Annotated in this window: 57 protein-coding genes and 1 tRNA gene (1 of these 58 running past the window's edge); 12 read left to right on the top strand and 46 right to left on the bottom strand. The window is 54.2% G+C overall.

Annotated features, from left to right (window positions below; all coding sequences use genetic code 11):
* The 7 genes from VNL73_01070 to rfaE1 all read right to left on the bottom strand — a co-directional run.
* Positions 1-1,471, bottom strand: the 5' portion of a protein-coding gene (locus VNL73_01070) for a LysM peptidoglycan-binding domain-containing protein (GenBank protein ID HXF48001.1). 416 nt of this gene lie to the left of the window's left edge; 1,471 of the gene's 1,887 nt are visible here — the first part of the coding sequence; the start codon lies at positions 1,469-1,471; the stop codon falls past the left edge of the window.
* A 105-nt stretch (positions 1,472-1,576) separates the two neighbouring features.
* Entirely contained in the window at positions 1,577-2,491 is a 915-nt protein-coding gene (gene miaA / locus VNL73_01065) for a tRNA (adenosine(37)-N6)-dimethylallyltransferase MiaA (protein HXF48000.1), read from the bottom strand.
* A gap of 221 nt (positions 2,492-2,712) precedes the next feature.
* Complete coding sequence (gene accB / locus VNL73_01060; protein ID HXF47999.1) at positions 2,713-3,177, bottom strand: acetyl-CoA carboxylase biotin carboxyl carrier protein; 465 nt, start codon at positions 3,175-3,177, stop codon at positions 2,713-2,715.
* A 27-nt stretch (positions 3,178-3,204) separates the two neighbouring features.
* Positions 3,205-4,293 (bottom strand): aminopeptidase P family protein, encoded by a 1,089-nt coding sequence (locus VNL73_01055; GenBank protein HXF47998.1) that lies wholly within the window; start codon positions 4,291-4,293, stop codon positions 3,205-3,207.
* The gene (locus VNL73_01050) at positions 4,293-5,258 is read right to left on the bottom strand and encodes a tetratricopeptide repeat protein (protein ID HXF47997.1); all 966 of its coding nucleotides are present in this window, start codon (positions 5,256-5,258) and stop codon (positions 4,293-4,295) included. Before VNL73_01050 ends, VNL73_01055 begins: the two co-directional genes overlap by 1 nt.
* 118 nt (positions 5,259-5,376) lie before the next feature.
* Positions 5,377-5,844 (bottom strand): D-glycero-beta-D-manno-heptose 1-phosphate adenylyltransferase, encoded by a 468-nt coding sequence (gene rfaE2 / locus VNL73_01045; GenBank protein HXF47996.1) that lies wholly within the window; start codon positions 5,842-5,844, stop codon positions 5,377-5,379.
* Entirely contained in the window at positions 5,845-6,837 is a 993-nt protein-coding gene (rfaE1, locus tag VNL73_01040; protein HXF47995.1) for a D-glycero-beta-D-manno-heptose-7-phosphate kinase, read from the bottom strand.
* Between the two features lie 140 nt (positions 6,838-6,977).
* On the opposite strand from rfaE1, the gene VNL73_01035 reads away from it, so the two are divergent.
* Both VNL73_01035 and VNL73_01030 read left to right on the top strand, forming a co-directional pair.
* A complete protein-coding gene (locus VNL73_01035; GenBank protein HXF47994.1) occupies positions 6,978-7,304 on the top strand; it encodes a DUF3467 domain-containing protein in 327 nt (108 codons plus the stop codon).
* Positions 7,301-9,019 carry a 1,4-alpha-glucan branching protein domain-containing protein gene (locus VNL73_01030; protein HXF47993.1) on the top strand — a complete coding sequence of 573 codons (1,719 nt, stop codon included), beginning with the start codon at positions 7,301-7,303 and terminating at the stop codon, positions 9,017-9,019. Before VNL73_01035 ends, VNL73_01030 begins: the two co-directional genes overlap by 4 nt.
* Before the next feature lie 10 nt (positions 9,020-9,029).
* Here VNL73_01030 and VNL73_01025 read toward each other — a convergent pair whose 3' ends face one another.
* From VNL73_01025 to VNL73_00965, 13 genes are all read right to left on the bottom strand, one after another.
* Positions 9,030-9,407: a hypothetical protein gene (locus VNL73_01025; GenBank protein ID HXF47992.1), complete on the bottom strand. Its 378-nt coding sequence runs from the start codon at positions 9,405-9,407 to the stop codon at positions 9,030-9,032.
* A 159-nt stretch (positions 9,408-9,566) separates the two neighbouring features.
* A complete protein-coding gene (locus VNL73_01020) occupies positions 9,567-9,980 on the bottom strand; it encodes a hypothetical protein (GenBank protein ID HXF47991.1) in 414 nt (137 codons plus the stop codon).
* A 59-nt stretch (positions 9,981-10,039) separates the two neighbouring features.
* Entirely contained in the window at positions 10,040-10,819 is a 780-nt protein-coding gene (locus tag VNL73_01015; GenBank protein HXF47990.1) for an adenylate/guanylate cyclase domain-containing protein, read from the bottom strand.
* Between the two features lie 298 nt (positions 10,820-11,117).
* A complete protein-coding gene (locus VNL73_01010; protein HXF47989.1) occupies positions 11,118-12,908 on the bottom strand; it encodes a hypothetical protein in 1,791 nt (596 codons plus the stop codon).
* A gap of 113 nt (positions 12,909-13,021) precedes the next feature.
* On the bottom strand, positions 13,022-14,374 hold the full coding sequence (locus tag VNL73_01005) for a TldD/PmbA family protein (protein ID HXF47988.1): 1,353 nt from the start codon (positions 14,372-14,374) through the stop codon (positions 13,022-13,024).
* A complete protein-coding gene (locus VNL73_01000; GenBank protein HXF47987.1) occupies positions 14,371-15,813 on the bottom strand; it encodes a TldD/PmbA family protein in 1,443 nt (480 codons plus the stop codon). Before VNL73_01000 ends, VNL73_01005 begins: the two co-directional genes overlap by 4 nt.
* A 69-nt stretch (positions 15,814-15,882) precedes the next feature.
* Positions 15,883-16,806, bottom strand: coding sequence for a carbohydrate kinase family protein (locus VNL73_00995; protein ID HXF47986.1), 924 nt, complete (start codon positions 16,804-16,806; stop codon positions 15,883-15,885).
* Positions 16,793-17,818, bottom strand: a complete 1,026-nt coding sequence (gene waaF, locus VNL73_00990; protein HXF47985.1) for a lipopolysaccharide heptosyltransferase II — start codon at positions 17,816-17,818, stop codon at positions 16,793-16,795. Before waaF ends, VNL73_00995 begins: the two co-directional genes overlap by 14 nt.
* Before the next feature lie 66 nt (positions 17,819-17,884).
* Complete coding sequence (locus VNL73_00985; protein HXF47984.1) at positions 17,885-18,811, bottom strand: lysophospholipid acyltransferase family protein; 927 nt, start codon at positions 18,809-18,811, stop codon at positions 17,885-17,887.
* A 166-nt stretch (positions 18,812-18,977) separates the two neighbouring features.
* Positions 18,978-21,380: an AsmA family protein gene (locus VNL73_00980; protein ID HXF47983.1), complete on the bottom strand. Its 2,403-nt coding sequence runs from the start codon at positions 21,378-21,380 to the stop codon at positions 18,978-18,980.
* Positions 21,380-22,063 (bottom strand): metal-dependent hydrolase, encoded by a 684-nt coding sequence (locus VNL73_00975; protein ID HXF47982.1) that lies wholly within the window; start codon positions 22,061-22,063, stop codon positions 21,380-21,382. The genes VNL73_00980 and VNL73_00975 overlap by 1 nt, the downstream gene beginning before the upstream one ends.
* 19 nt (positions 22,064-22,082) lie before the next feature.
* Positions 22,083-23,174 carry a tRNA 2-thiouridine(34) synthase MnmA gene (gene mnmA / locus VNL73_00970; GenBank protein ID HXF47981.1) on the bottom strand — a complete coding sequence of 364 codons (1,092 nt, stop codon included), beginning with the start codon at positions 23,172-23,174 and terminating at the stop codon, positions 22,083-22,085.
* Complete coding sequence (locus tag VNL73_00965) at positions 23,171-24,337, bottom strand: cysteine desulfurase family protein (protein ID HXF47980.1); 1,167 nt, start codon at positions 24,335-24,337, stop codon at positions 23,171-23,173. The genes mnmA and VNL73_00965 overlap by 4 nt, the downstream gene beginning before the upstream one ends.
* 150 nt (positions 24,338-24,487) lie before the next feature.
* On the opposite strand from VNL73_00965, the gene VNL73_00960 reads away from it, so the two are divergent.
* The 5 genes from VNL73_00960 to VNL73_00940 all read left to right on the top strand — a co-directional run bounded on the left by VNL73_00960 (position 24,488) and on the right by VNL73_00940 (position 28,117).
* Positions 24,488-24,560 (top strand) — tRNA-Glu (locus VNL73_00960).
* 19 nt (positions 24,561-24,579) lie between these two features.
* Complete coding sequence (locus VNL73_00955) at positions 24,580-25,314, top strand: DNA alkylation repair protein (protein ID HXF47979.1); 735 nt, start codon at positions 24,580-24,582, stop codon at positions 25,312-25,314.
* Between the two features lie 172 nt (positions 25,315-25,486).
* The gene (locus VNL73_00950) at positions 25,487-26,074 is read left to right on the top strand and encodes a hypothetical protein (GenBank protein HXF47978.1); all 588 of its coding nucleotides are present in this window, start codon (positions 25,487-25,489) and stop codon (positions 26,072-26,074) included.
* 16 nt (positions 26,075-26,090) lie between these two features.
* Positions 26,091-26,456, top strand: a complete 366-nt coding sequence (locus VNL73_00945) for a transcriptional regulator (protein ID HXF47977.1) — start codon at positions 26,091-26,093, stop codon at positions 26,454-26,456.
* 74 nt (positions 26,457-26,530) lie between these two features.
* Positions 26,531-28,117 (top strand): DUF4173 domain-containing protein, encoded by a 1,587-nt coding sequence (locus VNL73_00940; GenBank protein ID HXF47976.1) that lies wholly within the window; start codon positions 26,531-26,533, stop codon positions 28,115-28,117.
* Between the two features lie 12 nt (positions 28,118-28,129).
* Here the strand turns inward: VNL73_00940 and VNL73_00935 are convergent, their stop codons facing one another.
* From VNL73_00935 to VNL73_00890, 10 genes are all read right to left on the bottom strand, one after another.
* Positions 28,130-28,870, bottom strand: a complete 741-nt coding sequence (locus VNL73_00935) for a tetratricopeptide repeat protein (protein ID HXF47975.1) — start codon at positions 28,868-28,870, stop codon at positions 28,130-28,132.
* Positions 28,867-30,654: a BatD family protein gene (locus tag VNL73_00930; GenBank protein ID HXF47974.1), complete on the bottom strand. Its 1,788-nt coding sequence runs from the start codon at positions 30,652-30,654 to the stop codon at positions 28,867-28,869. The genes VNL73_00935 and VNL73_00930 overlap by 4 nt, the downstream gene beginning before the upstream one ends.
* The gene (locus VNL73_00925; GenBank protein HXF47973.1) at positions 30,651-31,403 is read right to left on the bottom strand and encodes a tetratricopeptide repeat protein; all 753 of its coding nucleotides are present in this window, start codon (positions 31,401-31,403) and stop codon (positions 30,651-30,653) included. The genes VNL73_00930 and VNL73_00925 overlap by 4 nt, the downstream gene beginning before the upstream one ends.
* A 13-nt stretch (positions 31,404-31,416) precedes the next feature.
* Positions 31,417-32,463 carry a VWA domain-containing protein gene (locus tag VNL73_00920; GenBank protein ID HXF47972.1) on the bottom strand — a complete coding sequence of 349 codons (1,047 nt, stop codon included), beginning with the start codon at positions 32,461-32,463 and terminating at the stop codon, positions 31,417-31,419.
* Positions 32,463-33,452 carry a VWA domain-containing protein gene (locus tag VNL73_00915; protein HXF47971.1) on the bottom strand — a complete coding sequence of 330 codons (990 nt, stop codon included), beginning with the start codon at positions 33,450-33,452 and terminating at the stop codon, positions 32,463-32,465. Before VNL73_00915 ends, VNL73_00920 begins: the two co-directional genes overlap by 1 nt.
* Entirely contained in the window at positions 33,452-34,390 is a 939-nt protein-coding gene (locus VNL73_00910; GenBank protein ID HXF47970.1) for a hypothetical protein, read from the bottom strand. The genes VNL73_00915 and VNL73_00910 overlap by 1 nt, the downstream gene beginning before the upstream one ends.
* Before the next feature lie 93 nt (positions 34,391-34,483).
* Positions 34,484-35,362: a DUF58 domain-containing protein gene (locus VNL73_00905; protein HXF47969.1), complete on the bottom strand. Its 879-nt coding sequence runs from the start codon at positions 35,360-35,362 to the stop codon at positions 34,484-34,486.
* Positions 35,359-36,345 carry a MoxR family ATPase gene (locus VNL73_00900; GenBank protein ID HXF47968.1) on the bottom strand — a complete coding sequence of 329 codons (987 nt, stop codon included), beginning with the start codon at positions 36,343-36,345 and terminating at the stop codon, positions 35,359-35,361. The genes VNL73_00905 and VNL73_00900 overlap by 4 nt, the downstream gene beginning before the upstream one ends.
* A gap of 74 nt (positions 36,346-36,419) precedes the next feature.
* Positions 36,420-37,283, bottom strand: a complete 864-nt coding sequence (locus VNL73_00895) for a geranylgeranylglycerol-phosphate geranylgeranyltransferase (GenBank protein HXF47967.1) — start codon at positions 37,281-37,283, stop codon at positions 36,420-36,422.
* Positions 37,280-38,446: a Xaa-Pro peptidase family protein gene (locus VNL73_00890; GenBank protein ID HXF47966.1), complete on the bottom strand. Its 1,167-nt coding sequence runs from the start codon at positions 38,444-38,446 to the stop codon at positions 37,280-37,282. Before VNL73_00890 ends, VNL73_00895 begins: the two co-directional genes overlap by 4 nt.
* Positions 38,447-38,597: 151 nt before the next feature.
* Here VNL73_00890 and VNL73_00885 point away from each other — a divergent pair, with 151 nt between their 5' ends.
* Together VNL73_00885 and VNL73_00880 are read left to right on the top strand one after the other, a co-directional pair.
* Positions 38,598-39,509 (top strand): ATP-binding cassette domain-containing protein, encoded by a 912-nt coding sequence (locus tag VNL73_00885; GenBank protein ID HXF47965.1) that lies wholly within the window; start codon positions 38,598-38,600, stop codon positions 39,507-39,509.
* Positions 39,506-40,768: an ABC transporter permease gene (locus tag VNL73_00880; GenBank protein ID HXF47964.1), complete on the top strand. Its 1,263-nt coding sequence runs from the start codon at positions 39,506-39,508 to the stop codon at positions 40,766-40,768. Before VNL73_00885 ends, VNL73_00880 begins: the two co-directional genes overlap by 4 nt.
* A 64-nt stretch (positions 40,769-40,832) precedes the next feature.
* On the opposite strand, the gene ribA is transcribed toward VNL73_00880, so the two are convergent.
* The 5 genes from ribA to VNL73_00855 form a co-directional block, all read right to left on the bottom strand.
* Entirely contained in the window at positions 40,833-41,561 is a 729-nt protein-coding gene (ribA, locus tag VNL73_00875) for a GTP cyclohydrolase II (GenBank protein ID HXF47963.1), read from the bottom strand.
* Positions 41,561-42,283 (bottom strand): creatininase family protein, encoded by a 723-nt coding sequence (locus VNL73_00870; GenBank protein HXF47962.1) that lies wholly within the window; start codon positions 42,281-42,283, stop codon positions 41,561-41,563. Before VNL73_00870 ends, ribA begins: the two co-directional genes overlap by 1 nt.
* Positions 42,283-43,014, bottom strand: coding sequence for a TIGR04282 family arsenosugar biosynthesis glycosyltransferase (locus VNL73_00865; protein HXF47961.1), 732 nt, complete (start codon positions 43,012-43,014; stop codon positions 42,283-42,285). Before VNL73_00865 ends, VNL73_00870 begins: the two co-directional genes overlap by 1 nt.
* A 95-nt stretch (positions 43,015-43,109) precedes the next feature.
* A complete protein-coding gene (locus tag VNL73_00860; protein ID HXF47960.1) occupies positions 43,110-43,886 on the bottom strand; it encodes a zf-HC2 domain-containing protein in 777 nt (258 codons plus the stop codon).
* On the bottom strand, positions 43,886-44,461 hold the full coding sequence (locus tag VNL73_00855) for a sigma-70 family RNA polymerase sigma factor (GenBank protein HXF47959.1): 576 nt from the start codon (positions 44,459-44,461) through the stop codon (positions 43,886-43,888). The genes VNL73_00860 and VNL73_00855 overlap by 1 nt, the downstream gene beginning before the upstream one ends.
* 202 nt (positions 44,462-44,663) lie before the next feature.
* Between VNL73_00855 and VNL73_00850 the strand changes: the two genes are divergently transcribed.
* Complete coding sequence (locus tag VNL73_00850; protein ID HXF47958.1) at positions 44,664-45,521, top strand: serine hydrolase; 858 nt, start codon at positions 44,664-44,666, stop codon at positions 45,519-45,521.
* A gap of 146 nt (positions 45,522-45,667) precedes the next feature.
* Here VNL73_00850 and VNL73_00845 read toward each other — a convergent pair whose 3' ends face one another.
* The 4 genes from VNL73_00845 to VNL73_00830 all read right to left on the bottom strand — a co-directional run bounded on the left by VNL73_00845 (position 45,668) and on the right by VNL73_00830 (position 49,238).
* Positions 45,668-46,411 (bottom strand): cytochrome c biogenesis protein CcdA, encoded by a 744-nt coding sequence (locus VNL73_00845; protein HXF47957.1) that lies wholly within the window; start codon positions 46,409-46,411, stop codon positions 45,668-45,670.
* A gap of 126 nt (positions 46,412-46,537) precedes the next feature.
* Positions 46,538-47,866: a response regulator gene (locus tag VNL73_00840; GenBank protein HXF47956.1), complete on the bottom strand. Its 1,329-nt coding sequence runs from the start codon at positions 47,864-47,866 to the stop codon at positions 46,538-46,540.
* Between the two features lie 23 nt (positions 47,867-47,889).
* Positions 47,890-48,723: a rhomboid family intramembrane serine protease gene (locus VNL73_00835; GenBank protein HXF47955.1), complete on the bottom strand. Its 834-nt coding sequence runs from the start codon at positions 48,721-48,723 to the stop codon at positions 47,890-47,892.
* Between the two features lie 104 nt (positions 48,724-48,827).
* Positions 48,828-49,238, bottom strand: coding sequence for an OsmC family protein (locus tag VNL73_00830; protein HXF47954.1), 411 nt, complete (start codon positions 49,236-49,238; stop codon positions 48,828-48,830).
* A 173-nt stretch (positions 49,239-49,411) separates the two neighbouring features.
* Between VNL73_00830 and VNL73_00825 the strand changes: the two genes are divergently transcribed.
* Complete coding sequence (locus VNL73_00825; GenBank protein ID HXF47953.1) at positions 49,412-50,749, top strand: MFS transporter; 1,338 nt, start codon at positions 49,412-49,414, stop codon at positions 50,747-50,749.
* 11 nt (positions 50,750-50,760) lie between these two features.
* On the opposite strand, the gene VNL73_00820 is transcribed toward VNL73_00825, so the two are convergent.
* The 7 genes from VNL73_00820 to tsaB form a co-directional block, all read right to left on the bottom strand.
* A complete protein-coding gene (locus VNL73_00820) occupies positions 50,761-51,228 on the bottom strand; it encodes a methylglyoxal synthase (protein ID HXF47952.1) in 468 nt (155 codons plus the stop codon).
* Positions 51,229-51,350: 122 nt separating this feature from the next.
* On the bottom strand, positions 51,351-51,788 hold the full coding sequence (locus tag VNL73_00815) for a CoA-binding protein (protein HXF47951.1): 438 nt from the start codon (positions 51,786-51,788) through the stop codon (positions 51,351-51,353).
* Between the two features lie 78 nt (positions 51,789-51,866).
* Positions 51,867-52,190 (bottom strand): thioredoxin, encoded by a 324-nt coding sequence (trxA, locus tag VNL73_00810; protein HXF47950.1) that lies wholly within the window; start codon positions 52,188-52,190, stop codon positions 51,867-51,869.
* 26 nt (positions 52,191-52,216) lie between these two features.
* Positions 52,217-53,530 (bottom strand): folylpolyglutamate synthase/dihydrofolate synthase family protein, encoded by a 1,314-nt coding sequence (locus VNL73_00805; protein HXF47949.1) that lies wholly within the window; start codon positions 53,528-53,530, stop codon positions 52,217-52,219.
* Positions 53,531-53,566: 36 nt separating this feature from the next.
* Complete coding sequence (gene accD / locus VNL73_00800) at positions 53,567-54,424, bottom strand: acetyl-CoA carboxylase, carboxyltransferase subunit beta (GenBank protein ID HXF47948.1); 858 nt, start codon at positions 54,422-54,424, stop codon at positions 53,567-53,569.
* Positions 54,425-54,426: 2 nt separating this feature from the next.
* Positions 54,427-54,963 carry a ribosomal protein S18-alanine N-acetyltransferase gene (gene rimI / locus VNL73_00795; GenBank protein ID HXF47947.1) on the bottom strand — a complete coding sequence of 179 codons (537 nt, stop codon included), beginning with the start codon at positions 54,961-54,963 and terminating at the stop codon, positions 54,427-54,429.
* 4 nt (positions 54,964-54,967) lie between these two features.
* The gene (gene tsaB, locus VNL73_00790; protein HXF47946.1) at positions 54,968-55,801 is read right to left on the bottom strand and encodes a tRNA (adenosine(37)-N6)-threonylcarbamoyltransferase complex dimerization subunit type 1 TsaB; all 834 of its coding nucleotides are present in this window, start codon (positions 55,799-55,801) and stop codon (positions 54,968-54,970) included.
* 84 nt (positions 55,802-55,885) lie between these two features.
* Between tsaB and VNL73_00785 the strand changes: the two genes are divergently transcribed.
* A partial coding sequence (locus VNL73_00785) for an APC family permease (GenBank protein HXF47945.1) occupies positions 55,886-57,290 on the top strand: 1,405 nt, incomplete at its 3' end.

Genomic DNA, 57,290 nt, shown 5'->3' with positions numbered 1-57,290 from the left:
GGCGGTAGGCCTTGCGCAGCCGGTTGATGCGAATCAAGTCGCCGGCCGTGGTGCCGTAGCGCTGGGCAATCGCGGCGAGCGATTCGCCGCGGCGGATTTTATGACGCACCAAGACCATTTTCCGGGCCTGCGGCATCTGCTCGTAATGCGCCCAGAACACCCCTTCCTTGCCGGAGGGAATCCGCAGGGTGAATTTTCCCGGCGGGGTGACGCCGCGGGCCAGGTGCGGGTTCAGTTCCTTCAGCTCCGCCACGATGCAGTCCACGAAGCGGGCCACCACGGAAAGCTCCAGGGGCTTGCGCACCACCACCGTGTCGAACTCAATGGGGGGTTCATAAATCACGTCGCCGAAACCGTATTTTTTCGGCTCCTTGGCAATCATCACCGCGGCGGCGAAAAGCGGAACATAGTTCTCCGTTTGCTGGCGCAGCTTCATCTCCCAAAAATCCTTGGTGTCCTGGCGCTTCATCGCGCGGGAAATCCGCCCCGGGCCGCCGTTGTAGGCCGCCAAGGCCAACTCCCAGGAATTGTATTGGGCGTATAGGTCGCTCAAAAAATTGGCCGCCGCATAGGTGGACTTGACGAAATCCCGGCGCTCGTCCACGAAATAGTTGATGTCCAAATCGTACAGCCGGCCGGTGGAGGCGATGAACTGCCAGGGGCCGACGGCATGGGCGTAGGAATAGGCGTGGGGGTTGAAACCGGATTCGATAAGCGGCAGATAGACCAAATCCTGCGGCACCCCCTGTTTTTTCAGAATCTGCCGCATCAGCGGGATATAGCGGCTGGAGCGGGAGAGATACTGGGAAAACGGCTTGCGCGCCACGGTCTGCAGATAGGCCAAGGCGTCCGCCACCCGCTCGTTGAACGGAATCTGCACGTCGAACTGGATGGCAGGGTCCGGCCGGGTGAGGGCCTGCGGCAGAAGCTGCCCCTTCAATGCCTCGAAATTTTTCAAATGGCGAAAGCGGTCCAGAAAGGAGGTGATGGAGGCCTCCGTTCCCAGGCTTCCCTGCGACTCGAGGGTGATTTTCAGCTCGTCGGCGATTTCGGAAAGCAGCTTGTTCATCCGGCCGTGCAGTTCCGGGAATTCCTCCTCCTCAATCCCCATTTCGGAAAGCTGCTTCAGGGCGGTTTCGAAATTCTTTTGCGCCAGGTCCCAATTCCCCTGGCGGTTGGCGGTTACCCCTTCGCTTAAAAGGTCTTCAACTTCCAGAAGCTGGGCGGCGTATTCATCCTCGCCGTTTTCGCCGGAGCCGTTGCCGCCTTCGCCATTGGAGGGTTTTTCCTTGCTTTCGTCCGGCGTTTCGACTGCCTGCAGGCCGCCGGAAGAAGTGGTGGTTTGCTCGGTCGAGCTTTGGGGAGCTGTTACAGCCGGTTTTCCCGCCGCCCGCTTGGAAGCGGAACGGCTGCTGCTGCAGCCCCAGAGAGCCACAAATAGGCAGAAAAATATGAACAAAAGTTTAGCCATTCTGCTATCCCTCCTCATAAGCCGTTAGTAATAATGGAATTAGTCATGGCTTGTCAAGTTTTTTTATTAACTTTTTTCGACAACCCTATGAATGGTTTCATCTTACTAATTCAGCTCCCAGAATTTTTCAATTTTCTGCCGGACATTCGGGTCAGCGGCATTGAACCAGTGAACCGGCGCTTGATGCCGGAACCAGGTAAGCTGGCGTTTGGCGTAGTTCTTGGTTTTTTGTTTAATCAGTTGTACCATTTCAGAATACACCAGCTCCCCGGCCAAATGGCGATACACTTCCCGGTAGCCGATGGTTTTATACCCCGGCCATTCCGGGCGGAAGCCGGTTTTTATCAGATTTTTTACTTCATCCACCCAGCCATCCGCCAATTGCTTTTCCACCCGGGCGTCGACTCGGGCGTACAATTCCTTTCGCCCCAAGGTCAAACCGGCCCAGAGGAACTTGAAACCGGAAAGGGGGGTGCGTCTTTTCTCCAGTTCCGACATCGGCCGGCCGTGGGTGTAAAAGACCTCCAAGGCCCGCTCGATTCGCTGGCGGTCGTTTTTGGAGAGGCGGGCCGCCTTGGCCGGGTCGACTTTGGCCAGCGCGGTATAGAGCGCCTCCGTCGATTTTTCGGAAAACCGCTCCCGCAGTTCCCGAACCCTTCCGGTGCCGGCAAAAAGCCCCTCGGTCAGGGCCTTAAGGTACAGCCCGGTGCCGCCGACTATGAACGGCTTTATTTTCTTTGCTTTCAGGTCGTTCAATACCATAAGCGCCTTTTGGCAAAAATCCTGGGCGGAAAAGGGCTCGTCAGGCCGGACGACATCCAAAAGATGGTGCCGTACCCCTCTTTCCGCCGGGGGGAGCTTTGCCGTGCCGATATCCATTCCGGTATAAACCTGCCGGGAATCGGCGCTTAGCACCTCCCCTTTATATTTATCGGCAATTTGGACCGCCAATTGACTCTTTCCCACACCTGTCGGCCCGCAGAGGATGTAAACCGGGAAGGCTTCTTCCAGGCAGCTCAAGGACTTGGCGAATTGGATGGGGCGGCGGACTGGAAAAACCCTTTATGAGGATGGCAAAAAAAGGGGAATCCTTCATGCCGTTGGGGGGATTCCTCCAATAACCGGGGAAGCGTGCCGCCCTTGATTTCTGTGAGAACCTGTTGGAAGGTCATTTTCGGCAATCGGCCAAATAAAACAGGGCGGGCACAAGACCCGCCCCGGCAAATGCGCACATAACAAAACTAAATCGGCTCGATTAAAAACAAGGCCTGGCCGAATTCGACCGGCTTGCCGTTTTCGGCGGGGACTTTGACGATTTTCCCTTTCACTTCCGATTCGATTTCGTTCATCAGCTTCATCGCCTCGATGATGCAGACCACCTGCCCCGGCTCGACGAGGTCCCCCACTTCGACATATGGCTTGGCGTCCGGCGCGGGGGCGCGGTAGAAGGTGCCAACCATGGGGGACTTTATCGGTACCAGCTTGTCATCAGCCGGCGGGGCGGAAACAAAAGGGGAAGGAGCCGCGGCCGGCGCCGGCGACGCGGCGGGATAGACGGTCAAGTTGGACGGGCTTCCCGAGCCGTTGGAACCGTTGGCCAGCTTTTTGGTGATCCGGATGGAGGTCCACCAATTTTTGTATTCCAAGGATTCAATGTTCGATTCTTCTACGATTGCAATCAGCCTGCGGACGGTTTTCTCGCGCATAGCTCCTCCTCTCCCCTCCTCGGGAGATTACAGTTCCAAAAGCTCTTTGGGGGCCTTGTTTAAAACCAAGCCTTTTTTCGGCCCCACGTAAACGTCGTCTTCAATCCGCACCCCGCCCCATCCGGGAAGGTAGATTCCGGGTTCGATGGTCACCACCATTCCCGTTTTCAAGATATCCTCGCTCGTCTGTCCCAAGCCCGGCACGTCGTGCACCAGAAGCCCCAATCCGTGCCCGGTGCCGTGGCCGAAATATTTGCCGAAACCGGCTTTTCGAATCACCGCGCGGGCGGCGGCATCCACATCCTTTCCCCTGCGCCCGGGGCGGACCGCCTCAATCCCTTTTTTCTGCGCCCGCAAAACCACATCATAAACTTTTTTCTGCCGGGAGCTTGCCCTTCCCACCACCACCGTGCGGGTGATATCCGAACAGTAGCCGGAATAAAAGGCGCCGAAGTCCAACGTCACAAACTCCCCCGGGCCAATCTTTTTGTCGCTCGCCCGCCCGTGGGGCATGGCGCTGCGGCGGCCGGAGGCGACGATGGTGCCGAAGGCCGGCTCATCCGCGCCGTTTTTCTTCAGCCGGTACTCGATTTCGGCGGCGATTTCGTTTTCCCGAACCCCGGGGCGGATGGCGGGGAGAATCTCCTCAAAAGTAATATCGGCAATTTCCACGGCCCGTTTTATGCGGGCCAGCTCGTTTGCGTCCTTTACTGCCAGGAGCCCTTCCACAAGATTCTCGGTCTTTTCCCAGAGGGCGGAACGGATGGCCGTATTACACAAATCCAGCATCTTGACAGTCACATTTTTGGCATCCAGGGCGACCCGCTGGCGGGGCTTTCTGAAAAAAGGGACTTCCTTAAGCCCGTTCAAAAGCGGGCCGGAAACGACTTCCGTTTTGACCCCGCGCACCTCTTTTTTTATCTGCTCCGCATAGCGGGAATCGGTGAAAAACCAGCTGCCGTCCCCGTTGGCCACCAAGCCCAGCCCGTTGGAGCCGGAAAAGCCGAACAAATAGCGCAAATGGTGCGGGGCGGTCGCCACGAAGCCGTCCAGATTTTCTTTTTTCAGCCGCTCCGCCAAGCGGTGGCGGCGGGCGGCATACACTTTCGGATTCATCAAGCCCGTTGTTCCTTTATTTTCTGTTCCAGTTCGGCAATTTTACTTTTATACAACGCTTCGTCCGGGTTGGCGTTCAACAATTTTTGATAGACCCGCAAGGCCAGCTCGAAAAGCCCCTGCTTGGCGTAAATTTCGGCGATGGAGGCGGTTTCGAAAAGCGGCTTGGGGGCGGCCGGCGGCGGGGCGGAGGCCGGAGGAGGCTCCGGTTCCGGCGCGGGAGCCGGTTTGGGTTCCAAATCGCGCGGGGAAACGGAAGCCGGGCTGGAGGCGACCGGTTCGGCCGCCTTTTCCGCCAAACTTATATCAACCCCGACCAAAGGAGTGTCCACTCCCACCTCCGTGGCTTTCATAAAATCCCCCGGCTCCTTGCGGGCCGGACGGGCCCGCTCGGCTTTCGGTTTTTCCTTGGGGAATTCCAGTTCCCCTTCCTCCAAATCCGGAACGGCGACGGTCAATTCCACCTTGTCCGCAATTTGCGGGGATCTTTCCACTGCCTGCGCGGGACGGGCGGGCGGGGCAAATTCCCTTGATTCGATTTCGTGCTTGAGCTTTTCCGCCTCCAGCGAAGCTTCTTCGCAGTAGGGATCGGCCTCCAAAAGGCGCTCGTAGTAGGAATAGGCCAGAAGAATTTCGCCGGCCCCCTGGGCCGTTTTCCCCAGCAAATAGAGGGCGCGCAGGTTGTCCGGGTCCTGTTTTAAGGCGGTGTTCAACAGCTCCCTGGCTTTTTCATGGTTCCCCAGCGCCAAATAACTTTCCCCCAGAACCATCAAACCGGAAAGGTAGTTGGGGAAGCGGCTTATGTTTTCACTGCACAGGGCCGCGGCTTCCTCGGCACGCCCCAATTCCAAAAGGCGGGAGGCAATGCGGGCAAAAAACGCCCCGTTCTCCGGCTTTTTGGCTTCTGAGAGGTAATAATCGACTTTGCTGGTTTTCCAGTCCATCCTGAAAAGAGAACTACCCAACGCCTCCTGCGCCTGGTTTGTTCTGCATTGCAAGTTAATAAACCGTATGCCAAATAGGATGTCAAGGGGAAAAGGAAGCTCTTGCCGCACAACTGGTTGCCGGCAGGCAAAGAACAGTTCAAAGCCGCTTTAATTTCCGGTAAATAGCTGATGTGCTTTTGCTTTTAACCAAGGGAATTCGGACGACTTTTCCGCCGTTTGCATTCACCCAGTCGGCGCCGACGATTTGGGAATTTTTGTAATCGGCCCCTTTGACCAACAGATCGGGGGAAAGGGTTTGAATAAGATTAATTGGTGTCGGTTCGGAAAAGAGAACGACGTAGTCCACATCGCGAAGAGCAGAAAGCACCAGCGCCCGGTCTTTTTCCGGGGCGACCGGGCGGCCTTTTCCCTTCAGATTTCGCACCGAACGGTCGGTGTTCAGGCCGACAATTAGAACATCCCCCAAGCTTTTGGCCTTGCGCAAAAGGGTGATGTGGCCGGCATGCAGAAGGTCAAAGCAGCCGTTGGTGAAAACGATTTTTTTCTTTTTTCTTTTAAGACGGGAAACAATTTTTTTTAAAGCGGGAAGCGAAACGAGTCCCAATCAAAGCTCCGTTTTGATTTCGTTCAAGAGCTGTTTTTTGGTGACTTGGGCGGTGCCCAGTTCTTCCACCACCAAACCGGCGGCGCGATTGGAAAGGTAAGCCGCTTCGGGCAAGTTTGCCCCGCCGGAGACGGCGGAAGTGAAAACGGCGGTTACCGTGTCCCCCGCGCCGGTGACGTCGTACACTTTTTTGGCGCGTGCCGGGAAATAACATTCCTTTTTGTCCATAAAAAGGGACATCCCCTTTTCGCCGAGTGTGACGAGCATTGACTCCGCCTCCAGTTTTTTTAGGAGACCGAAGGCGACCTCCTTCAAGGATTGGTGGTCGCGAATTCTTTTTCCAAAGGCGAACCCGGCTTCGTGGTGGTTGGGGGTTATTACCGAGACGCGCCGGTATTCGTGAAAATGGGTCTCCTTGGGATCGACGGCGGTGAAAACCCCCTTCCGGCGGCAGAAATCGAGCAGCTCACGCAAAAGCGACTGGGTGATTACTCCCTTGCCGTAATCGGAGATTATCAAAAATTTGGAGCGGGCAAGTTCGGTTTTCAAGCGAGAAATCATCTTTTCCAGAAGATTGCCATTCAGTTCATCCAGCTTTTCGTAATCCACCCGTACCACCTGCTGGGAGTGGGCGATAATGCGGGTTTTGGTGACGGTGGGGGCGGATTGGGAAGCCAAAACGCCGTCCGAGCCGATTTTCATCCGCCTTAAAAGGCCCAAAAGGGATGCCCCCCGGTCGTCCTTTCCTATCAAACCAAAAAGTGAAACCGGATGGCCGAGGGCGCGCAAATTGGAGGCGACGTTGGCGGCGCCCCCCAGTTTCATCGTCCGGGAGGCAACTTCCACCACCGGCACGGGGGCTTCCGGGGAGATGCGGCTGACGCTGCCCCAGAGATATTCGTCCAGCATCAAATCCCCCAGCACGACGACCGGTTTTTTCCCCATGCGGGAGAGGATTTGTTTCAGACGGGAGATTTTTATGGCGTCGGACATCGATTATTTTCCCAGCCTATCGGAAAACGCCGAATACAGAATCCATTCGGCGCCGCCGAAAAATTTACGTTTTCAACCTTTCTTTGCGCATTCCGAGCTTTTGAATATATTGTTATCTTTAGCGAAAACAAGGAGGACAAATGAGCGACAAACCGCCGCAGCCGGTGCAGCAGCAGATAAATCTGGAGTTTCCGGAAAAGGAGGCCGAGGGGATTTATTCCAATTTCGTTTTAATCACCCATTCCCCCTCGGAGTTCATTCTGGACTTCGCCCGGATTTTGCCGGGGCTGCCGAAATCGAAGGTATATGCCCGGGTGATCATGACCCCCCAGCACGTCAAATCGCTCCAGCAGGCGCTGGAGGACAACATCAAAAAATTCGAGGGGCAGTTCGGGTCCATCAAGGTATTCGGGCAGGACCAGAAAGGGGCGGGGGGGATCGGCTTTCAGAGTTCCGGCAGTAAATGACGGCCGGGTATTTCAATTTAGTTCTGCACACCCATCTCCCCTATGTTTTGGGGCACGGACGCTGGCCGCACGGGACGGACTGGCTCACCGAGGCGGTCTGCGAATGCTATGTGCCGATTCTGCGGGCCATTTCCGAGTTGAAAGCGGAAGGAATTGCCGCACGGGCAACCCTCGGCGTGACTCCCGTTTTATCCGAACAGCTGGCGGACAAACGGCTGGGGGAAGAACTGCATTTTTATCTGAAAGAGAAAAGAGAAGCCGCAAGAGCGGATGTTGAAACGTTTGTACGGGAAGGGCTGGAAAACCGGGCGGAAGTGGCTCGTTTCTGGCTGAAATTTTATGCCGAGACCCAGGAATGGTATTTTGACAAATTCGGCGGCAATCTTATCCCCCATCTGCGCAATCTGCAGAACGACGGGATTATCGAGATTCTGACTTCCGGCGCCACGCACGGCTATTTTCCCCTTTTGGGAACGGATAATTCCATTCAGGCCCAGGTAAAAGAAGCGGTAAAAACCTATCAAAAACACTTTGGGAAAAAACCAAAAGGGATCTGGCTGCCGGAGTGTGCCTATCGTCCCTCCTATCCCTGGGCGCCGCCGGTCGGTGACATCAAGCCTGTTTTGCGCAAAGGGGTTGAGGAATTTTTGCAGGAGAACGGCATCGAGTATTTTTTCATCGACAGCCATCTGCTTAAGGGGGGGAAAGCTTTGGGCACGTACATCGACCGCTTTCCGGCACTCCGATTCTTGAAAGAGCAGGAAGAGAAGGGAACGAAAACAACATCAGAAAGCGAGCGGAGCCCCTACCGGCCGTACTGGGTGGGAGAAGCCAAAGAGAAAAAGCCGGTCGCAATTTTCAGCCGCGACCCGGTGACCACCGTTTTGGTTTGGTCGGGGGAGCACGGGTATCCGGGGGATGGGAATTATCTTGATTTTCACAAGAAACATTATCCCGGGGGGCTTAGGTATTGGAAGGTAACGCGCATCAAGTCGGATTTGGGGGAAAAAGAGGAGTACAATCTTGCAAATGTCGAGAGCCGGCTGGAAGAGAATGCCAACCACATGGTTTCACTGGTCACGCAACAGTTAAAACAGCATTATGAAACGAACAAAACCCCCGGCGTGCTTTCGGCCCTTTACGACACGGAGCTTTTCGGACATTGGTGGTTCGAAGGGCCGCAGTTTCTGAAGAAACTCTGGAAAAAGCTCTCTCAAAACCCGGAGGGCTCCCTTGCCACCGGCAGTCAGGCGCTTGAACTTTCCCCCCCTACCGAAAGGATAAGCATTCCGGAGGGTTCCTGGGGGGAAGGGGGGCATCATTACATCTGGCTGAACAAGGACACGGTTTGGACGTGGGAGAAAATCTATCAAGCTGAAAAAAAGTATCTCGAACTGCTCCAAGCCGCTTCTACGAATGAAAATCTCCAAAGAGTCCTAACCCAGCTGGGGCGGGAGCTTTTGCTTTTGGAGTCCTCTGACTGGCAGTTTTTGATTTCCACTTTTGCCGCGCGGGATTACGCCGAGATGCGCTTTGCCGAGCATTGGGAGAAATTCAACCGGCTGTCCGAAATGGCGCAAAGCATTTTGAAGGGAAACAAATTGAACGAGGGGGAGAAAAATTATTTGAAGGATTGCGAGGAATCGGATAAACTGTTTGCCGATTTTTCGGTGCAGTCGTTTTGGCCGATGGAATATCAATTAACAGAAAAATAAATTCTCCACCTTATTGTTCAGAAAGCTCATTAACATACCACTGTTTGTTAAATTCCAAAAAATCTTCCATCTGTTTTTGCAATACCCCTAACATACCCCCCGACCAAGATGAAAAAGCGGCTGTTCCGTCCATATTTTTAACATTCTCCGGAAAGGTCCGAATGGTGTAAACGGGGTTCTGCAATTCATATTCCTGCCCTAGTGTTTTAAAGTAACTCCCTTCCAGTAAAAATTTTGGTTTCCCTCGAAACTGCAACTCTACAGTAGTAAAATCCTTTGAGGCCAGGGCCTCGGCGGCGTGATTGAGGCAGCGAAATACATCAGCTGGCGCTTTATCTAAACTAACTTTTCTCAAATCGAGAATGAGTTTAGTGGGGTTGATTAACATAGCATAGTGCACCCATATCTGTATTCCCTCATTACGAGGGTCTTTAGATAGTCGTTGGTCTACTCGATATTGAAGGTTGAAATAGTTACTGAAGAGAATAGCCGCAAAAATCAGAAATGAAACTGCCCCAATGATAATAATCCTCTTTGTTCGCAAAATTCAACGACCCACTTTCGCGGTTACACTAACAATATTGGGAGCTACAGAGCTAACGATGAGATCATAACCCGTAAATGTCTTTTTTTGACCATACTCCAGATAAAGACCATATTCGTCATCATCATCTACTACAAAACCATCCTTATCTAAAAACTCAATCGTTGCATTAAATGAAATTGGCTCTCCCGAAAAATTCTGAACCGTCAAACGCCATGCATATTTCCACCACACATCATTTGATTCAGTAACTTTAGCGTCAATCTCAACGATTTCCAAGGGTGTGAATTTCTTTTTTGAGGGAATTGACCGCCCCCCATCTACAACTCCTTTCGTTTTTTCTGGGCCAGACTGTTTAACTTGGTATCGATATGATACTAATACATCGTGACCCACCCATCCAACAATTAAGCCCAAAACCAATCCCAGTACAGCGGCAAATACAGAATGACTCTTCAGAAAATCGCCTCCCGCTATTAAAAATTACTCTTCACTGCGCCCTTATCTCTCGCGAACTTGATACCCTCTTTAATTTTTTGGCTGTAATTCCAATTAGGCACCCACATTGCCGTTCGTTCAACGTCTATTATCGTCGCTTGCGGCATGTTTTTCGGAGAAAATTCTTTCGGGCCGCTGAGTTTCCATGAAGAATCTTCTTTGAAAACTTTTTTCGCAAGGTCGATATCATTAGAGGCAATTCTTACCGACCCCGATTTTTCCAATTTTGATACACACCTCGATGCCAAGTTTACGGTATGCCCCATAGTAGTAATCATAGCAGAGTTTTCAGTACCAACTAATGATATCGCGATAGGTCCAAAGGCAATTCCAATTTTCGGTCGAAAACTGTAAGGGTCTCTTTCTAACATTGCCCTTGCTGCTTGCATTGCTGCTTCAAGAGGTTCCAACTTGCATTCTAAGGGCAAGAAAACTACCATTACTGCATCACCTATGAATTTATCAACAATACCACCGTATGGACGTAGGGCTTCTCCCTCAAACCAAGCGAAGAAATTATTTACCAAATAGGCGCTATCTACCGCTTCCATCCCAGCTGCATACTTGCTGAAACCCGGTAAGTCTGCAAAAAGTATAGCTCCATTCGTTTCAAGTGCAGCTATTGGAAATCTAACAGGATTTATTAAAGCCCCATCGGAGAAATAAACTATTTCATTGACACCATGCTTGTTGAGATAGTCCAATAAGCGTTTGGCACCTTCCATATTTATATAATAAAAAGCAAAGCGGGCGGGCACAAGACCCGCCCCCACAAAAACACGTGAAAAAGGGCTAAAAAAGCGGGAGCCGCCTTCAGTAGGACCGAAGGCGGCTCGATTGCAGAGTTCCGGACCCTGTCCGGAACTTAGGGCAGGTTATCCCAGACACAGCTATCTGGGAGGCTCTTGGTAGAAGGGACTTGACCCTTGAGAAGAGCCAGGCATCCCTCCTGTGTGTTCCATAGAAGGCCAAAGGTTCGGTCGACCCGATTTTGGCCTTCATTTATTATAACCCTCTCGCGAGGAAAAAGTTCCCACTGGAAAAGAGAGGTATCCTTCATTGCGCCAAGGAGATGGTTACGCCCCAGTTGAAGGGGTCTTTTGGAGGGGCGGCGTTCCAGTCCCCCGCGGAGTGGCTGCCGTCCGTCACGTATTTTACCGTGTAGCTTCCCGGGGGCAGGAGAACAATGTCGTCGAAAAGCCGGTTTTTGGAGGCGCCGCCGGCGGGAAGGGTGTTGCGCCAAGTCATTTCCCAGACCGTGCGTCCGGTCTGGTTGTTTTCAATCCAGGCGTAGTCGTACATTTCATCCCGGCTTCCCTCGCCGATGGCGTAGATGCGCAGGGCGGTGGTTTTGGTGAGCCGAAAACGCTGTTCCCGCTCGTCGTCATCCCGGACGCCGACCAGCTTGACCAAAACCTCCTTGGATTCAATTTCCTCGTTGTAGGGGCGGACGGCTTTGGGGTCGAAGCTGCCGGGAACGCCGGCCACCACGATCCCCCAGTGGTCCTGGTCGTAGGGGGCCGTGGAGTTCCAGTCGCCAAAGGAGTGGGAGTCATCGGTGACGTAGCGGACCAGATATTTGCCCCGTGGGAAATGGACAATGCCGTCGAACATCCGATTTTTGTCCGCCCCGCCGGCCTGCTCGGTGTTGGAACGGGTCATTTCCCAGACCCGCTGGCCGGTGGCGGCGTCTTCAATGTAGCCGAAGTCGGCAAAGGTGTGGTCCCCTTCGGAATATTCGCCGATGCAGTAGATCCGCAAATCCATCGGCTTGTCCAAGACAAAACCGGTGGAGAGAAGCTCGTTGTCCCCCACCCGGAGGAACTGCACCACGACCGGCTCCTTGACCGGCTCGACCGGGACGATTCTTTTCTGCCCCGGCTCGGCCAAAAGCGAAATGCCCCAGAATTCCGGATCGTACGGGGGCGGGGAGTTCCAGCGGCCGAAGGTGTGGGAATCGTCGGTGAAATAAACCATTTGATAATCCCCCGCGGGGAGCGAAATTTTGCCGAAAAACTTGCGGTTTTTTTCCGCCCCCCCGGCATGCTCGGAGCGGGAATGGACAAGCTCCCAGAGCTTTTTGCGGGAGCGCATATCCTGAAGGTAGCCGCCGTCGGCCGGCCGGTCGTACGATTTGGGATTTTCGCCGAGGCAGTAGACGGTGAGGGAGGCCGGTTCGGAAAGCTTGAAGTTCAAACTCTTGAAGCTGGAGTTGCGGGGCCGGGTGATGGAAAGGGAAACCTTAGATTCCAGCGGGTCGGCCGCCAGCGGGCGGAGGACGTTTTTCTCTGCCGTGGCGGTGAAGTAAAGTTTGCGGCGGTCCTTTTCGGAATAGAATTTGTCCGTGTTGCCGAAGAAACGTTTGAGCCCTTCAAAAAAGCCGTTGTCATTCCAGTCGGAATTAAAGTAGTAGAACTGGTCTTTGCCGATTCCGCAGTAGTAATACAGGGCGTATTTGCCGGCGGGGAGGTTGACTTTGGCCTCCACCTTCGCGGTTCCCTTTTTTCCCCAGAATTTGCCGGGGCGCAGTTCGCGGGCCATCGACCAGACCGGCTTCCTGGTTTCCAAATCCAGAATCCACCCGTAGGCCAAAGCGTAATCCTCCCGCCCTTCCCAATCGTCCCAATCATCCCAGTCATCCTTGCCATAATCCGGCTTTATCCCCATCCCGGTAATCGAAATGGAAAGGGGCTGGCTAATTTGAAAGCGTTCCACCCGCAGCTCACCGGGGCCGAAATCGTTCCAGTTGACAATAGGGGTCTGCTGCGCTTTGGACAGGACAAACGAAAAAATGAAGCTTACGAGTAAGCTAAGTATCAGGGATATAACACGCCACACACTCATCATCTCATCATACGCCCCCGAAGGGGGGTAAGTTTCAGATTTGTTGGGAGTTAAAGCCGGACTGGAGCCCGGCCTGCAAGTATGAGGGGGTTCGCAAACCGTCCCCACAAATCAAATTAAAAGTCCGTTTTGCCGCTGAAGGTGAACTCCCGGATGCGGAGGGCGGGGACGTGGATGCCGCCCACGGCGTCCCACCAGGTATTGACGAGCTTCTTTTCGCGGGACAACTCCACCACGTTGGAGAAGGCCTTCACCATGCTTTCGGTAAAGCGCAGGTTTTTGACCCCGTGCTTGATTTGGCCATTCTCGATCAGAAAAACACCGTCACGGGTCATACCGGTCATCGTGGCCTGGGGTGGGTCCAAAAAGCCGTTTAAGTAATGGAAGCGGGTGACCAAAAGCCCCTTGCCGACGTTTTTGACCATTTTGGCAAGCGTGGCGCTGCCGCCCTTCATTCCGATATGCATGGGAACCGCCCCCTGAGCGGAAGCGTCCGGCGTCAGGGCGTGGCCGGTGGACTTTTTTCCTTCCTTGGCGGCCGTCAAACTGTCGTACACCACTCCCTTGGCTATGCCTTTGTCCACCATCGTCACCTTCTTTTTGGCCGTCCCTTCGAAATCGAAAGGAAATGGGAGGGCCGTTGAATCCGTGGCGTCATCGTAGATGGTAACGTTCGGGCCGAAGACCTGCTGGCCGATTTTTCCTGCCAGGCAGGAGGACTTTTCCTGAAAGGCGACCGAGCCGAAGGAAACGAAGGAGAGCCATTCGAACAGATTCCCCACCGCCACCGGCTCCAAAACCACTTCGTACTTTCCCGGCGGGACTTCTTTGGGATGGCGGGCGGTCAAACACTTTTCGATGGAGGTTTCCGCCAGTTCGTCGAAGTCCAGTCTCTTCACGTTCTGCGCCAGCCCTTCGGAATAGCCGGAGGAGTCGTCCGACATCGTGATTAAATTGATGGAGGCGGTGGTGGTGGGCTGGTAGGCCCGGATGCCGTTGGTGTTCAGGACCGCCAGCTCCCCCTCGCCAGTTTTGAGCGAGCCGTAGGCCTGCAAATTTTGCTTGGCGGCCTTTTCAAAAATCTTTTTCAAAACCGCTGCCCGCTCCTTGGGACCGAAAGCGGCCGTGGCCTTGTAATAGGAAGTCAATTTTGGATATTTCTGCTTCTCCGGCAGGCCGTTGAAGTGGGGCAGCTCCAACTGGTGGCGGGCGATTTCCAAAGCGGCGTTCAAAGCCCGGGAGAGGTCCGGCTTTTCAAAGGTATTCGTGGAGGCCACGCCGATTTTCTTTCCCAGAACAACACGAAAGTAAACGCGGGAATTGTTTTCCGCCACGTTTTGGTGGATGATTGAGTTGGCATAGCGGGTCAAGCCGGAATTGGAGCCGACGAAAACCGCTTCCGCCTCATCCGCGCCCGATTTCTTCAACAACGGTTCAAGCGCGGCGAAGATTTTGCTTTTTCCAATCATCGGGTCGCTCCCACCGTTACGCCCCGGAAACGGGCCGGCGAGGCGCCGTGCGCCACGTGGGCGGTTTGAATCGGCTCCCCTTTGCCGCAGTTCGGAACCCCCCAGACGTGCCAGTGTTTCTCGTTCGTGACGGCATCGCAGGAGTTCCAGAACTCCGGGGTGATGCCGGTGTACATCAGGTTGCGGTACAATTGACCTACTTTTCCGTCCTTGATTTCCCAGGCCGCCTCGCAGCCGAATTGGAAATTCAGCCGCCGGTCGTCAATCGACCAGCTTTTGTTGGTGTCGATTAGAAGCCCGTCTTTCGTATCGGCAATCAAGTCGGCCAGCGTCCATTCTCCCGGCAAAAGGTTGATATTGGTCATCCGGATTAAGGGGATCCGATTCCAGCCGTCGGCCCGCATCGTGCCGTTGGAGGAAGCGCCGATGATGGGAGCCGTTTCGCGGGAGGTCAAATAGCCGACGAAGAGCCCTTCCCGGATGATGTCGGCGCGCTGGGCTCTTACTCCCTCGTCGTCATAGCCGAAGGTGCCCAAACCGCCCGGCGTGGTGGCGTCGGCGACGATGTTCACCCGGCCGGAGCCGTAACGCAACTTCCCCAATTTGTCAAGCGTCATAAAGCTGCCGCCGGCCAAAGAGATTTCTGTGCCCAAGACCCTGTCGAGTTCAATCGGGTGGCCGCAGGATTCGTGCACCTGCAAAGCCATCTGGGAGCCGGTGATGATAATATCTTTTTTTCCGGCGGGGCAGTTCGGCGCGGAAAGCAGTGCCACGGCCTCGTCGCGCACCCGCTCGGCGTTTCCCAACAAATCCATCTCCTCGATAAATTCCCAGCCGCGGGTGGCGAAGTCGCCGCCGTGGGAGTTTGGGTAGCTACGGCGCTGAAGGTTTCCCTCGTCCGCCGCTGTGGCCGTGTAGCCGGCACCCGATTCGAGGATTTTCTGCTCGATGATCGAGCCCTCGGTGGAAACGAAAATTTTCTCCGTGTCAAAAAAGTTCATCGTTGCCTCCGCCACCACGATTTTGGGATGTTTTTTCAATATATCGCAGCAGGAGACGAGAAGATTGATTTTGTCATCCAGGGAAACCAAAAAAGGGTCCTTGCGGACGGCGGTGACGAATTTATCCCGGTAGGATTCCACGGGGGCCAGACGGACTTTTTCCTTGGCCACGGTGGCCGAGGCCCGGGCGATTTCCAAGGCCTGGTTGGCCGTTTTTCTCATTTCGGCCCCGGAGAGCTTGGAACTGGAGGCAAATCCCCAGCCGCCGCCTATCAATACGCGGATGCCAAAGCCGGCGTCGTTCAAACGGGAAAGGGATTCCACCTTGCCGTCTTTGACCACGATGGTTTCGGCCTGGGCGCGGACATGCCGGGCATCCGCATAGTCCACCTTTTTGGATTTCAGGTATTTGATTACGTCCAGCAACTCTTCTTTCACATTTCCTCCAAAACTCTTTGGTGCCGACGGAAGATACCCGGCATTTGGTAAAGCGCCCAATTTAGACCGCTATTTGCGCGGAGTCAAGAACCGTTTAAGCTCGTGCCTGTGCTCCAGCACGCTTTCGATTCCTTCATACCGGCACTTCCAACTCGCCGTGCGGACGGCCTGCCGCAAGGCGGCTTTCCAGCTTTTTCCTTTCAGCGTTGCGGAAAGAAAACCGGCGGCGAAGAAATCCCCCGCGCCGGTTTGCTCCGGGTTTTTCACTCTTGGAGCCGGACAGGAAATTGCGGAAAGCGTTTTGTTGCGATAGGCCAAAACCGCTCCTATTTCGGCGAGGGTGACGATTATAACCTGCCATTTTTTCCTTCCCCATCGGCGGCAAAAACGAATCAGGTTCTTCCGGCTGAAAGGCGTTCCGGCCACCAGTTCCCATTCCCGCTGGTTCATTTGGACGAAGTCGGCATCCAAAAAGACCGGCCAATCTTTTGGAATCCTCCTGAACCGCGCTCCATTTTTCCGGATTCCCAGAAGCAGCGAATGATAATCAACATGGATGACGCCGGCGTATTTACGGCGAAACTTCTGAAACAATCGGGGAGAGATTTCCCAGCCGGAAATGAAATTGAGCAATAGGGCATCCCCCTGCAGGGCCGGCCTCAAATCCGACCAAGCGAATTTGGGAACCGGATGCTTCAGGATTTCCCGTTTCTCGCCGTTTGGCAGATAAAGGAGGCGGACCTGATTGGTTTTTTGTTTCAGTTTCCGAGCATGGTGCCAGTCCAGATTGTTCAAACCCGGGGTAAGATTTCCAACTTTTGGCCAAACGTTTTTTCCAAGAAAGGCGACGGGATGAATTTTGGTCTCCGGCAAAAGTGAAGCGAGGGCGACGAGGTTGTATAAAATACCCCCATAGGAATGCTTTTGTTTTCGTTTGTGGATGATGAAGTCCTCGTTGATGGAGCCAAGGACGGCGATTTTATGGGGCGACAACGGGTTTTTCCGATTTTTCAAGCCAGTGTTCGACGGCCCGGCAAACCTCGCTCGTTCCTATCAAATCCATACACTCCAGCGGGTGGTCTTTGCGACGACAGGCAGGACTGTAACAGGGGGAGCAAAAAATCCTTTTAAACAGAACTGTTTTTTTATCCGTCCAGGGGGCGATTTCATCCGGGTCGCCGGCTCCGGCCAAAACGACGACGGGGATTCCGGCGGCGGCCGCCAGATGACCGGCGCCGGAGTCGTTCCCCAAAAACAAGCGGCTTTTCTGGAGCAAATAATACAATTCGAAAAGTGAAGTTTCACCCGCCAGATTGACCGGCGAGGCGCCGGTTAAACGGGCCACTTCTTCGCAGCTTGGGCGGTCGTGGGGGGCACCAACCAAAACCACCCGCATCTTTTTCGCCCCCACCAGCTCCTTAACCACTTCGGCGAACCGGCCGGCAAACCAGCGTTTGGCCGGGCCCACCGAGCCGGGGGCTATGCAGACCAGATTGTGAAATCCGCCCACTTTTTTCTCCAAAATTTCCGCCTCTTCCTTATTCAACCGCCTCGGCCAGACCTGCAAGGGCGGGATACTCAACTTTTGTCCGGCAATTAACTCGATTAATTGGCAATAAAAACGGACACGGTGCGGACGTTCGCCATCAAGGGAATATGGAAGCGAACGGGTAAGGAACATTTTGCGCCCTTCGGCGGAGAATCCCACCCGTTGCGGAATACGGGCCAGCCGGAACATCATCGCGGAGGAGAAGGAATGTGGGAAGCAAACGGCCAAATCAAATTTTTTCTTTTTCAAGGCGGAGGCGGCGCTGAAAAGCCGGGAAATTTTGCGTCCGCCCGAAACCTTCTGTAGGGGAATGACTTCCTCAGCAAAAGGACACGAGGCAAAAAGTTCTGCAAGGTTTTCACGGACAAGGATGGTTATAGCGGCATTTGGAAAAAGCTGATGCAGCGCCTGTAAGGCCGGTGTGGCCATTACGGCGTCTCCGAGCCAGTTGGGCATCCGGACGGCAATTCGGTTCACAAACGGGAAGAAAGTATTTGGGGGGCGATTTGAAAAGAAAAAGCTTCAGAAAAGTATTTTTTTCTCCCCTTGGATGGGCGAGGCGGATTTGAAAACGCCGGTTTTATAATCGACCAGATTTTTCCATTTGCGGTGCATCCAGAGGTAATGGTCGGGATGCTTTCGCACCAGTTCCTCCAACAGGGATGTGTACGCCTGGGTCAGACGCAGAATCTCCTCTTCCCGGTTGGCAGAAGGGTTCGGCAAAAGTGCGGGGAAAATCACCGGTTTGAATTTCCATGGCCCCGTGCGCACGAGAAAACCGACGATGATGGGAAGCCCCAACCGCACGGCAAAAGCGGCCGGGCCTTTGGAAACGGTTGTAGGCCGGCCCATAAAGTTGACCAAAATGCCGTCTTCGCCGACGTATTGGTCGGAAACGAAGGCGACCAGCCGGCCTTCGGAAAAAGAACGCACCACGGCGCGGGTGGCAATGCCGGTTTTGATGATGCCCCCTCCCTGCCGCATTCTATTCTTGTCAGTCCAGCGGTCAACGAAAGGATTACGCTGTTCTTTTACCACTACATCAAGGGGAAAACCGGACTGGCGGATGTAGGCCCCGATAAGCTCCCAATTGCCGAAATGGCCGGTTACCAGAACGACTCCCTTCCCTCCTCTTGCCGCTTCTCGCAAATGCTCAATATCTTTCCCCTCAAACCGGCTTTCAAAGAAATTCTTATCCAGTCGCCGGAAGCGGGCGAATTCCGCAATCGTCAGCCCCACGTTTTCAAAGGCGCCTTTAGCCAAAGACGGGCTCAATCCCGCAAGTTCAAGATTGGTTTCCGCCACCCGGCGGCGGAAGGGGGAAAGCCGGTAATAAATGGCGCCAAACTTTCGACCCAGCCAAGCGGCAGAGTCTCTTGGCAAGCAGGCAAAAAGCAGGCCAACGACATCTAATACGAGAAATTCAAAAAGGTGTTTAAGTCTGTGCATGATTTTGTGCTTTCATCGGTTTGCATTTCAAAGAAAATACCAGACACAATCAAAAGCAAGGAAAAGGAAGTGTCTGTCAAGCGGGATTTGTTTTTTACGTAAAAGAGAGGGATATCCTAGGAACGAACAAGATGTTACTTTTGAAGCGGTCTGGGTAATCGGCTTCTTATTTCGGCTTTAGTCGCTTTAAAAGTTCGCTTCCCTTCTCTTTAAGTTCCTCTTTTTTCTCTTCAAGCAAGCTTTCTTTTTTCTGCTGAGCGCCGGGGAGGGATAGATTGATTTTCGGGTCGGCGCCGGTGCCGGTCAGGGCGAAGGAGACCGGGATTTTGCCCTGCGGGTCTTTCATCATTTCCAAAAGGGCCGGCGGCAGACCGAAGCGCTCGGCCGCTTCGGGGGTGATCCGGGAATCCACAACAAAGTCCAAAACCCCGTCCAACCCCAGCGTACCGGTCGATTTGAAATCCCCCAAGGGCAGGCCGAAATTGAGCGGATTGAATATGAGTCGGCCGTCCTGCATCCGGAAAAGAGCCTTTAGATTTTTAAGCGGGAGTTCCTTTTTCCAGTCCTGCCCCAATTTTTCACCGAGTTTGGCCAAAGGGCCGAAGCGGACCAGCTTGCCGGAATCGATGTTCCAGTTGCCGTTGGCGGACATCGAGCGCATGATTTCGGAGGCGACCAGGCCGGCGCCAGAGAAATTGCCGGAAAGATTCATTTTACCGAACACCGTACCCTTGAGCGGGGTGACGGCGGAGAACAGCTCGTTGGCCTCGATGTCGCTGGCTTGAATTTTGACGTCGAACTCCGGCCGGGATAGATCAACCATATTGCGGGTCAAATCCCCTTCCACCTTACCGTTTAGCATATCCATTTTGAATCCATTCATACGGATGACGCCGTCGTCGATTTTAACTGGCGATCGGAAATTGGAAAAAGGGAGCTTATTGATGACTCCTTTGCCAATGGAGATACTGCCCGAGCCGTTCCAGTCCGGAAGGGGAACGGTGTCCACCTTAACTTTGCCGTTGGGCAACCGCTCCGGCGGCGGCATAAGCTGGTCTAAGTCCAGAAACTGCGAACGGAATTCGAAGGTTGCGGAGGCAGGCACTTTTCGCTTAGTGGCCGCCCAGGCGACGGCGTTGGCCACTTTGCCGTCAATGGAAATGTCCGAGCGGCCGGCCTTGAGGGCCAGCTTGAGCTGGCTGATATCCTTGCCGGAAAAACCGATGTCGGCGTTCAAATCACTGATTGGGTATTTTGATTTGGAAGAGGAATATTCCACGTTCTTTACGATCAGCCGGCCGTTCAAACTAAACGACTCTTTGTTCTTGGCCGAGCCGGAGAGTGAGATATCGGGGGAAAGTTCGCCGGAGAGTTTGGTCTCGGCCATATTCAAAAGCCCGGGCAGAACGGCCAGGTTCAATTTCCCCTTCAAATCCAAAACAACATTCTGTTTTTCCCAGTCCTGGACGGACAGGTCGACGCGAAACGGCTCTCCGCCCCAGAAACCGTTGGAGGTGGTCAAATTCAGCCGTTTTTCCCCCAAATCGACTTTCGTTTCCAGCTTTTCAATTCTGATTTTTTCCTTAACCTCGGGTGCGGAAAGCTCGAAGCCGTTCACCACCACACCCAACTGCCCCTGCACGGGGGAAGCGAAACGAATCTGACCACTTACTCTCCCTTTTCCAGCAAGTTTCCACTCTTTGGCGGCGGCTGGCAGAAAGGCGGCGAAGCTTTCCTTCAGCTCGGCGGCCGAAAATTCCTCCGATTTGATGTCGAAGCGGCCTTTTTTCTTCCCGCGCAGGCCGGAGAGCTCGCCGGAGGCCAGAAGGGCTATCTGGCCGAAGCGGAAGGAGGCGCTGCGAAACTCCATTTTATCCTGTTCTAGCGAATACCCGAAATTGTACGCAATCTCCGGCACCAGCTTGTCCGTTTCAAATTTTTGTTTGGGGGAGCGGTAGCGAACCAGCCCGGAAGTCAGCTTGCCGGAAAAGTCGAGCTTCTTCTCTTCTTCCCGATAGGCCGATTTGCTTTCCCAGTTCAATCGGGAAAGGAACAAAATGGTGCCGGTGGAGTCGTTGCGGTAGCGAAGCTGACCGTTGGAGAGCGCCAGATTTTCAACCAGGAGAAAAACAGCACCGCCCCCCTTCGTTTTTTGCGTATCGGTGGAAGGGACGAACCAGTCGGCGACGTTGCTTTTGCCGCTGGGGCGAACCTCGTAGCTGACCACCGGAGCGCCCAGTTCCAGCGAGGTTATCTCAATCTGTTTTTTCAAAAGGGGCAGAATTTTGACCGCCACGGCGATTTTTTGGGCGGAAAACAACAACGAATCATTGAACCCGGGCTTATTTCTTACTTTGACGTCGGTCAAATTGAGCTTGATTTTTCCCCAGGCGGAAAAGGAGGCGTCCCCCACGGAAACCGGCCGCTGGAGGGCCTGTTGTGCCTTGGGCAAAACCAAAGCCAAAATTCGTTCCTTGGTGAAGTAAAAATATAAAACCGCGGCTCCGGCAATCCAGAACAAAAGGAGCCCGCCGAAAATCCAGAGGACTCCCTTGAGCAGCTTTTTCATCAAAATTCCAGCGACTTTCCGGGTTCCAGAATCACCACTTTGGAACCCTTAATCTTGGAGGCGAAGGATTTGGGGTCCTGTTTGATTATATCCCAAGTGCTGTAGTGCATCGGCACGACGGTTTTGGGTTTCAAAAATTCCACGGCCTTGACGGCGTCCTCCGGCCCCATCGTGAAATTGTCGCCGATGGGGAGAAGGGCCACTTCCAAGGGATTCATCTGGCCGATGAGCTGCATATCCATGAAAAGGGCCGTGTCGCCGGCGTGGTAGAGATTTTTCCCTTCCACCGTGACCACAAACCCGCAGGGATTGCCCAAGTAGAGCATTTCTCCGTCTATTTGATCCCCCGAGCCGTGGTGGGCAATGGTCAGCTTCACCCGGCCGAAGGGAAAGGCGTGGCTGCCACCGATATGCATCGGATGAACGTTGCACCTTTTGGATCCGCAGTACCCCTCTGCCAATTCGAAGGGGCCGATAACCGTGGCTTTGGTCCGTTTGGCGATCGCCACGGTGTCGCCTAAATGGTCGCCGTGGCCGTGGGAGACCAGAATATGAGTGGCTTGAAGCTCTTCCGCCTTGACCGGGGTTACGGGGTTTCCGGTGATAAACGGGTCAATAAGAATTTTGTACTGACCCGTTTCCAAAAGAAAAGCGGCGTGTCCGAACCAGGTAAGCTTGGCCATTTTCCCTCCTTAAAAAACCTCAATCGTCTATAACCTGCTCAATGATGCCGCCCCCAAGAACCAAATCGCCGTCATAAAAAACCGCCGACTGGCCGGGGGTAATCGCCCGTTCGGGGGCATCGAATATCACTTCCGCCTTCCCTTCACCAAGCGGGGTTATACTCGCCGGCTTTTCTTTGGCGAGGTAGCGGATTCGAACCGAAACGTTTATTTTCTTTTTCGGCGCAGCAATCGATACCCAATTCACTTCCTGAACAATAAAAGCCCGCTTCCAAAGCTCGGAGTCGTAGGCAAGATAGACAGCCCTGCGGGACGGGTCAATTTTTTTGACATAAACCGGCTGGCCGAAGGAAATGCCCAACCCGTGGCGCTGGCCGATAGTATAGTGGTAAACGCCATCATGCGCACCGACCTCCCGGCCGTCCGGCCCGATTATAGGGCCGGCTCCGGATGCGCCAGCAAATTCGGAAACAAAGCGCCCATAGTTGCCGTCCGGGACGAAACAGATTTCCCGGCTTTCCGGCTTGTTGGCGGCGGACAGTCCCATCTCCCGTCCTTTTTGGCGTACCTCGGCTTTGGTCATCTCGCCAAGTGGAAAGAGGGTTTTAGAAAGTTCTTCCTGCGTCTGTCCCCAGAGAAAATAGCTCTGGTCGCGGGACAAATCGGCGGCCTTCATCAAGATGAACCGTTCCCGTTCCTCCGAGAATTCAATTCGGGCATAGTGCCCCGTGGCGATTTTCATTGCGCCGTACAGGCGCGCCTTTTCCCACAGGGCGCGGAACTTGATGAAACGGTTGCACTGCACGCAGGGATTGGGGGTGCGGCCGGAAATATACTCCGAGGTGAAATCGGAAATCACCGCCTCGAAGAACGGCTTCTGAAAATCCAGAACGTAATGCGGGAAGCCGAAGCGTACCGCCGCCTGGCGGGCATCCGCCATCGATTCCAAAGAACAGCAACGGCCATCCAGATGGACATCGCCGCCGACTTTGGAATAATCCCAGAGCTTCATCGTAACACCAACGACCGGATGTCCTTCGGAAGCCAGCATACAGGCGGCCACGGTGGAATCGACGCCGCCGGACATGGCGGCTAAAATCAAATCCTTCAATTTACCTCTACAATCTCCTTGGACAAGGCCTTCAAGCGTTCTACAATGGGCGGGAGAACGGAGAGGAAGTAAACGACCTCCTCTTCCGTATTGTCCCGGCCAAAACTGACGCGGATAGAACCCAATGCCTCCCGCTTGGAAAGGCCCAACGCCATCAAGACGTGGGAGGGTTCGGTGGCGCCGGAGGTGCAGGCGGAGCCGGAGGCGACGGCAATTCCTTCCATATCCAGCCCGACGATGACGGCTTCGCCGTCGATGCCGGGGAAGGAAATGTTGAGCGTATTTGGCAACCGCCGCTCAAGTGAGCCGTTTATCCGAAAATCCTCCACCTTCTCTTTTAAACCTCTATACAGCTTCTCGCTGAAAGCCGCAAACTTTTTTTCGTCCGCCTCCATCCGCACCGAAGCCGCTTCACAGGCCTTGGCAAAGCCGATAATTGAAACAAAATTTTCCGTCCCGGCGCGCCGGTTCTGCTCGTGGCCGCCGCCTACCAAAATTGGGTTAATTTTGACGCCGCGGCGTACCCACAAGGCGCCGACACCCTTTGGACCGTAAAGTTTGTGAGCGGAAATGGAAAGCAAATCGACCCCCAATTCACCGACGTTGATGGGCCGCTTGCCGGCCATCTGCACGGCGTCGGTGTGGAATAGAATACCCTTCTCGCGAGCGATTCTGGCTAACTCTGCAATCGGTTGGATGGTACCGGTTTCGTTGTTGGCGGCCATTATCGAGACCAAAACCGTGTCCGGGCGGATTGCCTTGACCAGTTCCCCTGGCAAAACGATTCCTTCCCTTGTTGGCGGCAAATAGCTGACTTCGAACCCCTGCTTGACCAGATGATGGGCCGATTCCAGAACGGCGTGGTGCTCGATTTGGGAGATGATGATGTGCTTGCCGCGATGGGCGAAGGCCTGTGCGATGCCGAACAAGGCGAGATTGTCCGCTTCCGTGCCGCCGGAGGTGAAGATGATTTCCGAGGACTTGGCGCCAATGAAGGCGGCCACCCTCTCCCTTGCCCCTTCCAAAGCCACCTTGGCCTCCCGGCCGAAGGTGTGGATGGAGGATGGGTTGCCGAAATTGGCAACCGCCTCGGTCATTGCCTGCCAGACCTCTGGGGCGATGGGCGTTGTGGCATTGTGGTCAAAGTACACCCTGCGCTTCATAACTGATAAAATATAACCAATTTCTATTCTTGTTGCCAATGCTTTAACCTCACCCTAACCCTCTCCATAAATGGAGAGGGAATTGAAAAGCAAGATGGTTGACAGAAATTGCCGGAAAAAGTAAATTCTTTCTGGTTTTGTGAAAACTCTGGCCCCATCGTCTAGTGGCCCAGGACGGGTGGTTCTCAGCCATCAAACCGGGGTTCGACTCCCCGTGGGGCTATTTTTTATTTCGTAAAATCATGAACAAGCACTCCATCGTGCAACGAGTTCAATCCTCCCTCTCCCGCTTTTCTCACCCCAAATACTTTATGAACTCGCAGCGATTTGAGAAGGAGAAATTGGACACCCCCTTCGTTTTGCGGACACCGATTGTAAGGGGAATTTCGGCAAACCACTTTCGGGAAATCAGAAACCTTCGAAAAGAGAAGATTTTCAAACTATGTAAAGCGCTTTTGGAGGAAAGGGACGGAAATTTGGGGGATATTGCGTTTGACTGGGTGTATCGATGTAGAAGGCGATACAAAAAGAAGGATTTCAGAACGTTTGAACGATGGCTGAAAAAATATGTCAAGAGCTGGGGGTCGTGTGACCATTTGTGTGTGCATCCTTTGGGGCATTTGATTCTGCAATATCCCGAACTGGCCGTAAAGACCAAAAAATGGGCGTACTCCAAAAACCATTGGAAACGGCGGGCGGCGGCGGTGGCGCTGATACCTGCGTTGCGAAGAAAATTACTGCTGGAAGAAGCGTTTCAAACGGCGGATGTTCTGTTGCAGGATGAGGAAGATTTGGTGCAGAAAGGATATGGGTGGATGTTGAAGGAGGCCAGCAACCGGTTTCCGAAAGAGGTTTTCCGGTATGTGATGAAAAACCGTCAGAAGATGCCGAGAACCGCTTTGCGATATGCGATTGAAAAATTGCCAACGTCGTTGAAAAAAGAGGCAATGCGGAAGGATTGGCAAAAGGAGGATTAAATGCCCCGCAACCAGCATTCGCTGATTGCAGACGAGCCCCTTTGGACGGTTCGGAAAGCGCCACCGGGGTGCTGCAAGGATGCCAATAAGTACGATTCCGGTTTCATTTCACTTTGTATTATAAAGTACTTGACATTACAAATTTTGCCGATATAATATACAGGTGATTGGGATGACGGACGAACCAGCACGAAGAGACCCGAAAGAGGCGCTGGAAGACCTCCGCTTTATCCGCTCCACGATGGAGCAGGCCTCTTCTTTCACGGGCGTCCCGGGCAAGGGGCTGGTGGTGATGGGCCTGACTGCCATTGGAGCGTCAATTCTGGCTTCCAAACAACCGACCAGTCCAAAATGGCTTTTGGTCTGGCTGGCGGAGGCGGCCTTGGCTTTAGCTATCGCCATTTTTGCCATCCGGCAGAAAGCTCGAAAGTCCAACCAACCCGCCTTTTCCGGTCCCGGGTCAAGATTCATTTTGAGTTTGGCACCGCCGCTTTTCGCGGGAGCACTGCTTACGCTGATTCTGTACCAAGACATTTTCCCCCATCTACCGGGTCTATGGCTTTTGCTTTATGGCACCGGGGTGGTCACCGGCGGCGCTTTCTCCATCCGGGTGGTGCCGATGATGGGCTTCTGTTTCATGCTGGCGGGAGCCGCGGCACTTTTTTCTCCCGCCGGCTGGGGAAATACCTATATGCTAATCGGTTTCGGAGGATTGCATATAGTTTTTGGATCCATCATTGCCCGGAGATATGGTGGTTAGGGAGAGTGTTTTAACCATGGAACAATCAAAAAATAACCGGGGCAAAGACCGGGTTTTGCGGGTGGTAAAGAGTTTTGCAGCCAAGCCGGCCGAAACCCCCAGTCGCTTGATTCATGAGCGGATACGGCTGGGCATCGTCAGCGCGCTGGCGGTCAATCCCGCTTTGAGCTTCAACAATTTGAAAAAGCTGTTAAAAACCACGGACGGCAATTTGAGCGTGCATGCCCGCAAATTGGAAGAAGCCGGATTGGTGAAATGCAGCAAATCCTTTGTCGGGCGAATGCCGAAAACGGAGTACAAAATCACCGAAGCCGGGCGGCGGGCGCTGGGACGGTATCTGGATGAGATGGAAAATCTGATTGACATTATGCACGAGCAGTAAAAAAATTTTGCCCGAGTACTTTGCAAGGCAAAGTGCTTTTTTGAAATCGAACTTTTCACTGAAAGGAGCCGTTGATGACGACAACCGCCATACCGAAACCGCCGGAAAGCCTGCCCGCCCTGCCTGAAATGGGAGATAAAACCCGTTTAGGACTTTCCGTTCTTGGTGCGGCTTTTATTTTGGGGGTTTGGGGCGACCTTTCGCTACGGCAAACCCCTTGGGGGCTTAACATTTCACTTTGGATCACTTTCCTTTTTTCCTTTCTTGTCCTGCTCGCCCGCCGGTGGAACAACAATCCGTCCAAAGACACACGATGGTTGACACTGTTAGCCATTCCTTTTGCCGCCGGATTTGCCTGGCGGGATTCCGACTTCCTAACGTTCCTGAACGTTGTTGCGGTTTTAACAGCGTTGACGCTTTTGACTATGCGGTCGCAAGCCATTCCGCTCCGAGTCGCCGGGTTTGTAAAATATCTTTGGGGAGCCGTCTTTACGGCCTTGAACGCCATCGCCGGCGTTTTCCCCCTTTTATTTATCAAAATCAAATGGGACGAAATTCAGAGTGAGGGATGGAGCAAAAAAGCCCTGCCCATCGGACGCGGCATTTTGATCGCCCTTCCAATTGTTTTGCTGTTCGGCGCCCTTTTGATGGCCGCCGATGCGGTTTTTGAAGGGATGGTGAAAAAGATTATAAACATCGAAATAGCGGAGGAGATTTTAAAACATCTTTTCTTCACCGGCTTGGGCACCTGGATTGCGGGAGGGATTTTCCACGGAATTTTCTTCTCCAAGGAAATACGCCTGCCGGAAAATCCGCTTTCCCGATCGTTGGTTATTGGAAACACCGAAACGACCATCGCTTTGGGGCTTTTGAATCTGCTTTTTTTGGGTTTTGTTCTCGTTCAGTTCCGTTATCTTTTTGGGGGCGCCAATCTGGTCGAAGTCACGTCGGGGCTGACCTATGCCGAATACGCCCGCCGGGGGTTTTTTGAACTGGTGGCGGTCGCCGGTTTGGTTTTGCCCCTGCTTTTGGGCTGGCACTGGCTTTTGCCAAAAGAGAATCCAAAATCCAAAAAACTCTTTCAGGTATTGGCGGGGGCTATGATTGTCCTTCTTTTCGTAATAATGGTTTCCGCCGTCAAACGGATGCGGCTTTACCAGAGCGAATACGGGCTCACCGAGCAGCGGCTTTACGCCACCGCGTTTATGGGCTGGCTGGCGGCGGTCTTCGTCTGGTTCGCCCTGACCGTTTTGCGCAACCGGCGGGAACGTTTTATGTTCGGAGCGGTCGTAACCGGTTTCGTGGCCATATTTGCGCTCCAAGTAATCAATCCGGAAAACCTAATTGTCCGCACCAACGTTTCGCTGGCACAGACCGGCAAGGACTTTGACGTCGATTATGCCGCCACCTTGAGCGACGACGCACTCCCCGCCATCGTTGGAGCGCTGCCCTTCTTAAAGGAAGCCGAACAAAAGAAAGTGTTTGACCGTGTGATTGCACCCAGGCTGGCGTCTTCTCAAAAGTCGGACTGGCGTACCTGGAGTTGGAGCCGTTATCAAGCCGAGAAAGTGCTTGCGGAATACCGAACGCCTTTTGAGAATATTATGAAATCGTGGAATTACGAAAATTCGCCGATTCTGGGATTTTCTACAGCTTTTTGAGTATAACGGAATCTAAACCTTGGCCGCTTCTTCTTTCTTCACCCACCCCTTGACACCGTTGGGCAAAAGCACTTCAAGGTAATCTTCACGTTTTTCCAGAATCTGGAAGGTCAGCCCTTCGTGGCCGAGCAGCTGGGTGACGAAATCCTCGCCGGGGCCGGATTTGACCGGAGCTTCCTTGGCGATAAGGACACCCTTCGGAACTTTTGACCAACTCCAACTCAAGTAGAAACCAAGAGCAAAAACCCCCAAAAGAATTCCAACCAGCCAAGTACCCCAGCGCAAGAGGAACGCCCGGGATTTAAACCAGATACGAAGGGTGATTATGCCGGTAAAAAGGAAGTAGTATACCGTGCCCCACAAGGCCCAAGTACCTAAAGGAAACAGTTCGGTGAAAAAAGCCAAAGGCGGGGAGGAAAGGGTTCCCTTGTCAATAGTGAATTGGGAGACAAAGCGCAAATTTCCCTCGATATCGTCATCCCCCGGAGAAAGCTTTTGTGCCCGCAACAAGTAGAGAACTGATTGGCCGATTGCTTTGGTTTTGAAGTGGGCAGAGGCCAGATTATAATACAAAGCCGGCGTGCGCACCCCCTGCTCTGTCAGTTGTTCGTACAGTTGAATGGCGCCAAGGTAATTTTGAGCGTCGTACAGCCGGTTGGCCTCGGCAAAAAGCTTTTTGGGGTCGTTTTCTTGCCCCCAAACGACTGGAACCGCAAACAAGAAAACGGCCAACAGGGTCAAAAGTTTCTTCATCGGCTTCCCTCCAGGATACGGATAACACGCTCGGTTTTGGCAAGGGCCTCCTCCCGCTCGGCCAGCGAGGGCTGCCAGCCGGAAAAGCGGGCACGGTCGGCCAAGTCAAGCAGTTCCAAAAGGGAAACTTTGTGTTCATCAGCGACCTGGTTGGAATTGAGAAGAACTACAATTTCTCCCCTCGTCATCCCCCAACTGGCGACGTTGAATCGGTCGCCAAGATATTCCAAAAGCATCTTGTGTAAGCGGCCGAAGTACTCCGCCGGCGGAAGTTGTGAAGCGGCACGGATTTCCTTCAGCCCTTTTTTGACCATCTTCGAAGCCCGCTTGGAACGGAAATAGGAGACATCCGATTCCTCCCGGTCGCGGACACGGCGCATCAACATGGTCGCCCCGAGAAGCAAAACCGGCAGGGTCTGCAAAGCCCAAAAACCGGGAGAACCGACAAAACTGCCATGTTCATCCCCCAGCTCTTTCTTCAGATAGCGCAGGTCGGTCTGTTTTACGTCCAGCTCCTTTTGGGTGATGCCGGAGTATCCCCCCGCCAGCTCGCGGGTGCCGGTGACGGTTAAATGGAGCGGCTGGCCTTTCAGACTGACGTAGCGCCGCTTGGCCGGGTCAAAATAGGAGAAGGTGATCGGCGGCAGGGAGAAGCTTCCCGGCTCGCGCGGGACGAAGGAAAGCTCGAAGGTTCTGCCGCCGCCGATTCTCGTCCCCTCGCGGGTCAGCCGCTCGGAGGAGCCGGCCAGAAACACGCGAAAGTTCTGCGGCGTGGAAACCTTCGGCTCGGCGATCGATTTGATGTTCCCCGTTCCCCAGATGGTGATTTTCGCCGTCACCGGCTCATTTACCTGCGTGGCGGTTTTGTTCCATTCGGCTTTCATCTGGAAATGTCCGACGGCCCCGGTGAAATCCTCCGGCTGGTTTCCTTCGGGCAACGGCAGGGCTTCGACAGTAATCGGGTTGGAGCGCAAAACCTTCTCCCGCATACCGCGGTTGAAAAACTGGTTCAAATCCACATTAAACGGATCACGGTCAAAAAGGGCGTCCAAATCCTCCACCTTGCATTTTACCGTCGCCTCGCCGATGGTTTGTTTGCCGGAGGCGGTCGGGAAAAGGGCCATCTTCACCTCGGAAACGAGATAGCGGCGGCCGCCGACCGTTTCGTAGCGGGAGGTTTGCGGCGGCAGGTCCTCCTTCCAGAAACCGGTGACGGTCGGGGGATAATATTCCGGGTTGTCGAAGAGCCGCACGGCCTGGTAGAATTTCACCGTATAGGTGACCTGTTCGGAAACGTACACTTTGGACTTATCCACCGAGGCAGTGACGAAGATATCTTTCAGTCCTTCCCGCACCTGGGCTTCCGTCGGGGCAGGAGCTTGTTGTTTGGGAATGCTGCCGGAGGGTAAAACGGTGACAGTTTGGGGCATCGTCTGCAAAAGTTTTCCGTCGATTTCCAGTTCCGCCGGGCCGATTTTGAAGGTGCCGACTTTTTTCGGAACCAGAACGAAGTTGAACTGGGTGGTGGCGGTGACCGCACCGTTGACAAAAGTGATGCTCTGCGAACGGCCGGAGGCGTACAGGGCAAAGTCCCCCACGTTCCGGATTTTGGGCTCCGGGATTTTCTGCACGTTGCCGGTAACGACTAGTGTCAGAGTCAACTGGTCCCCGATTTCAAGCCGGTCCTTGTCCACCGAGGCCGAAAAGTTCAATCCCTGTGCAACAGCCCAAGCGGTTAACGCCATAAACACGCCCGCCGCAAGCAAGCCGGCTTTTCTCGTCACCAGTCCCTCCCCCCCACAATCGGTATGGCTTCCGCTTTCTTTTGCTTTTTGGCCTTCATCTCCTCGTTTTTCAAGGCCGCCAGTATCCGTTCCGCCTCCTCCTTGGTCATCTGCTGCTTGGGGCGGGCCATTTTTTGCTGCTCCTTCTGGTCGGGGGATTTCTGTTGCTCCTGGTTCTGCGGCTGGCTTTGGTTCTGCTTTTGCTGCATTGAGTCGGAATCGGAGGAGCTTCCCTTATCCTTTTTTTCGTTTTTCTGGTCTTGCTTTTGATTCTTTTTTTGATCTTGCTGGTCTTTCTTCTGCTCTTCAAGCATTTTTAAGGCCAGTTCCAGATTATACTTGGCGTCCCGGTCGCTCGGGTTGATTTCCAGGGCTCTCTTGTACGCTCCGATTGCCTCTTCAAACTTTCCCGCGCCGAAAAGGCCGTTGCCAATGTTGTAGTGCGCCTGGGCCTGCTCGGAACCGGACAGTTTGGAGGCGGCCTCCCCCAATTTGGGAAGGGCTTCTTCATAATCTTTGCCGGTCACCAAAGCCGTCCCCAAATTGTAGGCGGCCACCGGCGAACCGGGGCGGTCGATTTCCGCCGAGCGGTAATGTTTGGCCGCTTCTTCATATTTTCCTTCCCGATAGAATTCGTTACCTTTCGAGATTTCCTTCTTGAAGGAATCGGCAAATACGGGTGAACCGACCGCCAAAAAGCAAAGAGCCGCCAAAACCCGCCCGCGAGATACTTCGTTGACACTCAGCATGACATCCTTTACCCTATCGCACCGTTTCATATTGACGTTCCATTCCAACTTTTTTCCAAATCCTCCTTCTTTCGTTCAATAGGAATTCTACACCCAAAAGAGCAAAAGCGGCCGCCAGAAACCAACGGAAGCGCTCCTCCCAGCGGGCCATAAACTGGCCGGTTAGCTCCTTCCGCTCCATTTTTGATATATCGTCAAAAATCTTGTCCAATTCCAACTCCCCGGCGGTCGCCCGGTAATATTTGCCGCCGGTCTTGAGGGCCGCCTCCTGCAGTCCGGCCTCATCCAGCCGGCTCATTACCACCTGCCCCTCGTCGTCTTTTTTATACCCGGTTACCTGCCCGGCGACGTTGCGCAGTGGAATCGGTTCGCCGGCAGGAGTTCCCACCCCGATGGTGTACAAGACGATGCCGGCCTTTTTCGCCTCCTCTGCCGCTTTCAGCGGGTCCGATTCCTGGGTATCCTCCCCATCCGTGATGGCAATCAAAACCTTGTGCTTCCGCTCTTTTTCCACAAAAGCCGAAGCGGCCCGGCGGATGGCTTCCCCCAAAGCCGTGCCGGGTTGGGGGACAGAGCCGTAGTCGATGTCGGACAAAAACATTTTGGCGGCGGAATAATCCATGGTAAGGGGGCATTGGACGTACGCCTCGCCGGCGAAAACGACCAACCCAATCCTATCCCCCTTTAACATGTCAATCAATCCGGCGGTTTCCGACTTGGCCTTTGCCAGCCGCGAGGGGGGCATATCGGCCGCCAGCATCGAGGCGGAAACGTCAATCGCCACAATAATATCCAGCCCTTCCCGTTTGACTAACTCCATTTTTTTTCCCCACTGCGGACGGGCCAAAGCGAGAATCACAAAAGCCGCGGCCAGCAAAACCAGCGCATATTTCCATCGGCGGATTTTTTCTGAAAACCCCTCCATCAAACGAAAGAGCAGCTCCACATCCCCGATCTTTCCCAGTGCCTTTTTGCGGCGGCGTTCCAGCCAGTAAAAGAACAAAAACAAAAGCGGCAGGCCCAAAAGCCCGAACAGAAAAACCGGCTCGGCAAAACGCATTACGGCAGCCTCCGAAAAACAGTGCCGGAAAGAAAGAGTTCAAAAACCAAAACCGACAAGGCCAAAAGCGCCCAGATGCGGAATTTTTCATCAAATTCCCAGAACTCCTTCACTTTGATTTTGGTTTTCTCCAGCGCATCGATTTCCTTGAAAATCTGGGAGAGGGCCTGCGGGTCTTTGGCCCGGAAGAAGCGGCCGCCGGTCAACTGGGCCATTTTTTGCAGAGTCGGCTCATCGATATCGGATTGAACCTGCATGTAGCGCTTTCCGAAAACCGGGTCGTCCACCGGCATCGGCACCAACCCCGGCCGGCCGATGCCGATGGAATAGACCTTGATGCCCAGCGCCTGCGCCACGCCGGCAGCCGTGAGCGGGTCGATGGCGCCGGCGTTGTTGGCCCCGTCCGTGAGCAAAATGACCACCTTGTTTTTGGCGGGGGAATCCTTCAAGCGGTTGACCCCGTTGATTAACCCCATCCCGATGGCCGTGCCGTCTTCAATAAGACCGAAACGGACATCCCCCAAGAGGTTAAGGAGAACACCGTAATCGATGGTGAGGGGACACTGGGTGAAGCTTTCCTTGGCGAAAATCACAAGCCCGACCCGGTCGGTCTGGCGCCCCATAATGAAATTTTTGACGACGTCCTTGGCCACATAGAGCCGGTTTTGGGGGTGAAAATCCTCCGCTTTCATGCTGCCGGAGATGTCCATCACCAGCATAATGTCGATGCCGGAGGTGGAGCTTTCCAGATTGCGGGTTCCCTTCTGCGGGCGGGCCATTCCGAGAATCAGAAACGAAAAGACCAACATCCGCAAAAGTTCGGGCAAAAAGGAAAACTTCTGCCGCCAGCTTTTGCGCACGCCGGCGGCACGGGCCACGTCCGAGAATCGAATCGTCGGCGCCTTCTTTTTTCTCCAGTGCCGGACGAGCCATAAAAGGGGGAGCAAGGCAAACAGCCAGAACGCTTCCGGGTGGGCAAACTGGAACATCAGGCCGGCACCTCCTCTGCAAGGGCCGCCGTTTCCGGTTTCGGTTTGGGGCGGGTGGCCGCTATCAGTTTTTTCAAGCGTTCCACGTTTTCGGCCATCCGTTTTTCGTCCGGCTCCCAGCGGGCGAATTTGACCAAATCGCAGAAGGTCAAAAATCGTTTGGTCTCCGACCATGCTTCGTCGGGCAAAAAATTCCGCAGGTTCGTCAACTGCTCTTCGGTGGTCAAATCCTCGGCCGGGATTTTGTACATCCGGTGGGCGTACCAGCGGAATATTTCCGAAAGACGGATGTGGAAATGCTTGAGGTTTCTTTCGGTCAGGAGGGTCGAAAGCAAAAGCTCCTCCAACTCGGCCAACGCGATTTCCCACGGCGGTCTTAGATCCGGCTTTTTTTCCACCGGAATTTCGACCGTTTTATGCTTCATAACCCGGAAAACGAAAGCAGCGACCGCAAGCACCCATAGGAATAGGCCTATCCAGGGCCACCAGTTGATGCCGACTTCTAACGGCGGTTTTTCGGCTTTCAGGCGGTGCTGGGTCGAGTCCGGTTCCAGAAGCGAAACAACTACCAGCTTTAAAGCGGGGGAAAAAACCATTCCACCGCTGTCCCCTTTTTGATTTCGATAGGTTATCGGCAGAGGGGGAATGGTGAGCGTATCGACGGTAAAGGCGGTGATCTCAAAAACCGCGCGGCGCACCTCGCGCCCTTTCAGACGGATTGACGGCAAAATGGTGTCCTTCTTGATTTCAAAACCGGTCAAATTGGAGCCGAAAGGGACGGAATCCAGCTTGACTTCCGGGTAACTGAAAATCTCGAGGGTGTAGGCGGTGACATCCCCTACCGTGATTTTGTCTTTGGAAAGCGAGGCCCGGACCTCGACAGGCGAAAGGTTGGTTTGGGCATACGTGAGTGAAAATGCAAAAAAATTGGTGCACAAGAAGAGTATGCCCCCCCGAAACAACGCCCTCCCTCCCCCGCTAATAGTCTTCGCTTTGCTCAGAACGACAGATTGGGGGATTGCACAACGCATCTATCTAAATCGTCTTTCCCGTTCTTTGAAGAATTTCATCAGGGGAACCAAGTACGGGCGGCCATTTTGGATGGGGATGAAGTCGGTTTGGTAGCGGCGGAAGGTGCGTTCCAAATTTGCCTGAAAGGCCCGCGCGCGCCCTTTGTAAATTTTTCTAAATTGCGGATCGGCGGCATCCACTACAACCCGCTGCCCCGTTTCGGCATCTTCCAGCGTGACCAGCCCCACAGGGGGCAACTCTTCCTCACGCGGGTCGGACAAAACCAAAGCGATAACGTCATGCTTGCGGGAAGCGACGGAGAGCGCCCGCTCCCAGCCGGAATCGATGAAATCGGAGACAAGGAAAACGATGCTTCGCCGTTTGAGGGCGGTTATTACAAACTCAAGCCCCGCCGCCAGGGAGGTTTTTTTCCCCTGCGGCTCAAAATACAAAAGTTCGCGGATCAGTCGGAGCACATGGCTTTTCCCCTTGGCCGCCGGGACGAAGCGCTCCACTTGTTCCGTGAACAAAATCAAACCGGTTTTGTCGTTGTTGAAGGCGGCGGCAAAGGAGAGAATGGCGCAGACCTCGGCGGCGGTTTCCGATTTCCACTTCCCCGCCGTGCCGAAGCGGCCGGAGGCGGAGACATCCACCAGAAAAGCCAGCGTAAGCTCCCGCTCCTCCCGGAATTTTTTGACGAAGGGGACCCCCGTGCGGGCGGTGACGTTCCAGTCGATAAGCCGGATATCGTCCCCCGGTTGATACTCCCGCACCTCTTCAAACTCCATCCCCCGCCCTTTGAAGGTGGAATGGTATTCGCCGGAAAAAACCTCGTTGACCAGCCGGCGGGAGAAAATTTCAATCCGGCGGATTTTCTCCTTGATTTCCTTGGGAATCACGGCACTTCGATTTGGTCAAAAACCTTGCGCACCACCGCATCCGAGCTCATCTCCTCCGCCTCCGCCTCGAAGGTCAAAAGCACCCGGTGGCGCAAAACGTCCAAGCCGATCGCCTTGACATCCTCCGGCGTGACGTACCCCCGTCCAGACAGAAAGGCGTGGGCCTTGGATGCCAAAGTCAGGAAAATCGTGGCGCGCGGGGAGGCACCGTAGGCAATCAGCCCTTCCACCGGAACCTTGTACGCCTTGGGCTCGCGGGTTGCAAAAACGATGTTCAGGATGTAATCCTTCACTTTTTCATCTACATAGATTTTATGGACGATTTCCCGGGCGGCCAGAATATCCTTCGGCTTGATTACCGCGTTGACCTTGTGATTGGTCCCGACGGTTTCCCGGTTCAAAATCTCCAGTTCCTCCTTGCGGTTGGGGTAGCCGATGGACAGCTTGAAGATGAAACGGTCCAATTGCGCTTCCGGCAAAGGATAAGTCCCCTCCTGTTCAATTGGATTCTGGGTGGCCATAACCAAAAAAGGCTCTTCGAGTGGAAACGTTTTCTCCCCGATGGTCACCTGCTTTTCCTGCATCGCCTCCAGCAAGGCCGATTGGACTTTAGCCGGAGCGCGGTTGATTTCGTCCGCCAAAATGAAGTTGGAAAAGATCGGCCCTTTTTTGACCGAAAACTCCCCTTTTTGGGGGGAATAAATCATCGTGCCGATTAAATCGGCCGGGAGCAGGTCGGGGGTGAATTGAATGCGCTGAAAGCTGGCGTCTATGACCGCCGAAAGGGTGCGCACGGCCAGCGTTTTGGCCAAACCGGGAACCCCTTCGATTAGAATATGGCCGCCGGTTAAAAGGCCAACAAGCATCCGGTCGATCATATATTTCTGGCCGACGATGACCTTGCCGACTTCGTCCTGTAGCGGACGGACGAAAAAGGCGGCTTTTTCCACCTGAGATTGAATTTTTTCAATCTCTTCGTGCATTATACCCTCCTTCTGTAAAAGCATATAAACTTATACACGGAAAGTTCCAAAAGCAATTGGTTTGTACGGGTATCCTATACCTTCCCCAGCCAGAGGGCCAAAAGCCCGGCGGCCATCGAGAATTTAAGGTAGCGGTTGGCCCGGCACAAAACGGCCGGCACGGGATTGGAAAGGACACGGTAAAGGGTGATGAATAAAACCACGTCAATGCCGGCAATCACCAAAACCAGATAGAGCCAGTTAAATCCCTCCGTGAAAAAAGGGAGCCAAGCGACAACGGCCAACAAGGCGAGAATGGCGGCGGCAACATGCGCCGAAAGTTTGGCGGAGGTGAGAACGGCAAAGGTTTTGGCCCCTTGCTGCAAGTCGGCTTCCCGGTCTTCGGCAGCTTTCATAAACTCGCGGCCCAAGTGAAAGAGGAAGCCGAAAACAAAGGCATAAAGCGGAAGGCGGATTCCCGGATACCCCGAGACCCAGGCACCGAAAAGCAAGCCGAACGCGGAAAGAAAGGCGGTGACCAGATGGCCGAGAACGGCCACCCGTTTGAATATCACCGCATATTGAACCACCAAAAGTCCGGAGAGGAAAGCGGCAAAAAAGCTTTTTGGATTGATAAAATAGGAAAGTACAATTCCAACCAACACACACAAAAATCCGAAAAAAACGGCGGCGGGACCGGAAAGCTCCCCCGCCGGAAGGGGGCGGGTGGGTTTGTTGATTTTGTCGATTGTCCAGTCGAAAAAATCGTTTAAAGCATAAGCGCCGGTGGCAATCAGAAAGGCGGAAAGGCAGCCCAGGTATACCCCCGGATTAATCCATGCGGCGCTCTGACTTTTTCCTCCGGCGGCAAAAAAAGCCCCGATAAGTACGGAGGCGACGACCATTGCGCCGTTCCAGACCCTTCCCAGCCGGGCAAAGGCCCAGAAGCGATTTATCATTTTATATAGAACCAGTCCAATTGGGGCGTGGAAAGAAACTCCGAGCCATTCGTTGTAACCAAAAGATCCTCCTCCAGCGAAACCCAGCCAGCGCCAGGAATTTGCACTTCCAGCTCAAGGGTGAAAACGTTGTCCTTTTCCACTTTGCCGTATGGAGTCTGGCCGTAGCGCTCCCAGCGGGGACCCAAAAGCGTGCCGCCGTCATGAACAGCCCTCCCCAGTTGGTGGCCCAAAGCATGCTGATAATCCGGAAAACCGTGACTTTTGATGACTTTGCGGGCTAAATCGTCTATTTCCGCCCCAATTGCGCCGGGCTTAAGGGCCTCTTTGGACTTCAGAATAGTATCCTTGACCGCTTCAAACCCTTTCTTTACCGCCGTGGGCGGCTCCTTCTCTCCCGGTTTTAAAAAGTAAGCAAGGCGTTGGAGGTCGGAACAGTAGCCGTCCACCCGGTGTCCGAAATCGATGTGAAAAATATCTCCCGGCTCCAGCTTGGCATCGGAAGGACCGACATGGCCGACCGGCGATTTGTCGCCGTGGTTGATGATTGAAGCAAAGGATTTTGGGGCGTTATAAGCCCCGCTCCGCTCGGCAACGAAGGCATCCACCTGCTTCTCGGTGACGCCCGCTTTGAGCCAGCCCAGAAGCTCCTGCCAGATCTTTTCGGTGATTTTGATTGCCTCTTTGATTTTGGCCACCTCGCCCGGAAGCTTGCGCCCTCGAAGGGCGGAAATCACCGGCTCGGCGGAAATCAGACGGTCGCGGTAGGGTGTGCCCTGCAGGACCTTGTCCAAAAGCAAAAACATTCCGTACGTCAAGCCGTCGGAAAGGTTGTTGTCGGGGGAATAGTTGATGGCAACCGTTTTCGGGTCGAGCCGCTTCAGTTCCTCAAGTAAAAACGGGGCAAAATCTTGATGGTAGCCGATGATTTTGTCGTACACCCCCATTCGCTTGAAGTTTTCGGTGTCGTAATGCCCCATAATGGCGATTTTTTCCCCTTTGGCGGAAACCAGAAAGGCGGCCTGCCAGACAATCATTGAACTTCCAAAGTAATCGTAGGCCGGGTCGGGGATAACTTCTGTTTCCCGCACGAAGGTTAGCCATGAATCGATTTTCTTCTCTTTCAGGATTTCAACAGCTTGTGCCAGCTTTTCTGCAATCATACGTTCTCCTAAAGCATTTTTAACCAAGCAATTATCATATCCGGCAAATTTAGATTATATTGGCCCGCTAAACAAGGAGAAAAATGCAACCACGAGCCCGGATTAGCGTAGGAAATCAAACGTATGGAAAAAAATTGGGGTGTGCGGAAAAATGGCTGAAGTTTATCTAAAAATCGACTCGATTTGCAAAAGTTTCGGCGCCTTTAGAGCCGTTGATTCCCTCTCGTTGGAAGTGCCCGCCGGTTCGGTTTACGGCATTTTGGGGCCAAACGGCGCGGGGAAAACCACCACCATTCGAATGCTTTTGAACATCATCGCGCCGGATTCCGGCCGAATCGAAATCGGCGGCAAGCCCTTTTCCGAGGAGCTGAAAAAACAAATTGGTTATCTGCCGGAGGAACGGGGAATTTTCAAGAAAATGAAAATCCTTGACTTGTTGAGTTACTTCGGCGAATTGAAGGGGCTTTCCTCCAAAGAGTCCAAACGCCGGGGATCTGAATGGGCGGAGCGCTTGGGATTGAAGGATTGGTTGAAGAAAAAAGGGGAAGAGCTTTCCAAGGGAATGCAGCAGAAGGTTCAGTTCATCTGCACGGTTTTGCACGAGCCCAGGCTTTTGATTCTGGACGAACCCTTTTCGGGTCTTGACCCCATCAGCATGGATTTGCTGAAGGATACCATTCTGGAGTTGAAAGCCAAGGGTTCCACGATTCTTTTCTCCACCCACCAGATGGACAGCGCCGAACGGTTGTGCGAATATATCTGTCTCATTAATCGAGGGCGGAAAGTTTTGGACGGGCGGCTTTCGGAGGTGAAACGGGGCTTCGGCAAATCCTCGCTCGCCGTATCGGTCGAGGGGGATTCTTCCTACTTGTCCGGGCTCCCCGGCGTGGCGCGGGTGGACGACTACGGCGCTTATAAGGAGGTTCGCCTCGTCAATGGAGGCAATTCGCAAAAACTGTTGCAGGAAATAACCAGCCGGAGCGTCGTGCACCGGTTTGAACTGATGGAGCCCTCATTGCACAACATTTTCATCGAGGCGGTGCGGGGATCGGAGGGAAAATGAGAAATCTGTGGGTGGTCACCAAGAAGGAATTTTTTGGGATGGTGAAAACCAAGGGGTTTGTCATCGGCATTTTTTTGGGGCCGCTCATTCTGGGGGCCTTCATGTTTCTTCCCGCTTTTCTGGCCCGAAAGTCGAAGGAGCCGCAGCAGCGGATGGCCATAATCGACCAGACCGGCTGGCTTTACAACAAGCTGGACAGCGTGTTGGTGGACACCCTGCCGGGAGGCGAGAGAGCCTATATCCTCTCTCAAGTGCCTTATCAGTTGGCGACGCTCAAACAGGAGGAAGAGCAACTCCGCGGCCGGATTTTGAAAAAGGAACTGGACGGCTATCTTTTCATACCGGCCGGAATTGATACCGGCACCCCGCCGGTATATTACACCCGCTCGGCGGGAAACGTGGTGACCCAGAACCGGCTGGAAAATCGCATGCACGATTTGGTGGTCGCCCGGCGATTGGAAAAACAGGGAGTGACCGTAGGGAATTTGAAAAGCCTGCTATCGGACGTGGAAATCGAACTGCGGCAAGTGACTGAAAAGGGGACGACAAAAACCAGCTTTTTTACCGTATACCTCACCTCCTTTTTTCTGGTCATCCTGCTCTTCACCACTGTTTTGGGATACGGCCAGCACCTGGCCCGCTCCATCGTGGAGGAGAAAAACACCCGCATCATCGAGGTGCTCACCTCCTCGGCCACGCCGTTTCAGTTGCTGATGGGAAAAACGATCGGGTTGGGCGCCGCAGCCCTATCCGGAGTTCTGGCGATGTTCTTCCTGGGATTTCTTTTCGGCGCCCCGCTCGTGCGGATGCTGGAGATGGAAAACATAAAAAACGTTTTCAACCCGCTGCTTCTGGTCAATTTTGTAGTCTACCTTTTGCTCGGCTATTTTTTCTTCATGTCCATCTTCACCATTCTGGGGGCCATTTCCAACTCCGATCAGGAGGTGCAAAGCATGGTGGCGCCGATTGTCTGGGCGATGGTGCTTCCGATGATGATTGGATTTTTGGTGGCCCAAAACCCCAATGCCGGGTGGATTACCGTTCTCTCCCTTATTCCCTTTTTCACGCCGACATTGATGGTGATGCGGATTTCCTACCTTCCCCCTTCCTGGCCGGAGCTCTTGGCCAGCTACGCCATAATGTTCCTGTCGATTCTGGCCATGGGCTGGCTGGCGGCCAAGATTTTCCGGGTGGGGATTTTGATGTACGGCAAACGCCCGACTTTGCCGGAGCTTGTGCGCTGGCTGCGCCACCGGTAAGAAAGCCGGGTCAAGAGTAGCTCCTGACGCTCCGGTTCATCGAGAAATAGGTTAAAGTATTACTTTAACTGTTTTTCCCGTCCTCGTCAACCAAAAGTTCATCCATCTGCTCCAGAAACCGGAGCGAGCTTTTGTCTCCCAATAGGTGTGCACCCCGGCTGGCTTTGGTTTCGAGGTAGCGGCGGTTGAACTCGTTGGGGGTAACGATGAGGGGTATCCGTTCGACAACGTTGATGCCCAAATCGGTCAATTGCTTGATTTTTTGGGGGTTGTTGGTCAAAAGCTTTATCGAGCGGACCTTCAGGGAGGCGAGCATATGGGCGGCGATGCGGTAGTCCCGCTCATCTTCGCGGAAGCCCAAGGCCCGGTTGGCATCGAAAGTGTCCAGACCCTCCTCCTGCAGGGCGTAGGCCTTTATTTTGTTGGAAAGCCCGATCCCCCGCCCCTCCTGCCGCAAATACAAAAGGATGCCGAAGTTCTGCCGGCCGATGTAGTCGAGGGCCGCTTCCAGCTGCTCCCGGCAGTCGCAGCGCAACGAACCGGCCACGTCGCCGGTCAAACATTCGGAATGCAGGCGGACCGGAACGTTTTCGGCGCCGTAAACGTCACCGGCAAGAAACGCGGCATGGTCCAAATTGTCGAAATTGTTGTGAAAGGCGACGACTTGAAACTGGCCGAAGCGGGAAGGCAGGCCGGCAACCGCCACAATCCGTACGCAAAGCGTGCATTCCGGGCAGATGTGCTTTTCATTCTCGGATAATATTTTTTTAATCTGCTCTTTGGACAGGGACATTAAATTCTTTCCCAGCGCTGAAAGACCTCTTCGAGATGGGCGGCCACTTTTTCAATCGCTCCCAAGGCATACTGCTTGGCTTTGACCGGGTCAAAATCCGGATACCCCTCTCCCTTTGCGTAGGTGATGATGGAACCGGGATTGGGATACGCCTCGATTCCTTCCTTGTTGGGATAAACCATTTCCGGTTTGTAGCGCTCCTTTTTCACCAATTCCGGCCAAAAGGCCAGAATGAAGGCGTTTTCATCCAAGGCGGCGTGCCCGCCCGATTGCCCGTACACGTTCTTGCAAACCTCCGTTGCCAAAATCCACCAGTGCACCACGGCGACTTTCAGCCCGGTGCGGTGGAATCCTTCCAATCCAACCTTGTTTAGCGAAGAACTGTTCCCGCCGTGGCCGTTCAAAATCACCAGTTTTTTGAATTTGTGGTCAAAGCAGGAATCGATGATTTCGGAAATGTAGGCCTCAAAAGTCGCCGGACGGACGGTGAGGGAACCGGGATAGCCGTAAAGGGAGCGGGTGATGCCGTAGGGGACGGCGGGGAGCACGACGGCCTTCAAACGATCGGCAATTTCTTCCGCAATTTTTTCGGGGATTAGGACGTCGGTGGCGAGGGAAGTGACGCCGTGGGCTTCGATGGTGCCGACGGGCAGAATCGCCGTCTCGCGCAGGGCCGGCACGACCTCACCGAATTCCTGCCAGGTCAGGTGGGCCAGCTTCATTACGTCTGAAGGATTCTGGCCAAAACTTCTTCGGTGTGCTTTAAACTTTTCTCATCCCCCGCCATACGGAGCTGATTAATGTCCCGCACCAAAAATTCCAAATCGTCGGTGGTGTCCACGTCGTACCACAGCTCAAGCTCCTCCCACTCAAGGCCCAGCTTTTTAATCCGCTCCACCGTTTCGCGGTACACCCCACCCGTACCCCAGGGAATGTTTTCAAAAAGCCGGGGATGCGGTTTCTTGAGGCCGATAAGATAATAACTGCCATCCAGAGTCGGCCCCAGCACCACGTCCTTTTTGTGCAGCACCTTGAAGGCCCGGTCCAGCGTTTTCTTTGGCAAACTGGGACTGTCAATGCCGATGACGACGACCTCCTTGTACCCTTCGTTAAATACCTGGCGGAAGGTCTTCTCCAGCCGCTCTCCCAGCTGGCGGCCGCGCTGGTCGGTCAGCACCAGCTTCTCCTTCAAGAACTCCCGTTTTTTCCCCTTGAGTTCCGAAGCGAAGTTTTGCAGCAATTCATTCAGATGAACCTTGGGGCCGTTTGCCAGACAGGCCACGTACAAATGCCCCACTTCGGCGGAGATTGCCAAATGAAGGGTGTCCAGCACAAGGGCCTGATATAAATCAAGGGTGTCCCGGGCGGAAAGATCCTGGTTCAGGCGGGTTTTGACCTTTCCCTCTTCCGGTTCCCGTGCCAGAATTACGAGCGCGCGTTCAGAATTGTTCATACAAGCCCTGCATCAATGTAACGCTCCAAAAAGATAAATCAACCCCTTAGGGATGCCAAAGGACTCAAAGGAAGTTTGGAAATTGGAAAATGGTGCTAAACCGAGCCGGTGAAATCCAAAAGTTCTTTTTCCGAACAATTGCCAACGCTGCAGCAGAGCATGCCGTCCCAGACCCAGAAGGCCATACGCGCCCCTTTATGCTCCGCGACGATGTATTCCCTGCCGTTACGGTTGTATTTTTCCCCTTTTGGAAGCGCCGCCGGCTCTTTACAGATTAAAAAGGAAATCCCTTCTCCATCCGGACCGGTAAAATACAAACAGGCGGCCGGCTTGCCGTTCCAGGCGCCGGCGTGGAAGGCTTTAAGCTGGCCGGAGAATTTCAACTCGTTTATCTCCGGGTTAAATCCCAAAAGGGAGGTCAAAACGGCGTTGACGGAATCGATGGAAACCGCTTCGGGCAGTTGCGGGGTATTGACCGAAAGATGATTGGTATGCTCGGCGGCCGCCTGCAGAACGAGCGGATCAGAAGAGCCGCCCAAATCCGGCAGGCCGAAGGCAAAAAAGAGCACCACGGCGGCCGCGGCGGCGGCCGTCCCGCCCCAGAGCCAAATTCGGTTCGATTTCGGCTCCGTTTTTTCCGGCTGGGAGGCGATGGTCGCGAGCTCCGTCAAAATCCGCACCTTCAACTGCTCCGCCTGCGGCGAGGCAACCGAGCGCTGGCGCACCAGTTCCTTGATTTTGAATTCCATGTCAAAAGCGTCGAAACAATGGCTGCAGAGCTTTAAATGGGCCTCCACCTCGGCCATCGTCTGGCCGTCCAGTTCCCGGTCCACGTATTCGTACAGGTATTGGGCGGCTTTGCGGCAGTCCATTATTCGCTTTTTTCCCTGGCAAAACCGGATTTTTTGGCAAACTCCCAGAGCGCTTTTTGCAAAAGCTTGCGGCCACGGTGCAGGCGGGATTTGACGGTACCCAACTCAATCCCCAGAATTTCGGCTATTTCCTGATAGGAAAAACCTTCAACAAAATTCAATAAAACGACCATTTTGAACTCTTCCGGCAGGCGGTCCAGCGCTTTCTGAACTTCGTCGCCGTACAGCTTATCAAACAACTCCTTTTCCGGATTGGTTCCGTCTTTTTGGGCCCCCCCCGCGATCTTGCTGTAGAGGGAAAACTCTTCCATGTCGTCAAAGGAGGTTTCTTCCGGGCGCTTGGCCTTGTCCCGGTAGGAGTTGATGAAAAGGTTGGTCATAATTTTGAAAAGCCAGGCCCGGATGTTGGTCCCCTGTTCGAACCGGTTAAAGAAACGGTACGCTTTCAGGTAGGTTTCCTGCACCAAGTCCTCCGCATCGGAGGAATTGCGGGTCATCCGCAAAGCCGTGCGCAAGAGCGCATCGGCGTGGGGCAGTGCGAGTTGTTCAAATTCCTTGTGGTTCTCTCCTGCCATCTTCGCTCGCCGTGAAAGGTAGGGCGGCCAACGAGAAAAGTAAAGCGTCCCGGATCGCCTTGCCCGGCGGGGCTTCTGCCGTTATTTTCCTTGGGATGCTGACAAGCGGGCCAACCGTTCACCATGATAAACCCTAAAAGAGGGTCCTATGCGGAAAATTTCTTTTCTAATGCTGCTCGCATCTATGTCTCTTCAAGTCGCCGTGAGCGCTGAAGATACTGCGGATTGGAAAACGCGAATTCAAGGTTATGCCGACGAATTTGGCGGCCGTGTCGGACTGGCGGCCAAATCGCTCACCACCGGCGAAACGATTGCCGTCAACGCGGATACCCTTTTCCCAACGGCCAGCGTCATCAAGCTGCCGGTATTGGTAGAGTTGTTCCAACAGTTCCAGGAAGGGAAATTGCAGCCGGAAAAGCCCGTCCCCCTTTCGGCGGAAACCAGCGTGCCCGGCGATGGTGTTTTACGGTTCTTTCACCAAGGTCAAACCCTCCAGCTTATCGACATCGCCACATTGATGATAATTTTGAGTGACAACACGGCAACCAACTATGTCATTGACCAGTTGGGCAATACTCATGATGAAAAACTGGAGGCGGTCAACCGCCGGATGCGGCAGCTCGGCTTGAAGAACACCAAATTGCTCAACAAGCTCTACTCGCTCAAGACCAAGAAGAACACGGAAGAGGCGCGCCGGTTCGGCATCGGCGTAAGCAGCCCGACCGACATGGTTCTGCTTCTGGAAAAACTGGTGCGCGGCGAAACGGTAAACAAAAAGGCCTCGGAGGAGATGATTGCCATTATGAGAAATCAAATGGACAAGTCGCAGGCCGCCCGTTTTCTGCCGTTTACGGAAGATACCTCCCTCTGGATTGCCAACAAGACCGGCTCTTTGGACGACCGCAAAATCGACGTGGGGATCGTCTCTTCCGCCAAAGGAAGTTACGTCTATGCCATCTTTTGCGATAACTCCGCCGACTTGGGGGAACAGCCGGACAATATGGCTACCTTGGCCGTGGCCAAAATTTCTCGACTGTTGTATGAACAGTTTATGAAGTAAATGTATTGCCTATCCGGCGCCCAAGAAGCCAAGGCAGTGGAAACCCGCTACGTTCGCTCAGATAAGAGCGAGCTTTTTCTCTCTTTTGCCTAACGAGTGCGAAGCAAAATAAAAACGCTTGGAGGTATCCCCGGCGAAGGGCCGTATCAGCCGATATTCTGCAGGGCGGGGAAGGTTTCCAGAAGCCAGTTGCCCAAAGCGCCGAGGCGGTTGAAGAAGATGAGCACGCCGATGCCGACCAGAAGCAGGCCGGAGACAATTTCGATGGTGCGGAAATGTTTTTTAAAAAAACCGGAAAAACCGATAAACCAGTTGAAGCTGACCGCGGTAATCAGAAATGGAATGCCGAGGCCCAAAGAATAAAACGTCAATAGCAGCATCCCCTGCCCCACCGTCCCCTGATTGGCGGCCAGCCCCAAAATCCCTCCCAAAATCGGCCCGATGCAGGGGGTCCAGCCGAATGCAAAAGCGACGCCCACCAGAAAGGTGCCCAAGGCCCCCAGCGGCTTGCTGCGGGTTTGAATCCGCTTTTCATAATTCAAAAACGGGATGCGGATGACCCCCATGACGTGCAGTCCCAAAATCACGATGACGACTCCGGCAATCCGGTTAAACAGACCGATTTTGTTGGAGAGCAGAAATTTCCCAACCGCCGTGGCGGAAGCCCCCAGGGTTATGAACACGGCCGAAAAACCCAAAACGAAGATGAACGAGCTTAGGGCCACTTTGCGCAGAACCTCTGCTCGTTTTTCGGCGGCACTCATATCGGCCACGGAAACCCCGGAAATAAAGGACAGATAGCCGGGAATCAAAGGCAAAACGCAGGGGGAAATGAATGAAATGAAACCAGCCCCCAACGCCGCCAGCAAGCTGATGTTTTCCGTGAACATACGTTTCTTTAACCCTTTTTAGTAATCATCCGTTCCCAAAATATATGTTTTTTCGACGCAAAAAAAAGAATTTCCGCCCGCGGTAAAATTTATTCTTGTTACGATTGAACTTGAGTAGGAATAAAATTACTTGCCCGACTTGCCCAATTTTTCCTGCAAAATCCTCAGAATCTCTTCCTTGTCCAATTGGGAGGAGAGCCGCTGGGCGACCTCCTTCACCACGGCCGAAACCACCTGGTTCACGAGTTCCTCCGGATTGACCGCCGGAGCGGCTGGGGCGGGGGCCGGCGCGGGACTTGGAGGCGCGGATGCGATTTTAACCTTGTCGGTCTTTACTTTCTGCTGGGCCTCCACCACGGCGTGGGGATCAATCTTGGTTTCGCCGTAAACCGGTTTCTCTTCGGACTCCAGCTTGGTCATTTCCTTTTTGAACTCGTTGATGAAACGCTCGTACCCCAGCCGGGAGGTTCCCAATTCCTCCACTTTGAGCTTCAGCTCCTCGGAGGTCTCTTCCTTCCGTTTGGACGCCGGCGGAGGCGCGGGGGAATGCGGTTTCTTGGCCTGCGGGGTGGGGCTTTGGGATTCCTTTTGCATCTCCTTCAAAAACCAGTCGTAATCGTGGGGCGCCTCCTGCGAGGCCCCTGCGCTGAAGGTGAGGTCAAGCTCTTCCTCCCCCAGCCCGAACGGGTTTGAGGCCAGAATCAAATCATCCTTTTCCTTTTGTTTTTCCAGTTTGAGCTTGTCGGAGTCGGACTTTGACGGTGCGGCCGCGCTTCTGGACGGCTCGGTTTTCTTGGGGCGTTCGTGCGCTTTGGGTTTGGTTTTCTCCTCTTGACTGTATAATTTGATGGTCATTTCGTCCGGATCGGCGGGCCCCCAGATTTGCGGATTTGCGGGCTTGGAGGTTGTCTCGGACGGAACGGTCGGGACTTTGCCCGTTTCCTCCTCCAGTTGACGGGTTGCCGCCGCGCTCAAGAGTTTTTCCAAATCCAGCTCCTCCTCTTCCTTGCCGGTGGAAGAAAGGGCCTCTTCCAGAAGCGAGGATGCGGCGATTTTGCTTGTGTCCTGGGCCCGGCTGGAGCCCTGCGCAAAAGGAGAAAGATACTTCTGGGCTTTTTCAATAAAATCCTTTGGAACGAACGGCTTGAACAAATAATCGGAGGCGCCCGCGGCCAGAAACTTCTCCGCCTCGCGGGCTTCGCCGGCTCCCAAAAGCATAATCACGGGGATATTGCGGGTATGCGAATCGGCTTTCAGTTCCCGGCAAACCGCAAGCCCGTCCTTGCCGGGCATCGTGTAGTCCAGAAAAATCAAATCGGGGTTCTGGCTTTTAGCCATCACCAAGGTCTTGGCGCCGTCCGAGGTGGAAATGACCTCGTAGCCGTTGTGGCGCAAAAGCGATTCCGCCACCCCGCGGATGGTGGCCGAGTCGTCGGCGACTAAAACCTTAGACATTCCCCTCCCCTGCAATCCAAGGTTTATTCGTTGTCCCGCTCTCCCAGAAGTTGGCTGGCTTTTTCCAAAATCTTTTTGTCCCGGCGAGAAAGTTTATGGTATCCCCCTACTTGCTTGATACGGTCTAAAACCTCATCGGCGGAAGCCAGAAGCGCCCTTCGCTCGGCCTCTTCCCGGTAGTACTTCCGCTCCTTTAGTTTATATCGGAAGCTGCGGCCGAAATCTGTAATCCATTTTAAGGAACGGCCCCGCTTTAAATAGACCCAGCCGACCAGAAGCCCCCCCAGATGGGTGATGTGGCCGATGCCGTCGGAGGTGTGCTGAAAGGAGGCCAAAAGAGCAAAAAAACCGAAAAATAACACCAGATATTTCGCCTTGACCGGCACCAGGAACCAGAGGTAAATAATGCGGTTGGGATACAGAAGCCCGAATGCCGCCAGAATGCCGAAAAGCGCCCCGGAAGCTCCAATGGTGGCCGCGGATGAGTTCCAAGTAAGCCCCAAGGTGAAAAGCCCGGCGCCGATGCCGCAGACGAAATAGAACTTGTAGAAGTATCGCGTGCCCCAATCCCGCTCCAAATCCTGCCCGAACATCCAGAGGGTGAACATATTGAAAAGGATATGGAAAAAATCGCCGTGCAAAAACATGTAGGTACCCAACTGCCAGAAATAAAGCTTTTGATGAACCAAAGTGGGGGTGAGTCCGAAATACTGCACCAGCCAGCCGGAGCGTACAATCAATTGAAGGAGAAAGACGATCCCGTTGGCCAGCAAAAGATTGCGGACGGCGGGGGTCAGCCCGCCGTAAACCGGCCAGGAAGGGCGTTGCAAGGGCTCGATGTAGCGTTCCGAACGCATACTGCCTTAAGCTAAGCTAAAATCCCCTTCAATCAAGCAAAAAATTCGGTTATTTTGCGCCGTAATTTTTGGAGACCGGAGGAGCTCCGCCGTGCAAAGGCCGGTCAGTTTATCTTCCAGCGGAAGTCGATTTTGGCCGTTTGAGCGAACATGGCGGTGACCGAACAGTACTTGTTTTGGGAAAGCTCCACGGCCCATTTCACGTCGCTTTCCTTTATTCCTTCCCCTTTGATTTTGTACAGGATGGTGGCTTTGGTATAAACCTGGGGATGCTCCTTGGCCCGTTCCGCCTCTATTTCGATTTCCAGCCCTGCCGGCTCCACCCTCCGTTTCTTGAGGAAGGCGACCACATCCATTCCCGTGCATCCCCCGAGCGAAATTAGCATCAATTCCATCGGGCTGGGGCCTGAATTATCCCCTCCCTTCTCCACCGCCGAGTCCATCCGGACGGTATGGCCGGACTCGCTTTTCCCCAGAAAAGCGATTTTCTCCTTCCAGACAACCGTGGCTTTCATATGCTCTCGTTGATCCCACAAAAACAGAAAGAGCCGCTCTCTGTTTCAACCGGGAAGTGGCGAAGTTACCGGCTGGTGCAAGCTTTGTCAAGGCAAAGCAATCCAATTCTTGATTTCCAAGCGAAAAAGGGTATCATCAAAAATTTGATGCCAAGCCGGCGAGCAAAAAAAGGATGAAACCGGACGAAAGTTCATCGAATCTCACATTCAGCGTCAAGTTTTTGCTGCGCGGGTTGGGGTACCGCAACTATCGCCTCTTTTTCGCCGGGCAGGGGATTTCGCTGATTGGCACTTGGATGCAGCAAACCGCCATGACTTGGCTGGTTTACCGGCTGACCGACTCTGCCTTTATGCTCGGCGTAGTCGGTTTTTCCAACCAAATACCGGCTTTTATTCTGACACCTTTCGGCGGGGTGTTGGCCGATCGGGCCAACAGGCATCGGGTTTTGCTCGTCACACAGATTCTATCGATGCTGCAAGCTCTGACCTTGGCTCTCCTCGTTTTAACCGAAAACATTCAGGTCTGGCATATCATTGCGTTGGGAATTTTCATTGGTAGTATCAATGCCTTCGACATCCCCACCCGCCAGGCCTTTCTTTTGGATATGATTGAAAACCGGCAGGACTTGGGGAATGCCATTGCCTTAAATTCCTCGATGTTCAACGCCGCCCGGTTGATTGGACCGTCGATTGCCGGAGTTGTAATTGCGCTGGCCGGCGAAGGGGTCTGTTTTCTTCTGAATGCTTTAAGTTTTCTGGCGGTTCTGGCGGCTCTTTTGGCGATGCGCCTCCAGCCGCAAAAAATGGCCGGACAGCAAACCAATTCGCTTCACGGCTTGAGGGAAGGGCTCCGCTACGCTTTTACCTTCACTCCGATCCGCTCGGTCTTGTTTTTGGTGGCTCTGGCCAGCGTGATGGGGATTCCTTATTCCACCTTGATGCCGGTTTTTGCGCGCGACATTTTGCACGGCGGCTCGCACACGCAGGGGTTTTTGATGAGCGCCGTGGGGCTGGGGGCTTTGAGCGGGGCGCTTTTTTTGGCCTCCCGCAAAAACGTCCGGGGATTGGGAAAGATAATTGCCCTTTCGGCGGGACTTTTCGGCGCCGGGATTGTCATTTTCTCCTTTTCAAAGATTCTTTGGCTTTCGCTTTTCGCGATGGTTCTGACTGGTTTCGGAATGATGGTGCAGATGGCTTCCAGCAACACTGTTTTGCAGACGCTGGCGGATGACGACAAGCGGGGACGGGTGATAAGCTTATACGCCACCGCCTTTATGGGAATGATGCCGTTCGGCAGCTTGCTCGCCGGGAGCCTCGCCGGCCAAATCGGCGCCCCCTCTACTTTGCTGATTGGCGGGCTTTGCTGCATCCTGGGAGCTTTGCTTTTCGCCCGCCATCTCCCCTCTTGGCGGCAAATGGTGCGCCCGGTTTATGCCAAAAAGGGGATCATCCCGGAAATCGCGGAGGGGCTGCGGGCGGCAACCGGCATGGCCACCCCGCCGAAGGAATAGCGCACCGCTTACTAACGTTTTTCCGCCTTCATTCTCTCGAGATACCCCTCGTAATCCGGCAAAAGCCGTTCATATTCAACGGACATTAACGGGGAGGAAATCATAAAATCGGCCGTGGCGCGATCGCAGGCAACGGGAATGTTCCAGACCACAGCGATGCGCAAAAGCGCCTTTACGTCCGGGTCATGCGGGTGCGGCTCCAAGGGGTCCCAAAAGAAGATGAGAAAGTCGATTTCTCCCTCGGCGATTTTGGCTCCCACCTGCTGGTCGCCCCCCAAGGGGCCGCTTTGGAGCTTGATGACCTTGAGACCGAGTTCCTCTTCAACAAGCTTGCCGGTGGTGCCGGTGGCGAAAAGTTGGTGATGGGAAAGCGACCCTTTGTTAAAGCGGGCCCATTCAAGCAGATGTTCTTTCCTGTTGTCGTGGGCCACCAGGGCGATTTTTTTTCGGGGCTGCATAAAAATTTTTTTGTGCGCCATTCCGTTCTCCTTTTACAAGAGCAACAACCGAATTTTTCTGGCGAAAAGCAAGAAAAACCCGTTGGAGGTCTAAAGGGTCTCCATAATCAAACAAGTCTCAGATGGGATGGCAAATTGACCGGTTACTTCATCAAGCGGGCGTATTCTTTGGCAATGCAGCGGTCCATTATGATAAAACCCCACTTTTGACGGATGACTAAACCGCGGCCTTCGTCCCGAATCCTTTCCTGCAGCCAGAAGTTTTTGATGCCGAGTGATAGCCCCTCGTCAATCGTTTCTCCGACCGCTTCCGAACGGCGGAAGCAATCAACCAAATCAATGACGCCGGGAACCGAGCGCAAATCGGGATACGCCTTCAGCCCCAAAACTTCGGTCTCCTGCGGATTGACCGGGACGATTTCATATCCCTTGGATAAAAGAAACCGGGCCACTTCGTTGCTGGGGCGGGCCGGGTTGGAGGAAAGCCCGACGATGGCGATTCGTTTGGCCGCCTTCAAGAAGTGGACAATTTCGTCATCGGAAGGGTTTCTCCACCGGCCGTTGGGGGAGACAAGAGTCATATTCGGTTGTCAAAACGGCCGCCCCGGTTTACTGGAGCAGCCGCATCAGTTTTAATTCCCCTTTCGAAAAAATTCGCCTTAGGCCAGCACTTTGGACAGCTTGTCCACAAACATCTTCTTGGGCGCCGCCCCCACCACCTGCTCCACCGGCTTGCCGTCTTTGAAAATCAAAAGAGTCGGAATCGAAAGGATATTGTAGCGTGAAGCGGTCTCGACGTTGGCATCCACATCCACTTTGACCACCTTCAGCTTGCCGTTGTATTCTTTGGCCAGTTCGTCCACAATCGGCGCCACCGCCCGGCAGGGGCCGCACCAGACGGCCCAAAAATCAACCAAGACCGGTTCCTTGGCCCGCAAAACTTCCGCTTCAAAAGTGGCGTCGGTAACTTCCATCGGTTTCATTCATTGCCTCCATTCTACTTGCATTATCAACCCAATATAACCGGCTCTTGTTCCCGGACAAAAGGATATTCCCGCCCGGAGGTTCGCCAGGCCTCCAGAATCTCCCCGACCACGTAGTGCGAGCCGGTCACCGTCAAAAGCTCCCCAGGTCCAAGCAAGGCATACGCTTTCCAAAGCGCATCCGCCGGCTTTTCAACAATCTCATGGGGAATACTGTCCCCGATGGCCTTGGATAAAATCCCCGGCTCAAGCGCCCGCTTGGAATCCGGCCGGACGAAGTAAAAATATTTGGCCAGCGGTTTCAAGGCCAAAAGGAAGCGATGGTAATCCTTGTCTGCCAAAATCCCCAAAACGAAAACCACTTTTCCCGGCCAGAGCCGGCGGAGAGACCCGGCCAGCCGGGCGGCGGCGGCGGCGTTGTGGGCCACGTCCAGAACCACCGGCGGCTCCTTGGAAATCAGCTCCAGCCGGGCCGGCCAAAATACCGATCGGGCTCCCGCTTCACAGGCTTCGGGCGGTATCGAAAAACTGTGTTTGCGCAGAAGCTCGACAGCGGTCAGGGCAACCGAAAGATTTTCCCCTTGATACCGCCCGGCCAGGTTCAAAAAAAGTTCTCCGCTTGGACTGAAATCTTCAGCCACCCGGAAGCGGCTTCCCGACCAATCGGACTTCAGCAATTTGACCGGCGCACGCTCGGCGGCTACGGTCAAGGGCGCCCCTTTCCTTTCAGCCGTTTCTGCAACAACCCGAAAAGCGGCGCTTTTCAAGTTTCCGACCACAACGGGTCTTTCCGGTTTGATAATGCCCGCTTTTTCGAATGCGATTTTAGCCAAACTTTTACCCAGCCGGTCGGTATGGTCCTTGTCGATGCTGGTAATGACCGAGAGCACCGGTGAAACGACGTTCGTCGCATCCAACCGCCCGCCGAGGCCGGTCTCGATGACCGCGATATCCGCTTTCTGATCAGCAAAGTATTGAAAAGCCAGCGCCGTGGTCGCTTCAAAAAAAGTTGCTCTATGTTTTTCTATTTCGGGGCGAAGCGGTCCAATAAAACCCTCAATAAATGCATTCGGAATTTCTTCGCGATTCACTCTCACCCGCTCGTTGAAACGGACCAGATGGGGTGAAGTGTACAGCCCGACTTTGTAACCGGCCGCAAGAAGCATCGACTCCAAAATGGCCGCCGTGGAACCCTTGCCGTTGGTGCCGGCGAGGTGTACAACCGGATACCGATTTTGGGGGTTGCCTAAAAACTCAGAGAGAGCCCGGATGTTATCCAGCCCCAGCTTGATGCCGAAAAGCTCCAGGTCAAAAATAAATTTTATCGCGCTCGAAGTCATCGTATCGGGATGGTCCAAATCCCAACGGCGGGAAAGTTAGTTCCGCGGCGTCCCGTTGCCGCTGAAGTATTCCAAAAGGAGGTTGATGGTCCGGCGCAGTTCCTTCCGCTCGCAAATCATATCCAGAAAACCGTGCTCCAAGAAAAACTCCGAGCTCTGGAACCCCGGCGGCAGCTCCTGGCCGATGGTCTGGGCGATTACCCGCGGCCCGGCAAACCCCAAAAGCGCCTTCGGCTCGGCAATGATCACGTCCCCGAGGGAAGCATAGGAGGCCATCACCCCGGCCGTGGTGGGGTTGGTCAAAACGCTGATGAACGGCAGGTTTTTCTTTTGCAGCTGCGCAAGCAGGGCGGAGGTCTTGGCCATCTGCATCAAGGACAAAATCCCCTCCTGCATCCGCGCCCCGCCGGAGCAGGAAACGATGATCAAGGGGATTTTGCACTCCAGCGAGCGTTCGATGGCGCGGGCGATTTTCTCTCCGACCACCGAGCCCATGCTGCCGCCGATGAAGGAAAAATCCATCACGGCAAGGGAAACCTCACGCCCGCCGATTTTGCCGAGCCCGCAAACGACCGCGTCCGAAAGTTCCGTTTTCTTGCGGGCATCCCGGATGCGGTCCGGGTAACGCTTGGAATCCTTGAAGCGCAAGGGATCGGCGGAAACAATGTTTTTGTCGTACTCCTTCCATTCCCCCGGATCCAAGAGCAGGTCAAGGTAATCCTTGAAGCGGATGCGGAAATGGTAGCCGCACTTCGGGCAGACCCACAGGTTTTTTTCCAGCTCCCGCACAAAGATGATTTCCCCGCAGGATTCGCACTTGGTCCAAAGCCCTTTGGGAATTTCCTTTTTCTCGCCGCCGACAATCCCTTCGCGGGTTTTTTTGAACCACTCCATTTTTATCCCCGCAATCCCGCTTTGACGGACGGACCGGGCGGGCGCAAAAGGACCGCCGCCACCGGCCGGAACAGCACCAAGGCATCTTCCTTCGGTTTGCGGTAATAGTTTTTACGGCGGTACACTTCCCGGAAACCAAGCTCGTCATACAACCGGCGTGCGGCCGCGTTCGACTCCCGCACGTCCAGCCAGACTTCCTTGGCGCCCCCTTCCCGTCCCTGCCGGATCATCTCGAGTATCAACCGGCGGGCAATCCCTTGCCGTCTAAAATTTTCCTTCACCGCCACGCTGGCTAGTTGCAGTTCCTCGAAAATCAGATAGGCGCACAAATAGCCCGCAAGCTCGCCGCCTCCCGAATCCGCCATGCGGGCTGCCAGCATTATGGAAGAACCGTCCCCCAACTGAATCTCAAACGCCTTCCTGGGCCAGGGATCGGTAAACGATTCCCTTTCCAGCCGGACTATTTCATCCAGATCCGTCACCGCCATTCGCTCGACGCGAATTAGACCTCCGGTTTTCGGTTCTTTCACTTGCGGCATCTTGCTACGCGAACTCCTTGAATTTGGTCTCGAACGATTTCAAAAAAATCGGTTCCAAAACGTCCTCCTTGCCGGCCGGGTTTCCGAGCCTGCCGGCAGCCGCCATCTGGGCCAGGAGCCCGGCCGAAGGATGCCAGAATTCTTTGGCCGCCGCCCGGTCTTCCGGACGTACCCGCCCCGTCACCTCCACCCGCTCCGTTTCGAAAGCGGAGCCGGTCACCCAGACCGGTTCCTCCGGCCAGATCAACTCCTCAATTTTTTGTGCGGCGAGCGGCTCCGCTTCCTCCAGACCATTTTCGGCCCAAACGAACATGCCACGGTAAAAATACCCTTTTTTCGCCCCCGTCAACACTAAAACTTTATTCATCGCATTCTTGGAGTGCCCGGCCGGAGCATCCATATCCTTGGAGGCGCTTTTCGACCCTTGACCGAAACCAAGATGCATCCCGCCCGCATCAGGTTTAAAAGCCGGCTGGATTGCCCGGGAGTCGGCGGCGGAGAGCCCTTTTTTGAACTCCGCTGCAAGTGCCAGCCCAAGCGCGGTCAGTTTGAGTGACGGAAAAGTCCAAATCGGTTTATCGCCGTTAAAGGCCAAACCGAATATGGCGGCAAAGCCGACTTTAAGGCCGGTGAAGCTGCCCGGCCCCGAGCCGAGGGCAAAACCGTCCAAATTCGCCGGGCTGATTCCCGTTTCGGCAAGAAGTTTCTGAATCTCCGGCGTTAAAAGCCCGACTGTTTTACTTCCGGCGGCAAACCGGCTCTCGGCTAAAATCTTCCGGCCGTCGGCCAGACCCAAAGTCACCACAAGTCCGGAGGAATCGAGGGCTAAAACCTTCACAATGCTAAAATAGCTCCTTAGAAGCCAAAAACAAGCACGCACGCCCTTGACAAACCTTCGCCCACCCCCTACCATCCCCCCCTTATGGAAATAGACCCGTCTGGCGCAGGAGGGGAAGGTCCTTCTTTTGGCCAGCGGCTTAAACGCATCCTCTTAGGCGGCCCGCGCCGGCTTACGGACAAGGCCATCTTCCACCGGCTCTCTCTGGTGGCTTTCTTGGCCTGGGTGGGATTTGGGGCGGATGGGCTTTCCTCCTCCGCCTACGGCCCGGAGGAAGCCTTTCGCACGCTCGGTGAGCACCGCTATTTGGCGGTAATCCTGGCCGCTTTAATGGCTTCGACCGTCTTAATCATTGCGGCTGCTTACAAACGAATCATTGAAGAATTCCCCAGCGGCGGCGGTGGATATGTGGTCGCGACGAAGTTGCTGGGAGAGAAGCTGGGGGTGGTTTCCGGCTGCGCCTTGCTCGTGGATTATATCCTGACGATCACCATTTCGCTGGCCGCTGCCGGAGACGCGCTCTTCAGCTTTCTGCCCTATGCCTGGCACAACGCCAAGCTTCCCCTTGAAATCTTTTTGGTTTTGATAATGACCACACTCAATATGCGCGGCGTGCGGGAATCGGTGATTCCCTTGACCCCCGTCTTTTTAATATTCGTGGTCACCCATGTCGTTGGAATCATCGGCGGGATTATTGCCCATGCGCCGGAATTGCCTGAAACGGCGCGGCAGGTGAGCACGGGTTTCCAGCAAGGGTCCATGACGCTCGGAATGGGAGGCATGCTTCTGCTGTTGGCGCATGCCTATTCACTCGGAGGCGGAACGTACACCGGTATCGAGGCGGTTTCCAACGGGCTCACGCTAATGCGGGAGCCGAGAGTGGAAACCGCGAAAAAAACGATGAACTACATGGGGGCTTCCCTCGCGTTCACCGCCACCGGCCTTTTGATCAATTACCTGCTCTGGAATGTGGAACCGGTGGAAGGAAAAACCTTGAATGCCGTTTTGTTCGGGGATCTGGTACGGGGAATTCCGGGTGGGGCGGTTTTTTTGATGTTGACCCTCTTTTCCACCTCCGCGCTTCTCGTGGTGGCCGCTCAAGCCGGTTTTTTTGGCGGCCCCCGGGTTTTGGCCAACATGGGAATCGACTCCTGGATGCCCCACCGATTTGCCTCCCTTTCCGACCGGCTGACGGTGCAAAATGGCATTCTGCTGATGGGAATTGCGTCGCTGGCCGCCCTGCTTTACACGCGTGGGGACGTCCGCCATTTGGTGGTCATGTACAGCATTAACGTCTTTCTGACTTTCTCCCTTTCCATGCTCGGCATGAGCCGGCTTTCTTGGCAACGGGTCCGGGAAGGGAAGTCCGGAAAACGCCGGCTCGCCCTCTTTTTAATCGGGCTCTTTCTTTGCCTGACCGTTTTGACCATAACCTCCATTGAAAAATTCGGCCAGGGGGGCTGGATTACCCTTTTGGCGACCGGCGGGG

It is taken from the genome of Verrucomicrobiia bacterium, assembly GCA_035574275.1.
GTDB lineage: Bacteria > Zixibacteria > MSB-5A5 > DSPP01 > DSPP01 > DSPP01.
Note: the sequence above shows the minus strand (reverse complement) of the source record. Positions and strands in the feature narration are given on the sequence as shown.

Coding starts and splice junctions, on each gene's coding strand:
- accB (HXF47999.1), bottom strand. CDS start 3,177: ATGCGCGAGAAAACCGTCCGCAGGCTGATTGCAATCGTAGAAGAATCG.
- VNL73_01055 (HXF47998.1), bottom strand. CDS start 4,293: ATGAATCCGAAAGTGTATGCCGCCCGCCGCCACCGCTTGGCGGAGCGG.
- rfaE1 (HXF47995.1), bottom strand. CDS start 6,837: ATGTCCGACGCCATAAAAATCTCCCGTCTGAAACAAATCCTCTCCCGC.
- VNL73_01035 (HXF47994.1), top strand. CDS start 6,978: ATGAGCGACAAACCGCCGCAGCCGGTGCAGCAGCAGATAAATCTGGAG.
- VNL73_01030 (HXF47993.1), top strand. CDS start 7,301: ATGACGGCCGGGTATTTCAATTTAGTTCTGCACACCCATCTCCCCTAT.
- VNL73_01025 (HXF47992.1), bottom strand. CDS start 9,407: ATGTTAATCAACCCCACTAAACTCATTCTCGATTTGAGAAAAGTTAGT.
- VNL73_01010 (HXF47989.1), bottom strand. CDS start 12,908: ATGATGAGTGTGTGGCGTGTTATATCCCTGATACTTAGCTTACTCGTA.
- VNL73_01005 (HXF47988.1), bottom strand. CDS start 14,374: ATGATTGGAAAAAGCAAAATCTTCGCCGCGCTTGAACCGTTGTTGAAG.
- waaF (HXF47985.1), bottom strand. CDS start 17,818: ATGCCCAACTGGCTCGGAGACGCCGTAATGGCCACACCGGCCTTACAG.
- VNL73_00985 (HXF47984.1), bottom strand. CDS start 18,811: ATGCACAGACTTAAACACCTTTTTGAATTTCTCGTATTAGATGTCGTT.
- VNL73_00980 (HXF47983.1), bottom strand. CDS start 21,380: ATGAAAAAGCTGCTCAAGGGAGTCCTCTGGATTTTCGGCGGGCTCCTT.
- VNL73_00975 (HXF47982.1), bottom strand. CDS start 22,063: ATGGCCAAGCTTACCTGGTTCGGACACGCCGCTTTTCTTTTGGAAACG.
- VNL73_00965 (HXF47980.1), bottom strand. CDS start 24,337: ATGAAGCGCAGGGTGTACTTTGACCACAATGCCACAACGCCCATCGCC.
- VNL73_00955 (HXF47979.1), top strand. CDS start 24,580: ATGAACAAGCACTCCATCGTGCAACGAGTTCAATCCTCCCTCTCCCGC.
- VNL73_00950 (HXF47978.1), top strand. CDS start 25,487: ATGACGGACGAACCAGCACGAAGAGACCCGAAAGAGGCGCTGGAAGAC.
- VNL73_00945 (HXF47977.1), top strand. CDS start 26,091: ATGGAACAATCAAAAAATAACCGGGGCAAAGACCGGGTTTTGCGGGTG.
- VNL73_00940 (HXF47976.1), top strand. CDS start 26,531: ATGACGACAACCGCCATACCGAAACCGCCGGAAAGCCTGCCCGCCCTG.
- VNL73_00935 (HXF47975.1), bottom strand. CDS start 28,870: ATGAAGAAACTTTTGACCCTGTTGGCCGTTTTCTTGTTTGCGGTTCCA.
- VNL73_00925 (HXF47973.1), bottom strand. CDS start 31,403: ATGCTGAGTGTCAACGAAGTATCTCGCGGGCGGGTTTTGGCGGCTCTT.
- VNL73_00920 (HXF47972.1), bottom strand. CDS start 32,463: ATGCGTTTTGCCGAGCCGGTTTTTCTGTTCGGGCTTTTGGGCCTGCCG.
- VNL73_00915 (HXF47971.1), bottom strand. CDS start 33,452: ATGTTCCAGTTTGCCCACCCGGAAGCGTTCTGGCTGTTTGCCTTGCTC.
- VNL73_00900 (HXF47968.1), bottom strand. CDS start 36,345: ATGCACGAAGAGATTGAAAAAATTCAATCTCAGGTGGAAAAAGCCGCC.
- VNL73_00895 (HXF47967.1), bottom strand. CDS start 37,283: ATGATAAATCGCTTCTGGGCCTTTGCCCGGCTGGGAAGGGTCTGGAAC.
- VNL73_00890 (HXF47966.1), bottom strand. CDS start 38,446: ATGATTGCAGAAAAGCTGGCACAAGCTGTTGAAATCCTGAAAGAGAAG.
- VNL73_00885 (HXF47965.1), top strand. CDS start 38,598: ATGGCTGAAGTTTATCTAAAAATCGACTCGATTTGCAAAAGTTTCGGC.
- VNL73_00880 (HXF47964.1), top strand. CDS start 39,506: ATGAGAAATCTGTGGGTGGTCACCAAGAAGGAATTTTTTGGGATGGTG.
- ribA (HXF47963.1), bottom strand. CDS start 41,561: ATGTCCCTGTCCAAAGAGCAGATTAAAAAAATATTATCCGAGAATGAA.
- VNL73_00870 (HXF47962.1), bottom strand. CDS start 42,283: ATGAAGCTGGCCCACCTGACCTGGCAGGAATTCGGTGAGGTCGTGCCG.
- VNL73_00865 (HXF47961.1), bottom strand. CDS start 43,014: ATGAACAATTCTGAACGCGCGCTCGTAATTCTGGCACGGGAACCGGAA.
- VNL73_00860 (HXF47960.1), bottom strand. CDS start 43,886: ATGGACTGCCGCAAAGCCGCCCAATACCTGTACGAATACGTGGACCGG.
- VNL73_00855 (HXF47959.1), bottom strand. CDS start 44,461: ATGGCAGGAGAGAACCACAAGGAATTTGAACAACTCGCACTGCCCCAC.
- VNL73_00845 (HXF47957.1), bottom strand. CDS start 46,411: ATGTTCACGGAAAACATCAGCTTGCTGGCGGCGTTGGGGGCTGGTTTC.
- VNL73_00840 (HXF47956.1), bottom strand. CDS start 47,866: ATGTCTAAGGTTTTAGTCGCCGACGACTCGGCCACCATCCGCGGGGTG.
- VNL73_00835 (HXF47955.1), bottom strand. CDS start 48,723: ATGCGTTCGGAACGCTACATCGAGCCCTTGCAACGCCCTTCCTGGCCG.
- VNL73_00830 (HXF47954.1), bottom strand. CDS start 49,238: ATGAAAGCCACGGTTGTCTGGAAGGAGAAAATCGCTTTTCTGGGGAAA.
- VNL73_00825 (HXF47953.1), top strand. CDS start 49,412: ATGAAACCGGACGAAAGTTCATCGAATCTCACATTCAGCGTCAAGTTT.
- VNL73_00820 (HXF47952.1), bottom strand. CDS start 51,228: ATGGCGCACAAAAAAATTTTTATGCAGCCCCGAAAAAAAATCGCCCTG.
- VNL73_00815 (HXF47951.1), bottom strand. CDS start 51,788: ATGACTCTTGTCTCCCCCAACGGCCGGTGGAGAAACCCTTCCGATGAC.
- trxA (HXF47950.1), bottom strand. CDS start 52,190: ATGAAACCGATGGAAGTTACCGACGCCACTTTTGAAGCGGAAGTTTTG.
- VNL73_00805 (HXF47949.1), bottom strand. CDS start 53,530: ATGACTTCGAGCGCGATAAAATTTATTTTTGACCTGGAGCTTTTCGGC.
- accD (HXF47948.1), bottom strand. CDS start 54,424: ATGGAGTGGTTCAAAAAAACCCGCGAAGGGATTGTCGGCGGCGAGAAA.
- rimI (HXF47947.1), bottom strand. CDS start 54,963: ATGCCGCAAGTGAAAGAACCGAAAACCGGAGGTCTAATTCGCGTCGAG.